Source organism: Kribbella sp. NPDC051587, assembly GCF_044453945.1.
In the GTDB taxonomy this organism is placed as follows: domain Bacteria; phylum Actinomycetota; class Actinomycetes; order Propionibacteriales; family Kribbellaceae; genus Kribbella.
This window is the reverse complement of record NZ_JBITDE010000002.1, coordinates 394,482-451,806: the sequence shown is the minus strand read 5'-3', so window position 1 is coordinate 451,806 and position 57,325 is coordinate 394,482. Positions and strand designations below refer to the sequence as shown.

53 protein-coding genes (2 of these 53 only partly in view) are annotated in these 57,325 nt (G+C 67.9%); 29 read left to right on the top strand and 24 right to left on the bottom strand.

Annotated features, from left to right (window positions below; genetic code table 11):
• Positions 1-492, bottom strand: partial view of a D-alanyl-D-alanine carboxypeptidase/D-alanyl-D-alanine-endopeptidase gene (gene dacB, locus ACIA49_RS08395; protein ID WP_396376458.1) — the 5' portion only. The gene continues 846 nt to the left of window position 1, outside the view; only the first 492 of its 1,338 coding nucleotides appear in the window; the start codon lies at positions 490-492; its stop codon lies off the left edge, out of view.
• Positions 493-542: 50 nt separating this feature from the next.
• Here dacB and ACIA49_RS08390 point away from each other — a divergent pair, with 50 nt between their 5' ends.
• The 3 genes from ACIA49_RS08390 to ACIA49_RS08380 all read left to right on the top strand — a co-directional run bounded on the left by ACIA49_RS08390 (position 543) and on the right by ACIA49_RS08380 (position 2,767).
• Positions 543-1,031 carry an inorganic diphosphatase gene (locus ACIA49_RS08390; RefSeq protein WP_396376457.1) on the top strand — a complete coding sequence of 163 codons (489 nt, stop codon included), beginning with the start codon at positions 543-545 and terminating at the stop codon, positions 1,029-1,031.
• Between the two features lie 110 nt (positions 1,032-1,141).
• A complete protein-coding gene (locus ACIA49_RS08385; protein ID WP_396376456.1) occupies positions 1,142-2,032 on the top strand; it encodes a LysR family transcriptional regulator in 891 nt (296 codons plus the stop codon).
• Positions 2,033-2,056: 24 nt separating this feature from the next.
• Positions 2,057-2,767: an SDR family oxidoreductase gene (locus tag ACIA49_RS08380; RefSeq protein ID WP_396376455.1), complete on the top strand. Its 711-nt coding sequence runs from the start codon at positions 2,057-2,059 to the stop codon at positions 2,765-2,767.
• 45 nt (positions 2,768-2,812) lie between these two features.
• Here the strand turns inward: ACIA49_RS08380 and ACIA49_RS08375 are convergent, their stop codons facing one another.
• The 5 genes from ACIA49_RS08375 to ACIA49_RS08355 all read right to left on the bottom strand — a co-directional run bounded on the left by ACIA49_RS08375 (position 2,813) and on the right by ACIA49_RS08355 (position 8,443).
• A complete protein-coding gene (locus ACIA49_RS08375; RefSeq protein WP_396376454.1) occupies positions 2,813-4,141 on the bottom strand; it encodes a C40 family peptidase in 1,329 nt (442 codons plus the stop codon).
• A 195-nt stretch (positions 4,142-4,336) separates the two neighbouring features.
• Positions 4,337-5,149 carry an endonuclease/exonuclease/phosphatase family protein gene (locus tag ACIA49_RS08370; protein ID WP_396376453.1) on the bottom strand — a complete coding sequence of 271 codons (813 nt, stop codon included), beginning with the start codon at positions 5,147-5,149 and terminating at the stop codon, positions 4,337-4,339.
• The gene (locus ACIA49_RS08365; protein ID WP_396376451.1) at positions 5,146-6,222 is read right to left on the bottom strand and encodes a WD40/YVTN/BNR-like repeat-containing protein; all 1,077 of its coding nucleotides are present in this window, start codon (positions 6,220-6,222) and stop codon (positions 5,146-5,148) included. The genes ACIA49_RS08370 and ACIA49_RS08365 overlap by 4 nt, the downstream gene beginning before the upstream one ends.
• Before the next feature lie 21 nt (positions 6,223-6,243).
• Entirely contained in the window at positions 6,244-7,521 is a 1,278-nt protein-coding gene (locus ACIA49_RS08360) for a ThuA domain-containing protein (RefSeq protein ID WP_396376450.1), read from the bottom strand.
• A 55-nt stretch (positions 7,522-7,576) separates the two neighbouring features.
• Positions 7,577-8,443 (bottom strand): helix-turn-helix transcriptional regulator, encoded by an 867-nt coding sequence (locus tag ACIA49_RS08355; RefSeq protein WP_396376449.1) that lies wholly within the window; start codon positions 8,441-8,443, stop codon positions 7,577-7,579.
• Between the two features lie 99 nt (positions 8,444-8,542).
• Between ACIA49_RS08355 and ACIA49_RS08350 the strand changes: the two genes are divergently transcribed.
• Positions 8,543-9,280 (top strand): SDR family oxidoreductase, encoded by a 738-nt coding sequence (locus ACIA49_RS08350; protein WP_396376447.1) that lies wholly within the window; start codon positions 8,543-8,545, stop codon positions 9,278-9,280.
• A 3-nt stretch (positions 9,281-9,283) separates the two neighbouring features.
• On the opposite strand, the gene ACIA49_RS08345 is transcribed toward ACIA49_RS08350, so the two are convergent.
• From ACIA49_RS08345 to ACIA49_RS08335, 3 genes are read right to left on the bottom strand one after another with little or no spacing between them, the layout of a single operon-like run.
• Positions 9,284-9,583: an MTH1187 family thiamine-binding protein gene (locus ACIA49_RS08345; protein WP_396376446.1), complete on the bottom strand. Its 300-nt coding sequence runs from the start codon at positions 9,581-9,583 to the stop codon at positions 9,284-9,286.
• Positions 9,580-11,160 (bottom strand): MDR family MFS transporter, encoded by a 1,581-nt coding sequence (locus ACIA49_RS08340; protein ID WP_396376445.1) that lies wholly within the window; start codon positions 11,158-11,160, stop codon positions 9,580-9,582. Before ACIA49_RS08340 ends, ACIA49_RS08345 begins: the two co-directional genes overlap by 4 nt.
• Positions 11,157-11,759, bottom strand: coding sequence for a TetR family transcriptional regulator (locus ACIA49_RS08335; protein ID WP_396376444.1), 603 nt, complete (start codon positions 11,757-11,759; stop codon positions 11,157-11,159). Before ACIA49_RS08335 ends, ACIA49_RS08340 begins: the two co-directional genes overlap by 4 nt.
• 179 nt (positions 11,760-11,938) lie before the next feature.
• On the opposite strand from ACIA49_RS08335, the gene ACIA49_RS08330 reads away from it, so the two are divergent.
• Positions 11,939-13,555, top strand: coding sequence for a GMC oxidoreductase (locus ACIA49_RS08330; RefSeq protein ID WP_396376443.1), 1,617 nt, complete (start codon positions 11,939-11,941; stop codon positions 13,553-13,555).
• Here the strand turns inward: ACIA49_RS08330 and ACIA49_RS08325 are convergent.
• Positions 13,542-13,871, bottom strand: a complete 330-nt coding sequence (locus ACIA49_RS08325; RefSeq protein WP_396376442.1) for a hypothetical protein — start codon at positions 13,869-13,871, stop codon at positions 13,542-13,544. The two genes, ACIA49_RS08330 and ACIA49_RS08325, sit on opposite strands and share 14 nt — an antisense overlap.
• Before the next feature lie 71 nt (positions 13,872-13,942).
• On the opposite strand from ACIA49_RS08325, the gene ACIA49_RS08320 reads away from it, so the two are divergent.
• On the top strand, positions 13,943-14,482 hold the full coding sequence (locus tag ACIA49_RS08320; protein ID WP_396376441.1) for a hypothetical protein: 540 nt from the start codon (positions 13,943-13,945) through the stop codon (positions 14,480-14,482).
• Here the strand turns inward: ACIA49_RS08320 and ACIA49_RS08315 are convergent.
• The 5 genes from ACIA49_RS08315 to ACIA49_RS08295 all read right to left on the bottom strand — a co-directional run bounded on the left by ACIA49_RS08315 (position 14,366) and on the right by ACIA49_RS08295 (position 18,085).
• Positions 14,366-14,875 carry a lasso peptide biosynthesis B2 protein gene (locus ACIA49_RS08315; protein ID WP_396376440.1) on the bottom strand — a complete coding sequence of 170 codons (510 nt, stop codon included), beginning with the start codon at positions 14,873-14,875 and terminating at the stop codon, positions 14,366-14,368. The genes ACIA49_RS08320 and ACIA49_RS08315 overlap by 117 nt on opposite strands.
• Positions 14,872-15,123: a lasso peptide biosynthesis PqqD family chaperone gene (locus tag ACIA49_RS08310; RefSeq protein WP_396376439.1), complete on the bottom strand. Its 252-nt coding sequence runs from the start codon at positions 15,121-15,123 to the stop codon at positions 14,872-14,874. The genes ACIA49_RS08315 and ACIA49_RS08310 overlap by 4 nt, the downstream gene beginning before the upstream one ends.
• Positions 15,120-16,775, bottom strand: a complete 1,656-nt coding sequence (locus ACIA49_RS08305; RefSeq protein ID WP_396376438.1) for an asparagine synthase-related protein — start codon at positions 16,773-16,775, stop codon at positions 15,120-15,122. The genes ACIA49_RS08310 and ACIA49_RS08305 overlap by 4 nt, the downstream gene beginning before the upstream one ends.
• A 59-nt stretch (positions 16,776-16,834) precedes the next feature.
• On the bottom strand, positions 16,835-16,963 hold the full coding sequence (locus tag ACIA49_RS08300) for a lasso RiPP family leader peptide-containing protein (protein WP_396376436.1): 129 nt from the start codon (positions 16,961-16,963) through the stop codon (positions 16,835-16,837).
• Between the two features lie 114 nt (positions 16,964-17,077).
• A complete protein-coding gene (locus ACIA49_RS08295) occupies positions 17,078-18,085 on the bottom strand; it encodes a hypothetical protein (RefSeq protein ID WP_396376435.1) in 1,008 nt (335 codons plus the stop codon).
• 102 nt (positions 18,086-18,187) lie between these two features.
• Here ACIA49_RS08295 and ACIA49_RS08290 point away from each other — a divergent pair, with 102 nt between their 5' ends.
• Genes ACIA49_RS08290 through ACIA49_RS08280 form a run of 3 tightly spaced genes read left to right on the top strand, consistent with a single transcriptional unit; the run spans position 18,188 to position 22,333 of the window.
• The gene (locus ACIA49_RS08290) at positions 18,188-18,625 is read left to right on the top strand and encodes a MarR family winged helix-turn-helix transcriptional regulator (protein WP_396376434.1); all 438 of its coding nucleotides are present in this window, start codon (positions 18,188-18,190) and stop codon (positions 18,623-18,625) included.
• Positions 18,622-19,839, top strand: a complete 1,218-nt coding sequence (locus tag ACIA49_RS08285; RefSeq protein WP_396376433.1) for an MFS transporter — start codon at positions 18,622-18,624, stop codon at positions 19,837-19,839. The genes ACIA49_RS08290 and ACIA49_RS08285 overlap by 4 nt, the downstream gene beginning before the upstream one ends.
• A gap of 55 nt (positions 19,840-19,894) precedes the next feature.
• A complete protein-coding gene (locus tag ACIA49_RS08280) occupies positions 19,895-22,333 on the top strand; it encodes a GH116 family glycosyl-hydrolase (protein ID WP_396376432.1) in 2,439 nt (812 codons plus the stop codon).
• A gap of 36 nt (positions 22,334-22,369) precedes the next feature.
• Here ACIA49_RS08280 and ACIA49_RS08275 read toward each other — a convergent pair whose 3' ends face one another.
• Positions 22,370-24,235 (bottom strand): FtsX-like permease family protein, encoded by a 1,866-nt coding sequence (locus tag ACIA49_RS08275; protein ID WP_396376431.1) that lies wholly within the window; start codon positions 24,233-24,235, stop codon positions 22,370-22,372.
• Between the two features lie 70 nt (positions 24,236-24,305).
• Positions 24,306-24,848: a TetR/AcrR family transcriptional regulator gene (locus ACIA49_RS08270; protein WP_396376430.1), complete on the bottom strand. Its 543-nt coding sequence runs from the start codon at positions 24,846-24,848 to the stop codon at positions 24,306-24,308.
• Between the two features lie 118 nt (positions 24,849-24,966).
• Here ACIA49_RS08270 and ACIA49_RS08265 point away from each other — a divergent pair, with 118 nt between their 5' ends.
• Positions 24,967-27,501 (top strand): bifunctional FO biosynthesis protein CofGH, encoded by a 2,535-nt coding sequence (locus tag ACIA49_RS08265; RefSeq protein WP_396377171.1) that lies wholly within the window; start codon positions 24,967-24,969, stop codon positions 27,499-27,501.
• Between the two features lie 545 nt (positions 27,502-28,046).
• On the opposite strand, the gene ACIA49_RS08260 is transcribed toward ACIA49_RS08265, so the two are convergent.
• A complete protein-coding gene (locus tag ACIA49_RS08260) occupies positions 28,047-28,664 on the bottom strand; it encodes a hypothetical protein (RefSeq protein ID WP_396376429.1) in 618 nt (205 codons plus the stop codon).
• Complete coding sequence (locus ACIA49_RS08255) at positions 28,657-30,579, bottom strand: acyl-CoA dehydrogenase (protein WP_396376428.1); 1,923 nt, start codon at positions 30,577-30,579, stop codon at positions 28,657-28,659. The genes ACIA49_RS08260 and ACIA49_RS08255 overlap by 8 nt, the downstream gene beginning before the upstream one ends.
• Positions 30,580-30,687: 108 nt before the next feature.
• Between ACIA49_RS08255 and ACIA49_RS08250 the strand changes: the two genes are divergently transcribed.
• From ACIA49_RS08250 to ACIA49_RS08205, 10 genes are all read left to right on the top strand, one after another.
• Entirely contained in the window at positions 30,688-31,083 is a 396-nt protein-coding gene (locus tag ACIA49_RS08250; RefSeq protein ID WP_396376427.1) for a molybdopterin-binding protein, read from the top strand.
• Entirely contained in the window at positions 31,083-31,868 is a 786-nt protein-coding gene (modA, locus tag ACIA49_RS08245; RefSeq protein ID WP_396376426.1) for a molybdate ABC transporter substrate-binding protein, read from the top strand. Before ACIA49_RS08250 ends, modA begins: the two co-directional genes overlap by 1 nt.
• Positions 31,869-31,897: 29 nt before the next feature.
• A complete protein-coding gene (modB, locus tag ACIA49_RS08240) occupies positions 31,898-32,671 on the top strand; it encodes a molybdate ABC transporter permease subunit (RefSeq protein ID WP_396377170.1) in 774 nt (257 codons plus the stop codon).
• Positions 32,668-33,729 (top strand): ABC transporter ATP-binding protein, encoded by a 1,062-nt coding sequence (locus tag ACIA49_RS08235; protein ID WP_396376425.1) that lies wholly within the window; start codon positions 32,668-32,670, stop codon positions 33,727-33,729. Before modB ends, ACIA49_RS08235 begins: the two co-directional genes overlap by 4 nt.
• 93 nt (positions 33,730-33,822) lie before the next feature.
• A complete protein-coding gene (locus ACIA49_RS08230) occupies positions 33,823-36,357 on the top strand; it encodes a glycoside hydrolase family 20 zincin-like fold domain-containing protein (RefSeq protein WP_396376424.1) in 2,535 nt (844 codons plus the stop codon).
• Between the two features lie 246 nt (positions 36,358-36,603).
• Positions 36,604-39,195 carry a class III lanthionine synthetase LanKC gene (gene lanKC, locus ACIA49_RS08225; RefSeq protein WP_396376423.1) on the top strand — a complete coding sequence of 864 codons (2,592 nt, stop codon included), beginning with the start codon at positions 36,604-36,606 and terminating at the stop codon, positions 39,193-39,195.
• Between the two features lie 3 nt (positions 39,196-39,198).
• A complete protein-coding gene (locus tag ACIA49_RS08220; protein ID WP_396376421.1) occupies positions 39,199-39,336 on the top strand; it encodes a SapB/AmfS family lanthipeptide in 138 nt (45 codons plus the stop codon).
• 108 nt (positions 39,337-39,444) lie between these two features.
• On the top strand, positions 39,445-41,382 hold the full coding sequence (locus tag ACIA49_RS08215; protein WP_396376420.1) for a prolyl oligopeptidase family protein: 1,938 nt from the start codon (positions 39,445-39,447) through the stop codon (positions 41,380-41,382).
• The gene (locus ACIA49_RS08210; RefSeq protein ID WP_396376418.1) at positions 41,379-43,031 is read left to right on the top strand and encodes an ABC transporter ATP-binding protein; all 1,653 of its coding nucleotides are present in this window, start codon (positions 41,379-41,381) and stop codon (positions 43,029-43,031) included. The genes ACIA49_RS08215 and ACIA49_RS08210 overlap by 4 nt, the downstream gene beginning before the upstream one ends.
• A gap of 64 nt (positions 43,032-43,095) precedes the next feature.
• On the top strand, positions 43,096-44,841 hold the full coding sequence (locus tag ACIA49_RS08205) for an ABC transporter ATP-binding protein (protein ID WP_396376417.1): 1,746 nt from the start codon (positions 43,096-43,098) through the stop codon (positions 44,839-44,841).
• Here the strand turns inward: ACIA49_RS08205 and ACIA49_RS08200 are convergent.
• The gene (locus ACIA49_RS08200; protein WP_396376415.1) at positions 44,820-45,341 is read right to left on the bottom strand and encodes a DNA-binding response regulator; all 522 of its coding nucleotides are present in this window, start codon (positions 45,339-45,341) and stop codon (positions 44,820-44,822) included. The genes ACIA49_RS08205 and ACIA49_RS08200 overlap by 22 nt on opposite strands.
• A 176-nt stretch (positions 45,342-45,517) precedes the next feature.
• Between ACIA49_RS08200 and ACIA49_RS08195 the strand changes: the two genes are divergently transcribed.
• Together ACIA49_RS08195 and ACIA49_RS08190 are read left to right on the top strand one after the other, a co-directional pair.
• Positions 45,518-46,054 carry a DUF5946 family protein gene (locus ACIA49_RS08195; RefSeq protein WP_396376414.1) on the top strand — a complete coding sequence of 179 codons (537 nt, stop codon included), beginning with the start codon at positions 45,518-45,520 and terminating at the stop codon, positions 46,052-46,054.
• 263 nt (positions 46,055-46,317) lie between these two features.
• Entirely contained in the window at positions 46,318-46,953 is a 636-nt protein-coding gene (locus ACIA49_RS08190; protein ID WP_396376413.1) for a transglycosylase family protein, read from the top strand.
• A gap of 26 nt (positions 46,954-46,979) precedes the next feature.
• Here the strand turns inward: ACIA49_RS08190 and ACIA49_RS08185 are convergent, their stop codons facing one another.
• From ACIA49_RS08185 to ACIA49_RS08175, 3 genes are read right to left on the bottom strand one after another with little or no spacing between them, the layout of a single operon-like run.
• Complete coding sequence (locus tag ACIA49_RS08185) at positions 46,980-47,624, bottom strand: class I SAM-dependent methyltransferase (RefSeq protein ID WP_396376411.1); 645 nt, start codon at positions 47,622-47,624, stop codon at positions 46,980-46,982.
• A gap of 11 nt (positions 47,625-47,635) precedes the next feature.
• Positions 47,636-48,214, bottom strand: a complete 579-nt coding sequence (locus ACIA49_RS08180; RefSeq protein WP_396376410.1) for a Pr6Pr family membrane protein — start codon at positions 48,212-48,214, stop codon at positions 47,636-47,638.
• A gap of 40 nt (positions 48,215-48,254) precedes the next feature.
• Complete coding sequence (locus tag ACIA49_RS08175; protein ID WP_396376409.1) at positions 48,255-48,809, bottom strand: 2TM domain-containing protein; 555 nt, start codon at positions 48,807-48,809, stop codon at positions 48,255-48,257.
• Positions 48,810-48,885: 76 nt separating this feature from the next.
• Here ACIA49_RS08175 and ACIA49_RS08170 point away from each other — a divergent pair, with 76 nt between their 5' ends.
• The 3 genes from ACIA49_RS08170 to ACIA49_RS08160 are packed head-to-tail and all read left to right on the top strand — an operon-like array spanning position 48,886 to position 52,229.
• Positions 48,886-49,560: a TetR/AcrR family transcriptional regulator gene (locus ACIA49_RS08170; RefSeq protein WP_396376408.1), complete on the top strand. Its 675-nt coding sequence runs from the start codon at positions 48,886-48,888 to the stop codon at positions 49,558-49,560.
• Between the two features lie 30 nt (positions 49,561-49,590).
• Positions 49,591-50,103, top strand: a complete 513-nt coding sequence (locus ACIA49_RS08165; protein ID WP_396376407.1) for a phosphotransferase — start codon at positions 49,591-49,593, stop codon at positions 50,101-50,103.
• A gap of 35 nt (positions 50,104-50,138) precedes the next feature.
• A complete protein-coding gene (locus ACIA49_RS08160) occupies positions 50,139-52,229 on the top strand; it encodes a molybdopterin-dependent oxidoreductase (RefSeq protein ID WP_396376406.1) in 2,091 nt (696 codons plus the stop codon).
• A gap of 355 nt (positions 52,230-52,584) precedes the next feature.
• Here ACIA49_RS08160 and ACIA49_RS08155 read toward each other — a convergent pair whose 3' ends face one another.
• Complete coding sequence (locus ACIA49_RS08155) at positions 52,585-53,655, bottom strand: LacI family DNA-binding transcriptional regulator (protein WP_396376405.1); 1,071 nt, start codon at positions 53,653-53,655, stop codon at positions 52,585-52,587.
• Positions 53,656-53,937: 282 nt separating this feature from the next.
• Between ACIA49_RS08155 and ACIA49_RS08150 the strand changes: the two genes are divergently transcribed.
• The 4 genes from ACIA49_RS08150 to ACIA49_RS08135 all read left to right on the top strand — a co-directional run.
• Positions 53,938-54,687 carry a sugar phosphate isomerase/epimerase family protein gene (locus ACIA49_RS08150; protein ID WP_396376404.1) on the top strand — a complete coding sequence of 250 codons (750 nt, stop codon included), beginning with the start codon at positions 53,938-53,940 and terminating at the stop codon, positions 54,685-54,687.
• Positions 54,684-55,781, top strand: a complete 1,098-nt coding sequence (locus ACIA49_RS08145; RefSeq protein WP_396376403.1) for a Gfo/Idh/MocA family protein — start codon at positions 54,684-54,686, stop codon at positions 55,779-55,781. Before ACIA49_RS08150 ends, ACIA49_RS08145 begins: the two co-directional genes overlap by 4 nt.
• Before the next feature lie 10 nt (positions 55,782-55,791).
• Positions 55,792-56,400 (top strand): SGNH/GDSL hydrolase family protein, encoded by a 609-nt coding sequence (locus ACIA49_RS08140; protein ID WP_396376402.1) that lies wholly within the window; start codon positions 55,792-55,794, stop codon positions 56,398-56,400.
• Positions 56,401-56,477: 77 nt separating this feature from the next.
• On the top strand, positions 56,478-57,325 hold the 5' end (the start) of the coding sequence (locus ACIA49_RS08135; protein ID WP_396376401.1) for a glycoside hydrolase family 2 protein. 1,561 nt of this gene lie beyond the right edge of the window; 848 of the gene's 2,409 nt are visible here — the first part of the coding sequence; the start codon lies at positions 56,478-56,480; its stop codon lies off the right edge, out of view.

Here is a 57,325-nt window from a genome sequence, read left to right as displayed (position 1 = left end):
CAGAGCCTTCGCCGTACTGGCAGCGAGCGCCTGGAGCGTGGCGCGCGTCGGATAGCCCGGACCGGGCTTCACCGCCAGCAGCGGGTCACCGCCACCGACCAGCACGATCGAGCCCTTGCCCGCGCTCACCACCTGAGTGGTGAACCGGTGCTCCGGGCCGAGCGTCGACAGCGCCGAGACAGTCGTGAGCAGCTTCAGCGTGGAAGCCGGCGTGTACGGCGTCGCCGTACCGCTGGAGTAGACGAGCTCGTCACGGGACACGTCGTACACGTAGACACCGTGGTGCTTGCCCAGCGACGGATCCGCGAGCACTCCAGCCAGCGCCTTCTGCACACCGGCCGTAGTCGGGGCAGCACCCTCCGGCTTCGCTGGTGCGAGCACAGGTGGTGCTGCCTGCACAGAAACCGGTACGGCGCTCGCTCCACCCGCCAGGCCGAGACACAGCGTTGAGGCGAGCAGCGTGACGAACGCCGCACGAGGAGGACGGGCCACCGGGCTGCTCCTGTCATTTGGTCGGTCCGAACCGTGACAGTATCTGCCGTATGGAGTTCGACGTCTTCATCGAGATCCCCAAGGGCACCCGCAACAAGTACGAGCTGGACCACAAGACGAACCGGCTGCGGCTCGACCGCACCCTGTTCACGGCCACTCAGTACCCGTCCGACTACGGCTTCATCGAGGACACCCTGGGCCAGGACGGCGACCCGCTGGACGCGCTCGTCCTGCTGACCGAGCCGACCTTCCCGGGCTGCCTGATCAAGGCCCGGGCGATCGGCATGTTCCGGATGACCGACGAGAAGGGCCCGGACGACAAGGTCCTCTGCGTCCCCGCCGGTGACCCGCGCCAGGAGCACCTGCGCGACATCCACCACGTGCCGGAGTTCGACCGCCTCGAGATCCAGCACTTCTTCGAGGTCTACAAGGACCTCGAGCCGGGCAAGTCCGTCGAGGGCGCCACCTGGGTCGGCCGCGCCGACGCCGAGGCCGAGATCAAGGCCTCCTTCGAGCGCCTGAAGACCGAAGGCCACTGACACTCCAGCCAACCGCCGGGACCGCACCCACGTGCGCCCGGCCGCTCCACCGTGCGCTCGACAGCCGCGCCGTGCTCGGCCGGCTGGTCGCCACCACCTAAGGTTGGAGGGTGGAGCTCCGGCAGATGCGGTACTTCGTCGCTGTCGCGGAGGAGCTCCACTTCGGGCGGGCCGCCGAGCGGCTGTACATCTCCACGCCGACTCTCAGCCAGCAGATCAAACAGCTGGAGCGCACGGTCGGTACGACGCTGCTCATCCGGCACAGCCGTGGGGTGGAACTGAACCCGGCGGGCCAAGTCTTCCTGGCCCGCGCCCGGGAGACCATCCAGGCGGCGGGGCTCGCAGTGAAGGACACTCGGCGGGCGGCCGGCCTGGACGAGCCTGTCCTCCGGCTCGGACTGCTGAACGGCGTACCGGGTTGGTTGCCCGCGTCTCTCGAGCAGCTCGCCGCCGAACGCTTCCCGGCCGGGACCGTCACGCTCGAGGCCGGAACCACCACCGATCAGGTGCGGATGCTCACCGCCGGCGAGATCGACCTCGGCCTGGTCCGGCTGCCCCTGACGTTGCCCTCAGCAACAATCTCGACGGAACTGGCCGCGGAAGAGCTCGGCGTGCTCCTGGTCGCCGACCATCCGCTGGCGGCCGTCACCGAGATCAGCACCGACGACCTGGCCGGCCTCGAGCTGATCTGGATTCCACGCGCCGCGGCCCCCGAGTTCCACGACGAGGCGCTGCGGCAAATCGGCGGCGAACTGCGACTCAGCGAGATCACGATGAGCCACTCGCAGCTCCGGTCAGCGCTCCTGGTCAAGCGGAACGCCATCAGCCTCGGCTCGCGCCGCGCAGCCACGCCGGACGTCGTCTGGCGACCCCTCGCCGGCCGCCCGCTGGTCGCCCGGTACGCCGCAATCTGGCGGACCGATTCACACAACCCCGTACTGCAGGCGATGATCGTTAGCCCGGGACTAACGCCAGTGAGGCAACAAGTCGTGGCTGGCTGAGCGCCGTACTGGTTGGCTCGGAGCATGACCGAAGAACATGTAGTGATCATCGGCGGTAGCTCCGGAATGGGTCGTGCACTCGCTGCCGAACTCGTTGCCCAAGGCAGCGAAGTGACCGTGGCCGGCCGCTCCCCCGACCGCCTCGCCGCCATCCACGCCGAGCTCGGCGTGCACACCGTCGCGATGGATCTCGCCGTCGAGGACGATGTCGCCCGGCTCTTCGCCGGCACCGGACCCATCCGGCACGTCGTCACCACGGCCGCCGATGTCGGCGGCGCCTACCAGCCGATCAGGGAGTACGACGTGAAGTTGTCCTGGCCGGCGATCGGCTCCAAGTTGCTCGGTCCGCTACTGCTGGCCAAACACGCCGCACCGGTACTCGAGCCCGGTGGCTCGATCGTCTTCACCTCGGGCATCGCGGCGTACCGGCCCGGGCCGGGAGCCTCGTTGCTGGCGGCACTCAACGGCGCCCTGGCCTCGCTGGCCGCCGCGCTGGCGGTCGAGCTGGCACCACTGCGGGTCAACGTGGTCTCCCCGGGATGGGTGGACACCCCGATCTGGCAGGACGTCGCGGGCGACGAGGCTCCCGCCACCCTGGCCGCGATGGCGGCCCGCCTGCCGGTCGGCCGGATCGGCCGCACCCAGGACATCGCGGAAGCGATCATTGCCCTGCTACGCAATGGATTCATCACTGGCACCGTCCTGCACGCCGACGGCGGACACCGGCTGATCTAGGTTGCGGACGCTTCCGGCAGGCCTCACTTGCCGCAAGCAACTGACTCAGGGCCGGCCGAAGAAGTCCGGCGGTTCCCAGTAGTAGACGCTCTGGATCTGGACCGGCTTGCCGGTCCGCGGGGCGTGGATCATCCGGCCGCCGCCGATGTACATCGCGACGTGGTGGATGGTGCCCGGGTCGTTGGGGTTGAGCGCCCAGAAGATCAGGTCGCCCGGCCGCAGCTCGTCCTCGTCGATGTGCCGGGTCTGCTCGTACTGCGCGACGCTGTAGTGCGGCAGCTGAACGCCGGCCCGCTTCCAGGCGCCCATCATCAGACCTGAGCAGTCCCAGCGCGAGGGCCCGGTGCCGCCCCAGAGGTACATGTCGCCGAGCTGGGAGAGCGCGAAGCTGATCGCCGCACTCGCGCCGCGACCCGAACCACCATTGCCGCCGTTACCGCTGTTGCCGCCGCCGGTGCTCGGCCGGTGCTTCTTCGGATTCTTCTTGCCCTGCTGGCGTTCGCGGGCCTCTTCGGCGCGTTCCCGGGCGCGCTCGGCGGCCTCCCGGGCCTCGATCTTGCGGCGTAGTTCGGCCGCCTTCTTCGCGGCGAGTGCGGCGGCGCGCTGTCGCGCAAGCTCCTCGAGCCCCCGCTGCCGCCGGTTGGCGACCTGGATGGACGTGTTCTGCAGGACGGCCAGCTGGGCGATCGACTTCTGCCGCTGGACACCCATCGCGGTCACCGCGGCCGACTGCGCGGCCTCGGCGGCTTCGGCGGCCTTCTTGGCCTTGGCAGCCTCGTCGGTCGCCTGCTTCACCTTCACCACGGCCTGGTCGGCCTGGACCTTGAAGAGGTTGGTCACCACCTGCGCCGCCGAGTACCGCAGGTAGGAACCCTGCATCGCGCTCGACACCGTGTGCGCCGTACCGGCCGAGTCGAGCAGTTGCTGCGGACCCTCCGCGGTGAACAGCGGCCCGAGCTTCGCGATGTCGCCACCACCCTGGTACGACGCGACCGCGAACCGGCCGATCTGCTGCCGCTGAGTGGTCAGGGACTTCTCGGCCTTGGCCGCGCGATCCGCTGCCGTGGCGGCATCCTTCTTGGCCTGCTGGAGCCGGTAGACCGCACCGTTGTAGGCCTCGTCGGCGATCCCGGACTGGATCCCGAGCTGCTCGAGCCGAGCCTCGGCCGCGGCCAGCTGCTGCTCGATCGCCTTGACCTGACCGGCCTTGTCGGAGGCAGCCTTCTTGGCGCGATCGACCGCGGCCTGCGACGGGATCACCGGCGGCTTGGGCTTGGCCTGGGCGTCGACCGGAACCATCAGCATCCCGCCGGCCAGACAGACCGCCAGCACGCCGGAGAGCGCTGCCCTACCGGTCTTCCCAGTGGCCGTCATCAGGGGTCCCTTCCGCCATTTTGGTCCTCCTGGACCACATACGTGACACTAGTTGCCTGTGGCCCCATTGGGAACACTTTTCCCACAAGTATCTTTGTTTCACCTGCGTGTCGACTTGACAAACTACAAGCTTGTAATTCCAAGAAAAGGCACCCGCCAACCGAAGTTGACGGGTGCCTGTGCGCTGAAGGACGGTCAGCGCAGGGTGAACGAGGCCACCACCGGAAGGTGGTCGGACGCCAAGCTCACGGGGACTGCAGCTTTCAGCGGAACCAGCTGCGAACTGTGCAACTGGTAGTCGATCCGGGCGGTCGGGTTGTCCGCCTCGATCGTGTAGCCGGGCCCGACGCCGACCTCGGCCCAGGTGTCATCCAGTACGGCGGTGAGCGTCTTGATCTCCGGCGCATCCGGTCGCGCATTCAGGTCACCGACCAGCAAGGTCGCCTTTCGCGATTCCCCTAACAGCTCGACAACCTTCTTCGCCTGCTCGAGCCGCTCGGCATTGTTGTTGCTGGTCAGATGCGTGTTCGCGAACCGCAGCTCCGCGCCGCGGATCTTCACCGTCGCCACCGCGAGTCCACGCTGCTCACCGGTCGGGTAGAGCGGCAGCAACGTGTTGGTGAAGTCCTTGATCGGATACTTCGACAGGATCGCCGTACCGTACTGCCGGCGCGGCTCCCCCGGGTTCAGCGGCGGCAGATCGAGATTCGCGGCGTACCCGTAATGCATCTTCAATCGCTTGGCGAACCAGGCCGGCTGATCGACCCAATTACTCCGCTCACTCCAATGCCGGTCGACTTCCTGCAGACCGACGACGTCCGCGCCGCTCTGCTCGATCAGCGCGGCAATCCGCTCAAGATCCAGTACGCCGTCAATTCCGGCGCCATGGTGAATGTTGTAGGTCATGACCGTCACGTCCCGGCCAGGCCGACCGCGGTCCGGCTGCGCGGCAGCCATCGTCGGGATCACCATCAGCAACGCGACCAGGACCACCAGCCCGCGCCTCATCGGCCGACCACCAGTCGCGCGACGGCACCCTTCGCACCCGACGCCCAGCAACCCGCCTGTACGCCGTGCCCGCCGCACTCGACGCTGTCGAAGTTGGCGTCGGAGAACTGCTTCCAGCTCCGACCGCCGTCACGACTGACATCGCTCCCGGACGGGCCGACCGCGACCACCGTGGTCAAAGAGCCCGGCAGGTACGTCGATCCACTGCGGTACCCCTTCGGCGCCTTGTCGGCGGGGATGAGCTTCCAGGTGCGACCACCGTCGTACGTGACTGAAGCAGCCTTGACCGCCTCGGTCGGCTTCAGGAAGTCACCGCCGACCGCGACACCGAACAGCGGGCCACGGAAGGCAAGGCTGAAGATGCCGGCGGCCTCACCACTGGCCATCGGTGAGTCCGCGACCGTCCAGTGCCGGCCACCGTCGAACGTGCGGAACACGCGCGGCCGATCACCGCCGCCGGTCGCGAACCACGCCGTACGGCCAGGTCCCGCAACCAGGCACGTGCCGCTCGCGGCGAACGCGAACTCGCCAGGCAGCGCGGCCGGCATCCCCGCGTTCGACTGCACCTTCCACGACTTGCCACCGTCGCTGGTCGCGGCGATCCGGAACTTCCCGTCGACCGGGTCGCTCAGTGCGAGCCCGTGCCCGCCGGCATTGAAGGCGAAGCAGTCGTAGAACGCCTTCTCATCGGTGTTGGCGAACGTCTGGGTCCAACTCTTGCCGCCGTTCACGGTCCGGTAGATCCGCGAGTCGGTACCGTTCCCGATCGACAGGACGACCGCGCGTTGGGCGTCGAACGCCTGCACGTCGCGGAACTGGACGGTCTCCGCTCCGGCCGGACTCACGTTCTGCCAGTGCTTGCCCCCGTCCACGGTGCGCAGCACCTGCCCTGCCGTCCGACCGATCCAGGCGACGTCCTTGCTGACCGCCGACAACCCGCGGAACTGCGCCGTACTTCCGGTCGGCGTCATGCTCCATTTGTACGACGGCCCGCCGGTCGCCTGAGCCGGTGTCAACGACGACATAGCCAGTAGACCTCCTGCCGCGATTGCGGCCACACGCAGGATTCTCATGGGCCGCAATCTACGGGGCGATCAGGCTGCCGTCAGCTTGAAAGACTGAGCAGTTCCACCGTTGCACGTGGACTGGACCAGCTGGGTCTGGTCAGCGGTCGACCCACCGGGGACGGTCAGGCACTTGCTGGTGTGCCGGACGACGAAGTGGAAGTAGCCGCCGCCTTCGGAGACCGCCTGCCACTGCTGGTTGGTACCGCTGCTGTAGGTCCACAGCTGCAACCCGGCATTGTCGGCCGTCGAGACGCCGGAGACATCGATGACCTTGGTGGCGTCGTTGCGGTTGTTGACCCGGGTGAACCCGTCCGTGGTCGGCTGGAACTGGAAGTTCTGGGCCGTGGTCGAGTTGCAGCTGTACTGCTGGATGACCGTGCCGTTGGCCGTGCCGGCCGCGCGGGCGTCGACGCACTTGCCGTTGGCCTTGTTCGCCGCCGAGTACCAGGTGCCGGGGTCCGGCTGGTCGACCGGCGGTGTCGTCGTACCGCCGCCACCCAGCCACTTCAACGAGTCCATCATGAACTGGTTCTGGGCTGGGCTGTCGAACGTCGACGAGGTCCGGGTGTTGGTCTGGTAGTTCATCCCGTTGTGGCCCCAGTTCGCGTAGATGACCTTGTAGTTCTTGTTGGTCCACGCGATCGGGTAGTAGCCAGAGGTCCAGATGTTGCCGTTCTGGCTGCCGACCGGGAAGCTCGACGGGTCGATCGAGGCGAGCACCTGGATGTTCGGGTTCTGCCGCAGGTCGTTCTGCCAGCTGTACCACTCACTGACCGACGACCGGAACGTCGCGCCCGTGTTCACCAGTGACGGGTGCGAACGGTTCTCGGTCCGCAGCGTGACCGCGGACGGCAGCCAGGTGTTCGACACGAAGCGGCCGGTGCCGAGCAGCGTGTTGTTGAACCAGGGCCAGCCCTGGCTGGAGTCGTTGTAGTTGCTCACATGGAATCCGAAGAAGCCGCCGCCGTTCTCCATGTAGTGCTGGAAACCCGTCTGCTGCGAGGTGGCCCACGGCCGGTTGTCCAGGAACATCACCACCTGGTACTGCGAGGCCTGCAGGTTGTTCAGCCGGTTCCAGTCGTTGGTCGCGGTGTAGGTGAAACCGTTCTGCGCGGCGAACTGCGGGAACCGCTGGTTGGCCTCCTTCACCCAGTCGTTGTGCGCCGCGTCCTCGGTGTTGCCGTCGTAGAAGGCCAGCACATTGAAGGTCGCCTGAACGTGAGCCACTGCCGAACTGGTCAGACCGGCCACGATCACGAGGAGGGCCAGGACGAGCGCAGGCAGGCGTAAGCGAGCGGAAGGCATGGGGCGGTCCTTTCCGGAGAGTCGATCCCGGAAAGGGCATTCCGAGATCCAGGACTTAAATTAACTCCCGACGAAAGTCCTGTCCAGAGCTCATCGTCTGGCTTCCCAAAACACCGAGAAGTTGCAGTTTCTCCGCGCTCTCGCTGCCCGGCTCGGCGGTGAAGACGACCAGGATCTGCTGCTGGTCGGCGTTGTTGATCACCTCGCAGTACAGGTCGAACTCACCGACCAGCGGATGCCGGAAGTGCTTGGTCCGGCTGTGCGCGGGCACCACCTCATGCCGTTCCCAGATCTCGGCGAACTCCGGGCTGGCCTTCTGCAACGCCGTCACGATCGAGGCGGCGTACGACTTCGGCCCGTCGGCGGTCGCCGTCATCCGCAGCATCGAGACCAGCAACCGGCTGTGGCGGTCCTGCTCGTCCTCGCGATAGAGGATCCGCGTCTCCGGCTGCAGGAACCAGCGGTAGGACTCGCTGCGCTCCATCCCCTCGAAGTTCGTCAGCTCACCGGCCATCGCGACATGTGCCGGCGTCTGCGCGACGGCCTCGCCGCAGCGGTTGACCAGCAACGCCGGGGTGTCCTGCAGCCGATCCATGATCCGCAGCATCCCGGGATCGACGTGACACGCCCGGGTCGTGCGCGGCGGCGTACCGTGCCCTGCCAGCACGAACAGGTAGTCGCGCTCCTCCAACGTCAGCCGGAGCGCACGGGCGATCGACCCGAGCATCTCCACCGACGGCTGCGGTCCCCGCCCACCTTCGAGCCGGCTGTAGTAGTCGGTCGACATCGACGCCAGTACGGCGACCTCCTCGCGCCGCAGTCCCGGCGTACGGCGTCGTCGGCCGCGCGGCATCCCGACGTCTTCGGGCTGCAGGGTCTCCCGGCGCTTGCGGAGGAAATCGGACAGATCGGCGTACTCCATGTCTCCAGTGTGCTCGCCCGTCCGCAGTTATCCACTGCTTGCCGAGCAGTGGTTGCGCCGGGCCTGGTTGCCTCCGGCATCCGGTTCCAGGCTGGAGCCATGAAAACAACCGGGAACACGATCTTCATGACCGGCGGTACGTCGGGTATCGGCCTCGAGCTCGCCCGTCGGTTCCGCGACCTCGGCAACACCGTCATCATCAGCGGCCGCCGCAAGGACCTGCTCGACCAGCTCGCCGCCGAGGACCACCTCGAAGGCGTCGTCCTCGACGTCGCCGACCCGGCCTCGATCGCCGCCGCCTTCGCCGACGTGACCGCCCGGCACGACGTGAAGGTCCTGATCACCATGGCCGGCATCATGCGCCCCGAAAACCTCCAGGACCCGGCCCACCTGGCCACGAGCGAGGCGACCATCGACATCAACCTGCTCGGCACGATCCGGTCGATCACGACCTTCCTGCCTTACCTGCAACAGCAATCCGACCCGACGATCATCACCGTCTCGTCCGGCCTGGCCTTCGTCCCGCTGGCCCTCACCCCGACGTACAACGCCACCAAGGCCGCGATCCACAGCTACACCCAAAGCCTGCGCCTACAGCTCGCCGACACCGCCGTCCAGGTCATCGAACTGGTCCCACCCGCCGTACAGACAGAACTGATGGGCAGCACGCCTGACCCGTCCTGGATGCCGCTGGACGAGTACGTCGACGAGTCGATCGCCATCCTCCAGCAGAACCCCGACGTCGAGGAGATCCTCGTCGACCGAGTCCACTTCCTCCGCGCCGCCGAACGCGAGAACCGCCACCCCGAAGCGGTAGCAGCAGTCAACTCCCACTAGCCGCTAGTCGGCCAGCGCCTGCTCGATCCGCTCCACCTTGGCCGTCAACTGCCCCGTGAACCCTGGCCGGATGTCCGCTTTCAACACCAAACTCACCCGAGGCGACACCGCAGCCACCGCCTCAACGGCCTGCTTCACCACCGCCATCACCTCGTCCCATTCACCTTCGATGTTGGTGAACATGGCGTTGGTCTCATTGGGAAGACCGGAGGCGCGAACGACGCGGACGGCCTCGGCCACCGCTTCGCTCACGCCTCCGGTCTCGTCACCCGAGAGTGGGCTGATGCTGAATGCGACGATCATGCGTCCAGCGTGCCACCAACTTGGTCCTGCGGGCGCGCCGGGGCGTCGTCCTCGGCGGCGCGGCGCTCGGCGCCGGTGGTGGTGAGGAGCGGCTTCTCCTTGATGAAGACGACGGCGATCAGCGCCAGCACGGCGAAGGGGACCGACATCATGAAGAGGTCCGCGGTGGCGTTGCCGTAGACGTTCTCGACGACGGCGCGAACGGGCGGCGGGAGTTCGGCGACGTTGGGGACGGCGCCGCCGCCACCGCCGGAGCCGCCGCCACCGAGGCCGTCGATGACCTTGTTGGCGAGGATGGCACCGAGGACGCTGACGCCGATGGTGCCGCCCATGCTGCGGAAGAAGCTGACGGCGGAGGTCGCCGCACCAAGCTCCCGAGCCGGTACGTCGTTCTGTGCGGCCAGCACCAGGTTCTGCATGACCAGGCCGATGCCGACACCGAGGACGAGCATGAAGCCCCACAGCATGTACTTCGAGGTGTGGGCGTCGATGGTGCCGAACAGCGCCAGTCCGATCGGGAGCAGGACGCTGCCGATGACCAGGTAGATCTTCCACTTGCCGTACTTGGTGATCAATCCACCGGCTACTGTCGACGCACCCATCATGCCGATGATCATCGGCAGGCTCATCAGACCGGCCTTGGTCGGCGAGTAGCCCTGCGCGACCTGGAAGTACTGCGCCAGGAACACCGAGCCACCGAACATCGCGACACCGACCAGCGCGCTGGCGACGATCGCCAGGGTGACCGTGCGGTTGCGGAACAGGTCCATCGGGATGATCGGCTCGGGGTGCCGGCGCTCGACGAGCACCGCGGCCACCAAGGCGACCAGCGCACCGCCGACCATCAGGACGCTCCAGCCGGAGACCCAGTCGAACCGCTTGCCGGCGAAGGTGGTCCAGACGAGCAGCGTGCTGACCCCGGCGGTGATGAGGAACGCGCCCCACCAGTCGATCTTCACTTCTCGGCGCACGGTCGGCAGGTGCAACGTCCGCTGCAGCAGGAAGATCGCGACCAGGACGAACGGCACGCCGATCAGGAAGCAGGCCCGCCAGCCCAGCGGCGAGTCGACCAGGAATCCACCGAGCAGCGGCCCACCAACAGTGGCGGAGGCGAACACGGCACCGAAGATTCCGGAGTACCGGCCGAGCTCACGCGGCGGGATGATCGCCGCCATCACGATCTGGACGAGCGCGGTCAGACCGCCACCGCCCAGACCCTGCAGCACCCGGCTGCCCAGCAGCACCTCGATGTTCGGCGCGAAGCCCGCGACCAGCGAGCCGACGACGAAGAAGCCCAGCGACAGCTGGACGAGCAGTTTGTTGTTGTAGAGGTCGGCGAGCTTGCCCCACAACGGCACGGTGGCCGTCATCGCGAGCAGCTCGAGCGTGACGACCCAGGTGTACGACGATTGGCTCGCCCCCAGGTCGTGAATGATCCGCGGCAACGCGGTCGACACCACGGTGCCGGCCAGGATCGCCACGAACAGCCCCATCATCAGACCGGACATGGCCTGCACGGTCTGCCGCGGCGTCAGCGCCGCGCCGGCTCCGGTCCCCTCGGCCGAGGTCGTCGTCATGAGTGACCTTTCTGATAGTCAGGGTCGATGCCCTGAGCAAGTAATTGGAACGCCGCGTCGACCAGGTCGCCGGGCGCGCTGTCCGGGGTGTCCTTGTGCAGCTCGACGGCGACCCGGCAGGCGGTCCCGGCCGCACTGACGATCAGCTTGGCCCGCAACGGATCACCGATCCGCTCGGTCAGCGCCGCGGACAGCTGCCGTTCGTCGTCGAGGCTGGACAGCATCAGGTGGAACAGCAGGCTCGGCGAGGTCATGATCAGCTCACCGCGCCGGGTCAGCGACCCCTCGCTGAGCAGGTCCTGCAGGACGTCGTGCACGATCAGCCACATCGTCGTCAGCGGCGACTGCTCCGCCGGCGCCGTGGCGATCATCTCGAGCGCGGCCTCGAGATGGGCGGGGTTGCGCCCGAGGATCGCGTACTCCTTGTGCGGGAAGTAGTTGAAGAAGGTCCGCACCGACACGTCGGCCGCCTCGGCGATCTCCTCGACCGTGACATTGTCCGGACCTTTCGCCAACGCCAGCCGCAGGGCGGCCTCCGTCAGCGCCGCCCTGGTCTGGAGCTTCTTCCGCTCCCGCAACCCACCCTCACCCTGCCTCACCTGATCAGCGTAGGCAGGTTCTTGCACTCACTGCAAACTATTAGCTGCTCACTTTTGCACCCCTGCACTTAGGGGCACGATCCGGCTACTTCCGGCGATGGAACCGGGCCCGCAGCGGCCAAGGTAGGCGACATGCCGGTTCGGCTGCACTGGAGTAATTGCTCAACTACGGTGCGTCAGTGACTTTCGAGACCAATCCGTCCACAATGACCCGCCGCCGGTTCGCCGGCCTGACCGCCCTCACCGCGGCGGCCGCCACCGGCCTCACCCGGATCGGCCCCGCCGCCGCGGCGCCGTACGTTCCCGCCCTCGTCGTCGGCACCGGGTACGGCGCCGCCGTCACCGCGCTGCGCCTCGGGGCCGCCGGGATCAAGACCACGATGATCGAGATGGGCCAGTTGTGGACCACTCCCGGCCAGGACGGGAAGGTGTTCTGCTCGACGCTGAACCCGGACCGCCGGTCGATGTGGTTCAACCGCCGTACCGAAGCACCGCTCGACACCTTCCTCTGGCTCGACGTGGTCAACCGCGACCTCGGTACGCCGTACGCCGGCGTACTGGATCGGATCGACTTCCCGAACATGGGCGTGTACGTCGGTCGCGGCGTCGGCGGCGGTTCGCTCGTGAACGGCGGGATGGCGCCGACGCCGCAACGCACGTACTTCGAGAAGGTTCTGCCGCAGGTGGATGCGGACGCGATGTACAAGCGGTACTTCCCACTGGCCCGGCGGATGCTCGGGGTGAACACGATCGATCCGCGCTATCTCGAGCAGACGCCGGTCTACAAGTACGCGCGCGTCTCCCGGCGGCATGCTCACCAGGCCGGCTTCAGGACGAGCGTCGTACCGAACGTCTATGACTTCAACTACCTGCGTCGCGAGGAGAAGAAGCAGGTACCGCGATCAGCGCTCGCGGGTGAGGTCATCTACGGCAACAACCACGGCAAGCAGTCACTCGACAAGACCTACCTTGCCGACGCTCTCGGAACCGGCAACGTCACCATCCGCACCCTCACGCGCGTGACCACGATTCACCAGCAGGGCAAGGGATATCTCGTCGGCCTTGAGCAGATCGATGCCTGGGGCAAGGTGATCCGGCGCAGCGAGATCTCCTGCGGGTCGCTGTTCCTCGGCGCCGGCAGCGTCGGTACGACGGAATTGTTGTTGCGGGCAAGGGAAACCGGCACGCTGCCCGACCTGCCGGCCGTGATCGGCACCGGCTGGGGCACCAACGGCAACGTGATGACGGCCCGCGCCAATCACCTCTGGGATCCGACCGGCTCCCTCCAGTCGACCATCCCCACCCTCGCGATCGACAACTGGAACGACCCGAAGCACCCGGCGTTCGCCGAGATCGCCCCACTGCCGATCGGCCTGGAGACCTGGGCCAGCCTCTATCTCGCGATCACCGTCAACCCCGAGCGCGGCCGCTTCACCTACAACCACGGCACCGATCGCGCCGACCTGCACTGGTCCGCCGACCAGAGCACCCCGTCGATCCGCTCCGCACAGGCTCTGTTCGACAAGATCAACAAGACCATCGGTACGACGTACCGACGCGACCTCTTCACCGGCAACCGGGCCTTCGCCGCCGACTTCTGCTACCACCCGCTCGGCGGCGCCCTCCTCGGCAAGGCCACCGACAACTACGGCCGCGTCCGCAACCACCCCGGCCTCTACGTCACCGACAGCTCCCTCATCCCCGGCAGCCTCGGCGTCAACCCCTTCGTCACCATCACCGCCCTGGCCGAACGGAACATCGCCCAGGTCCTGACGACCGACCTCAAGCGTCGATAGGCCGGCTCTTCGCCAATCGGCTGTAGCCGAAGGCGGTTCCGGCCAGGATCACCGCGACAAACAGACCCAGCCAGTAACGAGTGATGAGGTAGTACGCCGCCGCGAGCAGCCAGCACGTCAACTGCACGGCGAGAAGCGTGGTGGCGTACCGCCTGACCTCGAACCGCCGCAGCATCAGCACTACTCGGGTGGACCACCCGACGGCGAAGACGGCAAACAGAACCGCCGCCGGCCAGATCCGCAGGACGAGCATCGTCACCGTCAACCCCAGATACACGGCCGCCGCGGCCGCCGTCACGATCAACCGTTTCCTCACTGACCCCCGGTACCCAGTAGAATGTGTGAAAGCCTCCGCCGCAGACTTCCTGTGGACGGAGGCTTTCGTGTATGCCGACACTTCTGTACCGAGCCGCCATCCACGACCTCCGCGGCGACGCCGTCCTACCGCTCAACCTGCTGCGCGACCAGCACCCCGACCTGTACGAACGCGAGGCCACCAAGTACGCCATGCGTCCCGAGACGATGGGCTACCCGGTCTATCCGTTGAACTGCACCTGGACCGATGTCGTCTTCCTCTCCCCGGTCCATCCGGCGCCACTCTTCGAGGCCATGCACGAGTCCGGCCGCATCGGCCGCGTCGTCGTCGACTACTGGACCATCGACGCCGAACTCCTCGATCCCGCCACCACCTGCATCCTCCTCAAGCGCCACGACCCTGCACTTCGACCGCAGCCGCGTGAGGACTTCATCCCCTACTCACCCGAAACCGTCGCCACCCTCACCGAACCGTCCGAGCAGGCCCTCCACCGCCTACGAACCCTCAACTCCACCGAGCCGCTCTTCCCCTGGGCCGACATCCCGCACATCCTCCACCGCGGCCCGATCCCGGTCAGCCTCTTCCGCACGACCGACGGCGTACAGCCGTGAGTAGTAGCCGGCCGGGTGTTCCTCCCCGACCGCCACCCCCGCGGCCTCGACCCAGGCGTGCGCTCCGAACGGCGGGTGCCGCCGGACGCCCACACACCACACCGGCCACTGCCCGCGCGCCCGGCACAGCAGTGCGGTCGCGATCGACCGCGGCAGGCAACCCTGCGGCCCGGAACAATGGATGCTGACAGCAACGACCGCGGCCCTGGCCCGCGCGGTGAGCTGCTCACTCGCGGGCCGGGATCCCTTGGCCAGCAGGCGCATCACCTTGCGCAGCCGCCCCGGCGGTTGCCCGGCCAGTACCCGAGTAACCGGTACGACGAGCCACACAGCGACTCGCCATCGCCACGCCACAACATTCGGGTCGAAGGTGATCACGCCACTGACGCTCATCGCGTGACCAGCTTCGCCGCATCGAGTTCATCCAGCAGCTCATCGACATCGGCGCGCGCCGTACCGGCATCCACGGCGTACTCGCCGGTGATCGCCGCGACGGCCTCGTCGACCCCGCCACCGTCGAGCATCGTCCGCACGGCCAGCACACCGGACGGGTTCAGGCTGAAGAACCCGCCGGTGTCTTCGTCCAGCAACACCCAGCCGTAGTCGGTCTCGACCATCGTCACTGCCGTTCTGAGCTTCATCGCAGTCCCTTCAACCAGGATTCGACCTCCAGCAACTGCCGCACCGGCCCACACCTCTCCACGTCATACGGTCCGCGACAGATCCGCCGTACGGCGTCCACGTCGACCAGTCCGAGCCGACCAAGCTCGGAGTCGTCGAGTAACCCCAGCAGAGTGCTGCGATGCCTGCTCCACCCCTTGCTGACGGTCATGGAGATGTCTGACTTGCTGGTGCGCAGCAGCGCGCGCTCTGGAAGCACACCTGCCATTGCACTCACCAGCTGCGGCTTGTAGCGCCGTGGGTCGATCGCCTCTTCGGGCCGTACGGCGAGCGCCGCCTCCAGCACGCGGTCGTCGAAGAACGGTGATGCGACCGGTACGCCGTCCACCTCTCCCAGCTGTGCCACATGCCGTGCCGCCAGGGCACCGTTATGGACGAACTCGAGAGTCGCGTGCATCCCGCGCGTCGAGGCCAACGGCTCCACCTCACACCCAGCCACGGCGTCTCGCACCAGAGCGACCGCATCACTGGTCAACCACGACGGCAGGTTCGGCGGAACTCCCCAGCCGAGGACGTGCATCTCTGCTGACTGCCGTCGCGCCAGGCTCGTCGCAAACCACTCGGCGTACGTCGTACGGTCCGTCAGCAGAGCTGCAATCGCACCGGCCGGGAGCCGGTACTTCGCCTGGACTCGACGAGCCAATCGAGCCGCCCGGAGCGGCTGCCGGCGTGCGATGTCGGTCAGCCAGACCGGTGGCGGCATCAGCAGCTCGTCCCCACCGTGCCCAGCGAACCTCAGCTCCGCCCCGTACGCCGCCGCCCGCGCACTCGCCGTACCGATGCGCGCACGGTAGGCCGACACCCAAGTCGGCTCGTCGAACAGATCGCCATGCACACCGTCGAACGGCAGCGGTGCGGCCTCGGCCGCGAGGACGTCGTGCTCAGCGCCGAAGTGTTCAGCCAGCCAGCGTGCGGCCGCGACATCCTCATCCATCGGGTCGTCGGCCTGATAGGTCAGCCCGACCACCGGCCCGCCTTGCACGGCCAGCCCGAACAGCGAGCTGGAGTCCAGGCCGCTGAGATCACAGGCCACTTTCGCCTTACCCCGCTGGCGAATCTGCACCCCTTGTTCCAGTGCTTCCCGCAATGCCGTGGCCGCGGCGGCCAGGGACAACTCCGGCTCCGGCGGTGACCACCACCGCTCGCACCGCCCCGACATCAGATCGACAGAGTGCCCAGGCGGTACGGCGGTCACTCCGGACCACATCGAATGCCACGCCAGCGGCCACGGCGCCCCGGGCGACAACAACCGCAGCGCTATCCCCACCGGGTCCGGCGCCGCATCCACTAGCCCGGCGAGCACGTCCGCCCGATCGGACGCGATCCTCACACCGTTCAGCCGCGCGTGGAACACCCGCCGCAGCCCAGACGCCGTACCGCGAACCCAGACGCCACCGTCGACCGCCTCGAGCACGTGCACGCTGCCCGGACCGCTCCGGATGGCCGCGCCCTCACCCAAGACGACGCGCAGCCCGTCCCTCGGATCTATCGCTACCTCGTCGGCACACGCGAGCACGAACGGGCGTCCCGACGGATAGAAGATCTCGTGGTCAGCCTCCGACCGGACCCGCGCAGCGCTCACCTCGGCCGCGTCGACATCCGGCAGCGCCACGAACCACGACGTGCGGACAGCCCGCCCGGTCCCCCGGACGGGCTGCTCACCGGCAGGGATCAGAGTCCGCGCCGCCCGCCGGACCCGTCTTCGTACTTACCGGTCCGCCCGGCCGTCACCTGGCCGAACTCACCGTGCCGGGTGAGCGTCGGCCGCTCGTACTCCTTCTTGTCCGTCTCCTCGTGCATCAGATTTCTCCGCATCTCCGACGACATGACGCCCCCAGTTCTACCCGCCCCTACCAGGCCCGGTCACGGCCTTTCGGGCCTGGCCGAACCCCTTGCGAACGGACTCTTCCGAGCTCAGTACCCGCCGACGCCGGTGAGTTGAGGCTCGATCCCGAAGACGTCGGGAATCCCCGGGCCCTTCGGCGGGAGCCCGATCACCACCTGCAGTTGTTCGAAGTACATGACCGCTGTGGTGTACGCGCGGCCCTTCACAGCAAGGGCCGCACGGGGTCCGGGCGGCCACTGCACGGTCATCCCGGGCTCGGCGTAGTAGCTCCAGCCGATGTTGATGGTGGCGAAGACCAGGACCTTGTCGTACGACGACTGCAAAGCCACGATCGGACCGTCGACGTACGCGAGTGTGCTGGGCTTGTCCTCTTCGGCGACCGTGTCCCACACGAGCTCGTCGGTGTAGGACTTGGCGGTTCCCGCCATGTGGAACGGCGCGAAGGTGTCGTCCATCGTCTTGGTCGACAGCAGTTGGGCAAGCTTCTGGACAGCAGCGGCCGGTGACATCTTCAGCCGCGCGAGCTCAGCCTTCGTCGGCGTGCGGAGCGTGGAGTCACCAGGGCCCGGTTTCGTCGTCAGAAACTGCATGACGGTCTCGTCCCCGAGGTTCACCGCGTACCTCCAACTCCACGGCAAGCCAGGACGCTTTCGCTCGGCCAACGCCGTCAGGCGCGGGTAGTCCTTCACCTGCAGTTCGGTCTCGACGACCAGGCGCTGCGGCGACACCCCGGGCGGGGTCACGGTGCCGAGAGTGTTCCTGACCCGGATCGCCGGGACCTTGGTCTTCAGGATCCGGTTGATCTTGTGGTCGGCCAGGCGTTGCGTGAGCAGCGGTCCACTCGCGACGGTCTTGATCAGCCGATCGTCGTACCTGCTCGCCGCTTGGTTTCGCACCGAGTAGTAGTCGCCGATCGCCTTCGCAACCTCTTCCTCGGAGATCACCGGAGTCGGCGTCGGCGTCGGACTACTGCTCGTCGGCGGAGCCGCAGCCGGCCGCTCGGCGCCGCCTGAGCAGGCCGGTACGGCGCCGACCGCCAGCACGGCGAGCACGGCTGCGATCCGCTGTCTCCTCATACCTCCCGACGCTAGAGGCGACCGGTCCAGAACCGGTCCACCCCGCATCCAGTGACGCGCTTCACCTGGAGATGCATAGCATTCCTATGTATATTGGGAGGCGTGGACCTGACCGAGCTGGGTGTTGATGTCGTCGTCGCGGCGGCGCGGTTGACGCGGCTGGCGAGCCGGGATGTGAGTGCGTTGCCGCATGCGGCGATGCGGTTGCTCGGACGGCTGGACGAGCTGGGGCCGACCCGGATCAGTGATCTGGCCAAGGCCGACCGGACCTCGCAGCCGACCATGTCCACGCTGGTGCAGCGCCTGGAGGAGCAGGGGTGGGTGCGGCGGGAGCCGGATCCGTCCGATTCGCGCGCCAGCCTGATCAGCCTCACGAAGACAGGCCTGACCGAACTGCAGCGCGCCCGCCAGGAGGCGGGTGCCGCGCTCGCGGCCAGACTCCGTCACCTTCCGGCGGCCGACCTCGAAACCCTCGGGGCCGCGGCCGCCGTCATGCACAAGATTCTCACCCTCGATGTCCTGGAGGATTCGCCCCGGTGAGCGGTACGTCGTCGTTTCTGAAGCAACCCAAGTCCGTCTGGGCGGTCGCCTTCGCCTGTGTGATCGCGTTCATGGGCATCGGCCTGGTGGACCCGATCCTGAAGCCGATCGCCGAGCAGCTGCACGCGAGCCCGTCGCAGGTGTCGCTGCTGTTCACCAGCTACATGGCGGTGATCGGTGTCGCGATGCTGGTCACCGGCGCGGTCTCGAGCCGGATCGGCGCCAAGCGCACCCTGCTCATCGGTCTGGCCATCATCGTCGTGTTCAGCGCGCTCGCCGGTCTGTCGAACTCGATCGGCATGATCGTCGCCTTCCGGGCCGGCTGGGGTCTGGGCAACGCGCTCTTCATCGCGACCGCCCTCGCCACCATCGTGAACTCGGCCGCCGGTTCGGTCGCCGAGGCGATCATCCTGTACGAGGCCGCCCTCGGTGTCGGTATCGCTGCCGGTCCTCTGGTCGGCGGTGAGCTCGGCACGATCTCCTGGCGCGGCCCGTTCTTCGGCGTCGCCGTCCTGATGACGATCGCCCTGGGCGCGACCGCCTTCCTGCTCCCGTCGACGCCGCCCGAAGCCCGCCGTACGTCGATTCTTGAGCCCCTGAAGGCGTTGCGGCACCGCTCCCTCGCGACGGTCGCCGTGACCGCGCTGCTCTACAACTTCGGTTTCTTCACGCTGCTCGCCTTCACCCCGTTCCCGCTGGCGATGTCCGCCCGGCAGATCGGCCTGATCTTCTTCGGCTGGGGTATCGGCCTCGCGGTCACCTCGGTCTTCGTGGCACCGCGGTTGCAGCGCTGGTTCGGCACACTGCCGGTGGTCATGACGTCGCTGCTGCTGTTCGGCGCCGACCTCGCGCTGATGGGTGTCTTCGCCCACCACAAGGCGGTCCTCGCGATCGGCGTGATCGTCGCCGGCCTGTTCCTCGGCGTGAACAACACCCTGATCACCGAGGCCGTGATGGGCGCGGCTCCGGTCGAGCGCGGTACGGCGTCCGCGGCGTACTCGTTCGTCCGCTTCTCCGGCGGCGCCGTCGCCCCCTGGCTGGCCGGCAAGCTCGGCGAAGAGGTCAACATCCAGCTGCCGTTCTACGTCGGCGCCTTCGCCGTCCTGCTCGCGGTCGGCGTTCTCGCCACCGGCTGGAAGCCGCTCGCCCACCTGCGGATCCCCGCGAACCACTCCAAGGTCGAGGCTGAGGCACTGACCGTCGCCGACGCCTGATTGGTCTAGCCAACTCCGTTTCGCCAAGGGGCCACGGCATCTAGGGTCGATAAGCATGACGACCTCGCCGTGGCCCCTGCTTCGTACCTACACCGGCCGCCAGCTACGCCGGATCGCCCTCCCGCTCGGCGGGATCGGTACCGGAACGGTCAGCTTCGGCGGCCGCGGCAACCTCCGCGACTGGGAGGTCGTGAACCGCCCCGCCAAGGGCTTCCATCCCGGTACGGCGTTCTTCGCGATCCGTACCGAATCGGCCGACGGCGTGGTCACCACCCGCGCCGCCGAAGGCCCCCTCGACCTGAGCGAGTACGAAGGCGCCCACGGCAGCGCCGCCCAGTCCCACAGCCTCCCCCGCTTCCGCGAAGCAACCTTCAGTACGGCGTACCCCTTCGCCCGCCTCGCACTGTCAGATTCAGACGTACCTGTGGATCTCGCTGTCGAGGCGTTCACCCCGTTCATCCCCACCGATGTCGAAGCCAGCTCCTGGCCCGTCGCCGTCCTCCGCTACGCCGTCACCAACCCCACCAACGAGCCGCTCGTCGTCTCCCTGGCCGGCTCCCTGGAGAACTTCATCGGCCGCGACGGCACCATCGACGTTGCCAAGGGCAACTACAACGAGAGTGCCGTGGGTGCCGCCATCGACGGTGTGGTGATGGGCAGTCGCGGGGTCTCGCCGGATGCCGAGCAGTTCGGGACTGTTGCGCTTGCTGTGCTGGACGGGCAGGACGTGTCTCGGCGTACTGGATGGGCGGATCGGACCTGGGGCGACAGTCTGCTGGACTTCTGGGACGACTTCAGTGCGGACGGGCGACTCGACGAGCGGGAGAGCGAGTCCGCGACCCCCATCGCCTCGGTCGCGGATCGTCGTACCGTGGCTGCTGGTGCGACCGAGCACTTCACGTTCCTGCTCGGCTGGCACTTCCCGAACCGGATCGCGTGGGAGACGACCGACCAGGTGGTCGGCAACCACTACACGACGCTCGCCGACGACGCGTGGACCACGGTCTGCCGGTTCGCAGCACAGCTCGACGCGCTGGAACGCCGTACCGTCGGATTTGTCTCCGACTTCCTCGCGAGCGACCTTCCTGAGCAGGTCAAAGAGGCAGCGCTGTTCAACCTCAGCACGCTGCGCACGCAGACCGTCTTCCGCACGCCGGACGGCCGGTTCTTCGGCTGGGAGGGGTGTTCGGACCACGTCGGCAGTTGCTTCGGGAGCTGCACCCACGTGTGGAACTACGAGCAGGCCACGCCGTACCTGTTCGGCGAGATCGCACGCTCGCTCCGCGAGGTCGAGTTCGCGCACGCCACCGACGACCAAGGCCTGATGAGCTTCCGCGTCGGCCTACCGCTCGAAACGAACGCCCAAGCCTGGCGGGTCGCCGCCGCCGACGGACAGCTCGGTTGCCTGGTGAAGCTGTTCCGCGACTGGCGTCTCAGCGGCGACGACAAGCTGCTGCAATCGCTCTGGCCCGCAGCCCGGCGCGCACTGGAGTTCTGCTGGATCGAGGGCGGCTGGGACGCCGACCGCGACGGCGTGATGGAGGGCTGCCAGCACAACACGATGGACGTCGAGTACTACGGCCCCAACCCGCAGATGCAGTCCTGGTACCTCGCCGCTCTCCGCGCCTCCGAAGAGATGGCCCGCCACGTCGGCGACAACGACCTCGCCGCTGACTGCCGCCGGCTCTTCGACTACGGCAGCGCGTGGATGGACGAGCACCTGTTCAACGGCGAGTACTACCGCCACGAGATCCGGCCGCAGACCCTGGACCAGATCGCCGACGGCCTGCGCGAGCGGATGGGCGCCGCCGACCCGACCAACCCCGTGCTCCAGCTCGGCGACGGCTGCCTGATCGACCAACTGGCCGGCCAGCACCTCGCCCGGATCGCCGACCTCGGCACCCTCGTCGACACCGAGCGGGTCAAGACGACCCTGCAGAGCATCCTCCGCCACAACCGTCTCGAAGGTTTCCACGGCCACTTCAACCACATGCGCAGTTACGTGCTCGGCGACGAGACGGCCGTACTGATGTGCAGCTATCCCCGCGGCAACCGCCCCGAGCGCCCGTTCCCGTACTTCAGCGAAGTGATGACCGGCTTCGAGCACATCCTCGCCGTCGGCCTGATCCAGGAAGGCCTGGTCGACGAGGGACTGCGGGTCATCACCGACATCCGCGCCCGGTACGACGGCGAACGCCGCAACCCTTATGACGAAGCCGAATGCGGTCACCACTACGCCCGCGCCATGGCCAGCTGGGGCGCAGTCATCGCCCTGACCGGCTTCGACTACGACGGTCGCACCGGCACCATGCGCTTCACCACCCCCGGCACCCACTTCTGGTCCACCGGCAACGCCTTCGGCACCCTCGACGCCAACGGCCTGCACGTCCGCGAAGGCACCCTCTACCTAACCTCCCTCAGCCTCCCCAACCAACCGCCCCTCACCGTCACCGCCGACACCCTCACCCCCGGCACCACCCTCCCCTTCAACTGACCCCGAACCACCTTTGATGGAAGGGGAGTGAGGGGATCAGCGGGCGGCTAGGAGGGCGATGGGGCGTTGCTTGGTTGCCTGGTGGGCGGTGAAGGCGGCGGCCGCGCCCACCACTAGCAATGCGGCGCCGAGGATCGATCCGAGCAGCCGCCACGGGATCGCCACCGCGGCGAGCCCGTACGGCCCAGCCGCTATCCCAGCCAGGGCAGCACCAGCGACAACCGCTCCGAGCAGTACGCCGGTCAGCACCACCGTCACCGACTCCGTCAAAGCAACGGCGATCACCTGCCCCCGAGTGAGCCCAGCCATCCGGGCCAGCGCGAACTCCCGTCGCCGATCCGCCGTCGACATCACCACTGCATTGACGACAGCAACAGCAGTGAAGATCCCCGCCAACCCCATCAGCGCGGCGAACAGCCCAGTGTTGTTGCGCTGCTGCGCATCCCCGCGCGCCTTCGCCCACTCGCCAACCGTTCGCACCTCACCCTGCAACCCCGCCCCGACCGCTGCCGGATCGGTGCCCTGGGCAACCTTCACCAACGTCTCGGTCCGCCCACCGGCCGGGAGCAACGACAGCGGGACGAAGAAGTTCTCGCTGACGTCCAACGTCTCCGGCATGATCGCAACGACCTTCACGGCAACCTTCTTCTTGCCCATCGCGACCGTCAGCGTCGACCCGAGCTTGTACCCCTCGGCCGCCATCCCCGGCCCGATCGCGATCGTCCGCCCGGTCAGCTGATCCAGCGAACCCTTCCGCGGCCGCAACACATGCGTCTGCTGATAAGCAGCCGCATCAATCCCCACCGCCTCGGAATAGACCGTCTTCTTCCCCCGCGAAACCACCACCGGTACGGCGGTCTGTGGCGAGACGACCGCGATCCCGGGCCCGGCCGCGACCGCACGATCGACCACGAGGTCCGCAGTGATCAGCCGCTCCTGCTCAACCCCGACCGCCTTCGCCTGCGAACCGAACGTTCCCCACAACCCGACCACCAGCCCGACCAGCACGATCAACGGTGCCGCGGTCGCCGCGCTCCGCCGTACTGCATGGAGAACGCCCGTCCGAGCCAGGTCTGCGACCAGGTGACCGCGGAGGACCACCGCGGGCAGCCGTCCCGCCCACGGAACCACGATGGGGCTGAGCTGACTGAGTGCGACCGAACCACTGACCAACACCATCAGCCCGATCAGCAGGCCGGCCACCAGATCCCGCGCAGCCTGGGCCGCGATCACCATCGCCACGGTGGCGGCCGCTGCCGACAGCCCCCAGAACCAGCGCCAGCCCGTCATCACCCGTTGCGACTCACGGCTCTCGGCCAGCGCCTCCAGCGCGTTGACCCGAGACGCTCGCCAGGCCGCTGCCAGTACGCCGGTGAGCGCCGTACCGATTCCAACCGCCATGGCTGCCCACATCGCGCCCTGACTCCACGGTGCGGCGAACCAGTCCGGCAGCATCCCGAGCTTGATCATCAGCACCGACTGGGCCCAGGTCGCGACCAGTCCGATCGGGACGCCGACCGCAGTCCCCAGCACACCGAGCAGTGCGGCCTCGCACACCAGCATCAGACACAAGTAGCCGCGCTGCGCACCCACCAGCCGCAGAAGCCCGAGTTCGCGACGACGCTGCACCACGGTGAAGCCGAACGTCGTACTGACGATGAACACGGTCAGAAACACCGCGAGCATGACAGACATCCCCAGCAGCGTTCCGGCGCCCACATAGCCCTCACGGATCTGTGCACGCTGGTACGGCGACAGTCCGGCCGGCATCACGGGGTGCCCAGTCGCCGCCAGCATCTGTAGACCCGACTGGACCAGTCCGACGCCGAGAGCCACCGCAACGACCGCTCCGGCGAACAACTGCCACCTGTCCCGCACAGCACCGACCGACAACCTGAGCATGGTCACAACCCAACAGGGCCGCAGCCGCTATCGCGCTGGCCTGTGCACCCGGGCAGCGGTAGCTCGTGCGCTACCGCAGTACGTCGAGGAGCGCTGCGATGTCGGCGCGGTCGACCTCGCGGGCAGCGATCAGGCACTGCATCAGGAGACCGTCGAGAGCAGCGACCAGGAGCTGCGCCTTGCGCGGGTCGGCGGTAAAGGTGCGCGCGATGTCGGTCATCGGTTCCAGCCACGCGGCTGCGGCGGATCTGAGTTCGGGACGGCGAGCGGCGTACAGGTAGAGCTCGTAGAGCGCGAGCGTGCGACCGCGACGTCGTACCAGGTTGTGTTCGATCAGCCGGGCGAGCTCATCGGTCGGTCTGGGGCCGAGTTCACTGCCCCAGCCGTGCAGTTCGGTCGCCAGGTCGTCGGCGGCCCAGGTCAGCGCCGCGACGAGCAGATCGTCCAGGGTCGCGAAGTGGTAGGTGATCGAAGCCACCGACACATCGGCCTTCGCGGCGACCGCCCGATGGCTCACACCTGCGACTCCGTCGCATCGAATCACCTCGACAGTGGCCTGCAGAAGTTCGCTTCTCCGCAGGTCACCGCGGACTCGGCGGCCGTCGGCGGTCATGCAGCGCAAACTAGCAGGACAGCCGTACGGATTGTTTTTGGCCCTCGGAATCGCGGGATCGGCCGGGGTTCGGCCTCTAGGCTTTGGTGACGTGACAACCAACGAGCTGAGTACGGCGATGCGTCGCGCACTGAAGCGGGCCGACGACGGGAAGACCCTCGATCCGGCCGAGGTGGAGGTGCTGCTGACCGCCTCGGGGACGGCGCTGACCACCCTGATGGCGACCGCGGCCCGGGTCCGCGACCAGGGGCTGGCCGACGCCGGCCGGTCCGGCATCGTCACGTACTCCAAGAAGGTCTTCATCCCGCTGACGCGGCTGTGTCAGGACCGCTGCCACTACTGCACCTTCGCGACGACACCCGGCCGCGTGCACGCGCCGTTCATGTCGCCGGACGAGGTGCTCGAGGTTGCCCGGCAGGGCGCGGCCCTGGGCTGCAAGGAAGCGCTGTTCACGCTGGGCGACGCTCCGGAGAAGCGGTGGGACGCGGCGCGGGTCTGGCTGGAGGAGGCCGGGTACGACAGCACGCTGGACTACGTCCGGGCGATGTCGATCCGGGTCCTCGAGGAGACCGGACTGCTCCCGCACCTGAACCCGGGCGTGATGTCGTGGCAGGACCTGCAGCGACTCAAGCCGGTCGCACCGAGCATGGGCATGATGCTGGAGACCACCTCGCGCCGCCTGTTCGAGGAGAAGGGCCAGCCGCACTACGGCTCGCCCGACAAGGACCCGGCGATCCGGCTCCGCGTCCTCGAGGACGCGGGCCGGTCGAACGTCCCGTTCACCACCGGCCTGCTGATCGGCATCGGCGAGAACCTGGCCGAGCGGGCCGACTCGATCTTCGCGCTGCGCAAGATCGCCCGGCAGTACAACGGCATCCAGGAAGTCATCATCCAGGGCTTCCGGGTGAAGCCGGACACGGCGATGCGCAACGACGCCGACGTTCCGCTGGACGAGTGGCTGGCCGCGATCGCCGTCACCCGGGTCGTGCTCGGACCGGGCGTCCGGGTCCAGGCACCGCCGAACCTGGTCGACCTCGCCGAGTGCCGCGCACTGCTTGACGCCGGTGTCGACGACTTCGGTGGCGTCTCCCCGCTGACCCCGGACCACGTGAACCCCGAGCGCCCCTGGCCGCAGATCGACGACCTGGCCAAGGTCACCGCTGACGCCGGCTTCACGTTGCGCGAGCGCCTGACCGCGCACCCCGAGTACCTGCGTGAGCCCTGGCTCGACCCGCGCCTGATCTCCCACGTCGAGGCCCTTGTCGACCCGGAGACCGGCCTGGCCAACGAGTCCGCGATGCCGGTCGGCCTCCCCTGGCAGGAGCCCGACGGCGGCTGGGACAGCGTCGGCCGCACCGATCTCCACACCGCGATCGACACCGAAGGCCGTCGTACCGAAACGCGCTCGGACTTCGACGCGGCGTACGGCGACTGGGACGCGGTCCGCGAGGACGTCGCCGCCCGTCGCGCCGCCGGCACCTCCCTCCCGATCGACGCCGGGTTCGGAGCCTCGGCGCCGACCCGGATCGATGCCGACGTGAAGGCCGCGCTGGCCGCCGCCGAGCACGACCCGGCCGGCCTGTCCGACGCGCAAGCGCTCACCCTGATGACCACCACCGGCCCGGCGCTCGACGAGCTGGCCCGGATCGCCGACGACCTGCGCAAGGAGGTCGTCGGGGACGACGTCACCTACGTGGTCAACCGGAACATCAACTTCACCAACGTCTGCTACACCGGCTGCCGGTTCTGCGCGTTCGCGCAGCGCCGTACCGACGCCGACGCCTACTCGCTCTCGATGGACGAGGTCGCCCAGCGCGCCGAGGAGGCGTGGGTGATCGGCGCGACCGAGGTCTGCATGCAGGGCGGTATCCACCCCGACCTGCCCGGTACGGCGTACGCGGACCTGGTGCGCGCGATCAAGGACCGCGTCCCGCAGATGCACGTCCACGCGTACTCGCCGATGGAGGTCCTGAACGGCTCGGTCCGCACCGGCCTGTCGATCGAGGAGTTCCTGATCTCGGTCAAGGAGGCCGGCCTGGACAGCATCCCGGGGACCGCCGCCGAGATCCTCGACGACGACGTGCGCTGGATCCTCACCAAGGGAAAGTTGCCGACGGCAAGCTGGATCGAGGTCATCACGACCGCCCACAAGGTCGGCCTGCCCTCCAGCTCCACGATGATGTACGGCCACGTCGACGCGCCGCACCACTGGGTCCAGCACCTGCGCACGATCGCCGCCGTCCAGGACCAGACCGGCGGCTTCACCGAGTTCGTCCTGCTCCCCTTCATCCACCAGAACTCGCCGATCTACCTGGCCGGCGTCGCCCGCCCCGGCCCGACCTACGACGAGAACCGCGCCGTGCACGCCATGTCGCGGATCATGCTGCACGGCCGGATCGACAACATCCAGTGCTCCTGGGTGAAACTCGGCGTCGACGGCTGCGTCGCCGTCCTCAACGGCGGCGTCAACGACATCGGCGGCACCCTGATGGAAGAGACCATCAGCCGGATGGCCGGCTCCAAGCACGGCTCCCGCAAGTCCATCGAAGAACTCACCGCGATGGCCACCGCCGCCAACCGCCCCGCCCGCCAACGCACCACGACCTACGGCGAAGTCACCCAGCGCTCGAACACCCTGCTGGAACTCGCCTAGCGGCTCACCCGCGTCCGGCGTACTGGTCCCCAGTTGCACCAGTACGCCGTCCGCGGGTTTTGCGGGTTTCGCGGAATAAGAAACGCCGGCCGTGCCGGGTGTCGGTCGCCACCTCACTGGCGACCGGCACCTTTATGGCACGACCGGCGTCCTGCTGTTGCCCCGAGAGGGCAGTCGGCCCGAAGGAGGGCGGAACCGTCGTCTCATTCCGTAACCGGCAGGGGAGGTACATTTCCGGTCGCGGACGGGAGTACATCGGTTTTCCGCCTGGAGCCTGTGTCCGCGACCCGTCCGTCGCTGACAACTGAACGTTGTCACGGGAGCACCAGAACCGACTACTGGTCGGTTCAAACATTTGCATTGCCTTTGAACAAGACAACGCTGAGTATCTTTTCAACTACACTGCGTCGATATGTTGCCTTCCGCAACAACAAGACCCGTGGCGAGCCCCAGCGAGAAGAGCGCAGCTGAGCTCGCTGCCGAAGAGGCCGCGCAGGCGGCGGAGAGCAAGCGCATCCAGGACCGCCTGCAGTGCCTCTGATCGGTCAGTAGGGGTAGGTGTCGTCGCGGCGGGTCGGGTCGAGGTCCCAGAGGGAGAACTCGACGATCTTGTGCGACTCCTCGCCGCCGGCCGGGGTGAGACCGGCCTGGTCGTAGTCCTTGGAGCCGAGGCCGTCGAGGTAGCAGAGCAGCTCGAACGCCGACTGGGCGTCCTCGATGTCGTCGACGACCTCGTCGTTCTGGGCCTCGTCCGCGCGGCTGCGGACGTAGCGCACGAACGCCTCGGGATCGGTCACCACGAAGTCGTAGCGGGCCTGGTAGCTGACCCGGACGCCGTCCTCGGGAAGCAGCACCTCTTCGAGCTCGTCCAGGTCGTCGCCCGCGACGATCTCCCGGTAGTCCTCGGGGTCGTCGAAGTCGTCCGGCCCGAGCGGCATGTCGTCCAGCTCGTCGGGGTCGTAGGAGTCGATCCCGAGGAAGATGTCGCCCCAACCCCGTTCGTTCACGGCGTTGGCCAGCACTCTGGCCTGGACGCGCACGTTCTCGATCGCGGTGGTGGCCCGCAGATCGTGCAGGTCGAGGGCATCGGCCTGCTCCAGCAGGACCCGGGCGAGCTCGCGGGCGGCCTCGGCGGCCGAGGCGGGTTCGATCGACTCACTCATGCTGTGACGGTACAACCATCGGCACCTCCACCGCCGCGCCCGGTACGCCGAAAGCCGCCACGAGCTCGACCGCGACCGGCCGGACGACGCCGCACAGCTCGTTCACCAGGGCCGTGATCGCCTTCGACCGGGCCGGTGACAACCGTCCGTGCTCGAGGTACCACGCCCGCTCGGCCTCGATGGCCGACAGGGCATGCAGGTCGTAGACGTCCTTCAGCACCTCCTGGAGGTCCTCGGGCGCATTCCGGACGCCCGCCTGGAACGCCTCCAGTACGACGCGGTCCACGTGCGCCCGGCCGGCCGCGATGACGTGGTCCTGGCAGCGATTGAACACCTCGAACGCACCGTCGCCGGCGTCGATCCCCGCCTTCAGCCGGCGCGCGACCCCGGACAGCATGTGCTGCTCGCGGAACCGCAGCAGCCCGGAGTGATACGCATCGTCACGCAACCCGGCATCCGGATCACTCGTGTCGTTGCGATTCGGTACGACGTCGCGCAGCCGGTCGATGAGCGGCCGGAGCGCCGTCTTCTCGACCGCGATCTCCACCGCCTGCGCCGCGATGAACCGCGCCGTACCGAGTGGGTCGAGCTTCCCGAACGACTCCCGGTAGTCGGTCAGCAGCCCCTTCGCGACCAGCTGGAGCAGGACGGTGTTGTCACCCTCGAAGGTGGTGAACACATCGGTGTCCGCCTTTAGAGTCGCCAGCCGGTTCTCCGCCAGGTAGCCGGCGCCGCCGCACGCCTCCCGGCAGACCTGGATCGTCTCGGTCGCATGCCAGGTCCCGAGCGCCTTCGTCCCGGCGGCTTGCGCCTCCAGCGCTCGCCGGTCGTGCTCACTGCTGCCGTCACCGAACACCCGGACGAACTCGTCGACCAGCTCACCCTGGGCGAAGTGCAACGCATAGGTCCGCGCGAGCAGCGGCAGAAGCCGACGCTGGTGCATGCGGTAGTCGAGCAGCAGCGTCTCCTCGTCGCTCCCCGGCGCACCGAACTGCCGCCGCTGCGCGGCATACCGGATCGCGATCTCCAGTGCGACCTTGCTCGCCGTGATCGCGGCGCCGCCGACCGACACCCGGCCTTGGACGAGGGTTCCGAGCATCGTGAAGAACCGGCGGTCCGGATTCTCGATCTCGCTGTGGTAGTTGCCATCGGCATCGACCTGGGCATAGCGGTCGAGCAGCGCGTCGCGCGGCACCCGGACCTGGTCGAAGACGATCCGCCCGTTGTCGACACCGTTCAGCCCGAGCTTCGGTCCGCAGTCCGACAACGTGACGCCCGGCAGCGCCGTACCGGCATCGTCGCGGATTGGCACCAGCAGGCAGTGCACGCCGTGGGTCTCGCCGCCGACCACCAGCTGGGCGAACACGGCCGCCATCCGCCCGTGCCGGGCCGCGTTGCCGATGTAGTCCTTGCGGGCCGCCTCGGACGGGGTGTGGATGACGAACTCGTCGGTCCCGGCGTCGTACGTCGCCGTCGTGCCGAGCGCCTGGACGTTCGAGCCGTGGCCAGTCTCGGTCATCGCGAAGCAGCCGAGCAGCCGGCCGCCGATGGCGTCGGCGAGGTAGGCCTCGTGATGCCGCTCGGTGCCCAGGTGCAGGATCGCGCCCGCGAACAGGCCGAACTGCACCCCGGCCTTCACCATCAGCGACAGATCCCCGAACGCGAGCGTCTCGAAGCCCGCGATGTAGCCGCCGAGGTCACCCTCGCCGCCGTACTCCTTGGGGAAACCGCGCGCCGGGTGGCCCTCGGCGGTGATCGCCTGCAGCATCTCCAGCACGGTCTCGCGATACTCGTCGCGCGGCTGCCGCACGGCGAACTCGAACAGCTCGGTGTTCGCCGCCAGCCCGGCGCGCACCACGTCGCGGGCAGCCTTGTGCGGCCCGTCCAGGTAGTCCCGCATCCCCGATGTCCTCATACCCACAACATATGCGGATCCGTGCCCACTTTCGGTGACCGATTACGGATTGTGGACAACTTGGAAAACCCCCTCGGCAGACGCAGTTGCGGCTGTACGCTGTCTGCCGTGCCGAATCTGCGGATCAGTGAAGCAGCAGCGCTGCTCGGGGTGAGTGATGACACCGTCCGGCGCTGGATCGATCAGGGCCGGTTGCCGTCGATCCAGGACGGCGGCCGGATGGCGGTGGACGGGCAGGTGCTGGCCGCGTTCGCCCAGGAGCTGGCCGACGCCCAGGAGCCGGGCAACACCACTGCGGCCTCGGCGCGCAACCGCATGCGCGGGATCGTCACCCGCGTCGTCAAGGACGGCGTGATGGCTCAGGTCGAGCTGCAGGCAGGTCCGTTCCGCGTCGTGTCGTTGATGAGCCGCGAGGCCGCCGACGAGCTCGGCCTGGAACCGGGCGTGGTCGCCGTCGCCTCGATCAAGTCCACGCACGTCGTCGTAGAGATCCCGGAGGCCTGATGTTCCGCCGTCCTGCGCTCGCCGCGCTCACCGCCGTTGCCGCACTGACCCTGGTCAGCTGCGGGTCCGACCAGCCGGCCGCGTCGTCCCCGTCCAGCTCCACCTCCAGTACGGCGGCAATCTCCGGGACCGTCACCGTGTTCGCGGCAGCCTCGCTGACCGGGACGTTCACCCAGCTGGGCAAGGACTTCGAGGCCGCTCACCCGGGCACCAAGGTTCTCTTCAACTTCGCCGGCAGCTCGGCTCTGGCGCAGCAGATCAACCAGGGTGCGCCGGCTGACGTGTTCGCGTCCGCAGCGCCGAAGAACATGGACCAGGTGACCGACAAGGGCACTCCGACCACCTTCGTGCAGAACACGCTCGAGATCGCCGTACCGAAGGGCAACCCGGGCAAGATCACCGGGCTGAAGGACTTCACCGACAAGAGCAAGAAGATCGCGCTGTGCGCGGAGCAGGTGCCGTGTGGTGCCGCGGCGGACAAGGTCTTCAAGGCGGTCGGCCTGACGCCGCAGCCGGACAGCCTGGAGCAGGACGTGAAGGCTGCGCTGACGAAGGTCAGCCTTGGTGAGGTCGACGCGGCGCTGGTCTACAAGACCGACGTCCTCGCGGCCAAGGACAAGGTGGACGGCATCGAGTTCCCTGAGGCGGACAAGGCGATCAACGAGTACCCGATCGCCACGCTGACCAAGGCCCCGAACGCGGCCGGCGCCAAGGCGTTCGTGGACTACGTCCTGTCCGACAAGGGCAAGGCCGTTCTGTCCGCCGCAGGTTTCGGCGCACCGTGAGCCGTCGCAGCAGGAGCACGACGGGGCGACTGCCTCTCGTGCTCCTGCTGCCTGCGTTGATCGGTCTGGCGTTTCTGCTGATCCCACTGGTCGGACTGCTGGCTAGAGCGCCCTGGTCGACTCTGCCGAGCAAGTTGTTCAGCGCGGACGTGTGGACGGCGCTGCGGCTGTCTCTGGTCTGTGCGACTGCGGCGACGGTGGTGTGTTTGCTGCTGGGGATTCCGCTGGCCTGGTTGCTGGCCAGAGGTGAGCTCCCGGGGCGCGGGCTGATCAGGGCGCTGGTGACAGTGCCCCTGGTGTTGCCACCGGTGGTTGGTGGGGTTGCGTTGCTGCTGGTCCTCGGACGGCGCGGACTGGTCGGTGAGCACCTCGATACGTGGTTTGGCTTCTCACTGCCGTTCACCACTGCCGGAGTGATCGTTGCTGAGGCGTTTGTCGCGATGCCGTTCCTAGTGATCTCCGTAGAAGGTGCACTGCGCGCTGCAGACCCGCGCTACGAAGAGGCGGCCGCAACACTCGGCGCTGGCCGCTGGCTGACGTTCCGCCGGGTCACACTGCCTTCTATTGCACCTGGCGTGGTCGCAGGCACTGTTCTGTGCTGGGCCCGCGCATTAGGTGAGTTCGGCGCCACCATCACGTTCGCCGGCAACTTCCCTGGCCGTACGACGACCATGCCGTTGGCCGTGTATCTGGCGTTGGAGACGGATCCGGATGTGGCCGTCGTCCTGAGTCTGGTGCTGTTGCTGGTGTCTGTCGTCGTGCTGGCGTCGCTACGCGAGCGCTGGATCAGTGGGCTGCGATGACCCTGTACGCCGACCTCCGGGTGACCCGTGGATCCTTCGACCTTGATCTGGACCTCACCATCGCTCCCGGTGAAGTCGTTGCCCTGCTCGGACCCAACGGCGCCGGCAAGAGCACCGCACTGCGCGCCATCGCCGGCCTGCTCCCGCTGGGAGGTGGACGTATCGCCTTGGGCGACGAGACGTGGGACGAACCGCCCCATACGTTTCGTCCACCGGACCGGCGTCCTATCGGCGTCGTCTTCCAGGACTACCTGCTCTTCAACCACCTCACCTGCCTGGAGAACGTTGCCTTCGGCCTCCGCGCCCGCGGCGTCGACAAACACCAAGCCCGTACCGAAGCCGCCCGCTGGCTGGAGACCGTAGGCCTCTCCTCCTACGCCCGCACCCGTCCGCGTGCACTCTCCGGTGGCCAAGCCCAACGCGTAGCCCTGGTCCGCGCCCTCGCCACCAGCCCCGATGTACTGCTCCTGGACGAACCCCTAGCCGCACTGGACGCCAGCACCACGCTGCACGTCCGAGCCGAACTCGGCCAGCACCTGGAGCGCTTCTCCGGCCGCACCCTGCTGGTCACCCACGACCCCCTGGACGCCATGGTCCTCGCCGACCGCCTGGTCATCATCGAGAACGGCCGCGTCGTCCAGTCCGGCACCCCCACCGACATAGCCCGCCACCCCCGCACCGACTACGTGGCTCAACTAGTAGGCCTCAACCTCTACCGAGGCACCGCCAACGGCACCACCGTCACCCTCCCCACCGGCGGCACCATCAACCTCGCCGAACCAGCCCAAGGCCCAGTCCACGTAGCCTTCCCGCCCACCGCCGTCAGCCTCTACCCCACGCCCCCCACCGGCAGCCCCCGCAACACCTGGCCCGCCACCGTCACCGCCCTCGAACAACACGCCCACACAGTCCGCATCACCCTCGACGCCACCCCCACCGGCCCACCCACCCTCCTCGCCGACATCACCCCCGCCGCCCTCGCCGACCTCCACCCCACCCCCGGCCTCCCCCTCCACGCCACCCTCAAAGCCACCGAAGTAACCACCTACCCGGTGTAGTTCTCCCGTCGGGATGAATCAGCCGTGAGCACCTGGGTTTCGGCCTGACTCGAATAGGCGGCGGAGGTGGCTGAGCGGTCAGATACTCGCAGGGTGCCCAGATCAGTCCGCAGCGTTCTAGCGCTCCTGCTTCTCGCCGTCACGCTGGTGGCACCAACCACCAGCCCAGCAAGTGCGGCCACGCCGCTACCTGCGGTGCTACCGGCTGTGCGTTCTTGGCAGCCGGCCGCGAACGGCCAGTACCAGTGGCTTGCAGAGTCGCGCATCGTTGTCGAGAGCACCGAACTGCGGGCTGATGCCGACACCTTCGCCGAAGACCTCTCTTACCTCTTCGGTACGGCGCCAGTCGTGGCGGATGCCCCTGCCACCACTGGTGACGTTGTCCTCCGACTCGACCCCAACGCGACCGGGGACGAGGCGTACACGGTCACTCTCGGAGCGACCACCACGATCACCGCCAAGACAGCTGTGGGCGTCTACTGGGGTACGCGGACGATGCTGCAGCTCCTGAAGCGCCAGCCGACGCTGCCTGCCGGAGTGATCGCGGACGCACCGCAGTACAAGTCCCGCGGCCTGCTGCTGAGCATTGCGCGGATGCCTGTGTCCTGGCTGGACAACATCCTCCGTGACATGAGCTACCTGAAGCTGAACGAGCTCACCCTCAACAGTCTCAACATGACCGACGCCGACATCACTGCGGTCGAGGCGATCGCGCAGCGGCGGCACGTGAAGCTGATCGGCTGGGTGAACGCACCGAAGTTCGCCACCGGCTACATTCCGGCGCAGTACCGGCTGGTCGACAAGGCGGGCGCCACCGACCCGATCAACCTCGACACGACCAACGCGGCCGGAGTGACCTGGGCGAACACGGAGGTGGACCGCCATGCGAGCCGCTTCCCGTCCGACACGTTCAACATCGGTGGCGACGAGTGGCCGCGGTACAACCTGCGCGCCGACAAGGTGACCATCAACGACTACCCCGGCCTCTACAACCGCGCCCAGGCGACGTACAACGAGGCCGGTGCCGTCCAGGACACCTTCCGCGCCTACATGAACAAGACGAACGGCGTCCTGAAGGCTCAGGGCAAGACCACCCGCATGTGGTCGGACGACATCACCGCGGCGACCAAGGTGAAGCCGGACGCCGACCTCGTGATGATGCACTGGATCAACTACGGCCTCACACCGACGCAGCTCGCGGCCAACGGCAACATGGTGATCAACTCGAACCTGAGCTACCTCTACTTCAACCTCGGCACCGCCGAGAACCCGCCGGACCGCATCTGGAACGAGTTCGACACCGGCACCTTCCACGGCGGACTCAAGCTGCCCGGTGGCGCCACCGACCCGCATCTAGCTGGTCTGCAGTTCTGCGTCTGGACCTCCGGTGCTGTGTACGACGCCGGTCGGCTGGAGCGCGACCTGAGTGTGCGGCTGCGCCCACTCGCCCAGAAGGCATGGGGCACCACTCCAGTCGCTTCCAAGTACGCCGATGCGCTGCCGACCATCAACGCGGTCGGACGCGCACCGGGCGTCCTCGACACCCCAAGGCTCGGCGATGTCGGACTGGGCGCAACACCCAGTGGACCGGCGGTCCGCTTCAACGCGTCGCAGCAGCTCTTCACCACGTCGCCCACCGGCGCTCTGCGTCACTCCTTCTGGTCTGAAGCACAGGGACAGGTCGGTGAGGACCTGCTGCCGGCCAACTCGGTCACTGGACGCCCACTCGCCTTCACCAACCCAGACGGCCGTCTGAGCGCCTTCACTCGCACAACCACCGGCACCGTCCGCGAGACGTCGTACCTGAGTGGCACTGGCTGGAAGACCACGGACTGGTCCGCAGCGGCGCAGGCCAACGGCTTCGGCACGTTCAACTTGGGTGGCGACCTGGCTGGCTTCTCTTACGGCGCTGAGCGACACGTGTTCGGTGCGGACACCGATGGCAACCTCACTCACCTCTGGTACTCACCCGGCGACGCCAAGATCCACGGCGACCGCTGGGGCGGCAAGATCACCGGTACGCCGGTTGCCTTCGTCTGGGGGCGGACCCAGGTCGTCTACGCCCGTGGTGCCAACGGCAACCTGCAGCGCTGGTGGTGGCAGCCCACCGACACGAGCGACGTACAGCGCGAGGACCTGGGCATCCCAGTGGCCGCCAACACCAAGATCGCCGGCTGGACCACCAACGGGACGCGCAAGGACACCCAGAGCCGCGACGTCCTCACCGCGCGACAGACGCTCGCAGTCGTCGACCCCACCGGCCGGCTCAAGCTGTGGGCCCTCGACCTGGACGGCGACCGCCCGACCACCCGCGACCTGACCACCGAAGCCGGCGTCACCGCCACTGGCAGTCCGGCCGGGTACGCCGATGCTGCGGGCAACCCGGTCATCTACGTCCGCCGGGCCTCCGACCAGCACCTCATCAGGATCCGCGTGCCGCAGACCGGCGTACCGACTGTGAAGGATCTGACGACCGTCACTCCGGGCACGCAGGTCACGCCGACCGGCGATCCGGACGGTCTTCGCTTCGACGCAGAACTCCACGTGTTCGCCCCAGGGACCGGCCTGCCGCGGCATCACTGGTGGTCGTCGCCGGCCGACACTCCTCAGCAGGACAACTGGAACTGAAACGTATGAATGGGGAGTGACGAAGCATCCTGAATTAAGTTACGCGCCGTGACGTCACTGCCACGAATTGACATCTTGTAACAGCCCGATTCACGCTCAGAATGCGCGGACAGGTAACAAAGAGTGTTTACTTACCCACTCGTAGTGCATGCGTTCTTCACATCAGAGTGATGACATCGTGCACTACGCCGACCCCTCTCCAGCCGCCCAAGATGGCGGAGCACCACGAGAGGGGGTTGGTCAGTTATGCGTGACGGAGCGCACGAAAGCTACGAGTTCTACTGCTTGGCAGACCGGACGTTCTACGACACACCCACCAATCGTGGTGTGGAGCATCCGGACTTCGAGCCGGCCACGCGGCCAGTGCCCGAAGGCTGGCAGCACGTCGCCGGCGACACCTGGATGCACTACGCACCCGAGGGTCTGCAGTTGCCGGCCCAGGGCTGGAAGATCCACGTCTCCGCCCGGCTCGCGGATGTCGAGCGGACGCTCGAGGCCGTCTGGGAGTACTGCGTACCCCGGGGCATCGCGTTCAAGTTCCTCCGCAACGAAGCCGTACTGGTGATGGCGAACTCGAAGGCCGCACCGCGGGGCTCGAGCGGCAAGCTGGTCACGATCTACCCGACCGACGAGGCGCAGCTGGAGCTGGTCCTCAAGGAGCTCGACGACGTCCTCGACGGCGTCCGGGGTCCGTACATCCTGAGCGACCTGCGCTACGGCGACGGTGCGCTCTTCGTCCGGTACGGCGCTTTCGTGAGCCGCTTCTGTCTGTCACCGAGCGGCGAGCGGGTGCTCGCCCTCGAGGACGACCACGGCCGGCTCGTGCCGGACCACCGCGGCCCGACGTTCAGCCTGCCGTCCTGGGTGGCGCTGCCGAGCTTCCTGCAGCCGCATCTCGAGGCCCGCAACGCGGTCTCCACCAACGATCTCGCCTACACGATCGAGAGCGTCATCCAGTTCTCCAACGGCGGCGGTGTTTACCTCGGTCACCACAAGGAGTCCGGTGACCGCGTCGTCCTGAAGGAAGGCCGTCCGTACGCAGGCCTCGACCTGGCCGGCCGGGACGCAGTCACCCGGATCGCCCACGAGTACGAGATCCTGCAGCGCCTCGAAGGCCTGGACGTCATCCCGAAGGTCTACGAGCACCTCGAGCTCGGCGAGCACCACTTCATGGTGCAGGAGCACATCGACTCGGTGTCACTGCAACGCGAGCTGGTCGGTCGCTACCCGCTGAGTAAGCCCGATGCCACCGAGGAAGACCGAGCCGCGTTCGCCGAGTGGGCGACGCAGGCCGTCGAGCGAGTCGGCCAGGCCGTCGCCCAGCTGCACGAGCGTGGCGTGGTGTTCTGCGACCTGCATCCGGACAACGTGCTGCTCGATGTCGACGGCCGGATGGTGCTGATCGACTTCGAGGTGGCGACGCTCGCCGAGGACCAGGCTCGCTCCACGCTGGCCCACCCCGGGTACGCCGCACCGGCGGATCGCCAGGGTGTCGACGTCGACCGCTACGCACTGGCCTGTATCGGCCTCGGGGTCTACGCGCCGCAGACGACGATCCTGCTCAATCTCCATCGTGGCAAGGCGTTCCAGCTCGCCGACATGATCACCGAGACCTTCCCGGTGCCGAGGGCAACGATCGACGAGGCCGTCCGCGCCGTCGTCGGCCCCGACGTCACCGGCGACCCGGAGATGGCCGAGCTCGCCCTGCCCGGCAAGGCCGAGTGGACCGACGTCCGCGCCGCGCTGACCAAGGCGATCGTGGCCTCGGCAACGCCCGAGCGCACCGACCGGCTGTTCCCCGGTGACATCGCCCAGTTCCACGGTGGCGGCGGGATCGACCTCGCGACCGGCGCCGCCGGTGTCCTCTACGCACTGGCCAAGACCGGCGCCGGCCGCTTCGAGCAGTACGAGGACTGGCTGCGCGAGCGAAGCCTCAGCACCGAGGCAGGCCCCGGCCTGTACGACGGCCTGCACGGGGTGGCGCATGTGCTCGACGAGCTCGGTCATCGCCAGCACGCACTCGACCTGGTCGAACGCACTCTGGCCGACGACTGGAGCACCCGCGAGCTCGGGCTGCACTCGGGCCTGGCCGGCATCGGCCTCAACCTCCTGCACTTCGACACCGAGCCCGCTCTGCGGGCCAAGGCGGTCCGGGTGCTCGATCTGGTCGCAGACCGGCTCGGCGACGTGAACGACGTACCGGAGATCAGCGGCGGGCAGTATCCGCACGCCGGCCTGATGTACGGCTCGTCCGGACCGGCGCTGCTCTTCATCGCAGCGTTCGAGCAGCTGGGTGACACCGGTCTGCTCGACCTGGCCGAGATCGCGATCCGGCAGGATCTGCGACGCTGCTCGGTCTCCCCCGATGGAGCGATGCTGCAGGTCAACCAGGGCTGGCGGACCTTGCCGTACCTCGAAGAAGGTTCGGCCGGGATCGCCCTCGCTCTCGCGCGCTACCTGAAGCATCGCCCGACCGACGAGCTGCAGGCGGTCCTCGCCCAGCTCGAGCGGGTGGCGCGCTGCTCCTTCTATGTCCAGCCCGGCCTGTTCATGGGTCGCGCCGGTCTGCTTCTCACCGCAGCCTCACTCGGTGCGCAGCAGGCGACGGTCGACGACCTCGTGTCCGGACTCGGCTGGCACGCGATGCCCTACGCAGGTGGCCTCGCGTTCCCCGGTCAGCAGCTCCTTCGCCTGTCGATGGATCTGGCCACCGGATCGGCCGGCGTCCTGCTGGCCCTGGGATCGGCGCTGCACTCGGCGCCCACGTCCCTCCCGTTCCTCGGACCTCCCCAGTGGTCCGAGTCCCCATCCCTACCAGACATTTCGAAGGAGGTGTAGAACATGGCACTTCTCGACCTTCAGGGTCTCGAGACCCCGGGTTACGGCCACGGCGGTCACGGCCACGGCGGCTCCACGCTGACCGTGCTCGGCTGCGCGTCGCAGACCCCGAGCAACCTGAGCCTTCTGCTCTGCCACTGATCGGATCCTGGGTGACCAGGTTCCGGAGGCCCTGGGTGGGCGGCATACCCACCCAGGGCCGAACCTGTCTCCAGATCCGGTCCGTCCCGACCGACGGAAGGAGCTCTGTTGTCCGATTCCGTGCAGTCCTATCCATGCGCCGAGCGGCTACCGCTCGTGGAGCAGGTGCACGGCCACACCATCGCGGATCCCTACCGCTGGCTGGAGGACCCCGAGTCCTCCGAGACCAAGCGCTGGCTCGCGGCCCAGGACGAGCTCTGGCTGAACCATGCGGCCACCCTGTCCGGCCGGTTCCAGTTCCGTCACCGGGTGAAGGCCCTTTCGAACGTCGGCACTGTCTCTACCCCGTCCTGGCACGGCGGGCGCTGCTTCACGCTCCGCCGCGACCCCGGACAACAGCACCCGGTCCTGTACGACGGCCGGCGCGCGATCCTCGACCCGATGGCGCTCGACCCCTCCGGGCTCACCACCCTGGACGCGTGGCAGCCCTCGCCGGACGGATCCCTGGTCGCATATCAAACCTCCCGCGGTGGCACCGAACAGTCCGTCCTGTACCTCCTGGACGTCGACAGCGGTGAGCTCCTCGGTGATCCGATCGACGGCTGCCGCTACTCCCCGGTCGCCTGGTTGCCCGACGGGAAGTCCTTCTATTACGTGCGTTTCCGGCAGGTTCGCCGCCGGCACCTCGACCTTCCCGACGACACGATCGAGCTGTCGGCCGAGGCGTCGTACGGGCTGGAGCTCAGTGCGGACGGCCGCTGGCTGACCATCTCCGCCGCTCGCGGCGGGGCGAACGACCTGTGGTTGCAGGATCTCGAGAGCGCCGAATCACCGCGCCCGATCCAGCAGTGCATCGACGCGCTGACGGTGATGTCGGTCGGCCCGGACGGCCGCCTGTACGTCGTCACGACCAAGGATGCGCCGACCGGCCGGGTCTGCGTCGGCGACCCACACAATCCGCTGATCTGGCAGGACCTGGTCACTCCGAGCGCGCCGCTCACCGGTCTCGCGATTCTGGACGACGCTCTGCTGCTCGCGAGCCCGACGGGGATCGCCGTCCACAACCTGCAGACCGGAGCGCACGTCAGCGATGTCGTGCTGCCCGGTACCGGTTCGGTCGGCTCGCTGACCACACTCCCGGACGGCGGACCGCAGGCCTGGTTCAGCTACACGGACAGCGTGACTCCGTCGGCCGTCTACTGCTACGACCACATCACCGGCCAGGCAACGCTCTGGTCGCAGGCTCCTGGTGTGACCGCGAAGGCGGAGTCGCACAAACTCGTCGCGACCAGCCCCGACGGCACCGAGGTGCCACTCCTGGTGATCGCCAGGCCCGGCGACCGCGGCCCACGACCCACCCTCCTTTACGGGTACGGCGGATTCGGGCAGACGCTTACTCCGACGTACTCGGCGTTTGCACTCGCCTGGGTCGAGGCCGGCGGCATCTTCGTCACCGCCAACACCCGCGGCGGCGTGGACTCCCATCAAGCCGGGACCCTGGATCGCAAGCAGGATGTCTTCGACGACTTCATCGCGGCAGCTGAGCACCTGATCGCTACCGGCTGGACAACGGCCGAGCAGCTCTCGTTGTGCGGCGAATCCAATGGTGGCTTGCTGGTTGCGGCCGCACTGACTCAGCGGCCGGAACTGTTCGCCGCTGCCGTCTGCTCGGCGCCACTCACCGACATGCTGCGCTACGAGCTGTCCGGGCTGGGTGCGCGCTGGGTGCCGGAGTTCGGCTCCGTCAAAGACGCCGCGCAGTTCGAGAACCTCTTGTCCTACTCGCCGTACCACCGGGTGCGCGAGGGTGTGAAGTATCCGGCCGTGCTGTTCACGGTGTTCGGCAACGACACCCGCGTCGACCCACTGCACTCCCGCAAGCTGTGCGCGGCCTTACAGCACGCGACCGCGAGTGAAGGACCAGTCATGGTGCGACTGGATCCGGATGCCGGTCATGCCGGCGGCTCCGCGAGTCAGGGCATCGGTCTGGCCGCGGACATGCTCGCTTTCCTGGCGGACCGCACCGGCCTTCGGGTGTCGTCGTGATCACCTTCAAGTCGGTCGCACAGCGTGGCGGCGGCTGGCTGCCGCTGATCGGGCTGAACGCATTGATCGGCAGCGCGGTCACGTTGGCCTTGCCGACGATCCTCGGCCGCTCAGTGGACTCGATCGTCGCCGGGACCGGCTACACCCGCTGGCTGATCATCGCCTCCGCCGCTATCGGTCTCGGGATCGTGGCCAGTCTGATCGACGCCTTCGCCGGCGCCGCCTGCGTTGCCGAAACGGCCGCCTGGTTGCGGCATCGCTTGGTCCGGCAGGTCGTTCGGGGTGGACCCGACGGCAGCCGTGGCTTCGAGACCGGTGACCTCGTCACCCGAGTCTCGGCCAACGCGAACGACGCAGCACAGGCCGGTCCGGCCGCAGTGACCGCGATCGCGGCCATCGCACCGCCGGTCGGCAGTCTGGTGCTGCTGGCTCTGATCGACCCGTGGCTCGCGGCCGCGTTCTTCGGTGGTGTCCTGCTGGTGATCCTCGTCCTGCTCGCTTTCGCCAAGCGGACGGCCGATGTGAGCCTGGCCTACCAGGAGACGCAGGGGCGGATCGCTGCTCGGCTGTCCGAGTCCCTGACCGGAATCCGCACCATCGCTGCCGCCGGTACGGCGAGGCGCGAGGAGCGACGCATCCTCAGTCTCCTGCCTGAGCTGCACAAACAAGGTGTCGTCACTTGGCGCATCCTGGCGCGATCCGGAGCGCAGGCCGCCATCGTCGGTCCGCTCGTCTTGGTCGCCGTGCTCGCCGTCGGCGGGGTCCAGCTGGTCGCCGGTCACATCACCGCCGGCGATCTGTTCGCCGCTTCGCAGTACGCCGTACTCGGTGCTGGCCTTGGGACGCTGACCGGTGTGATCGGTGAGATCGCGCGAGCGAAGGCCGGTGTTCAGCGGTCCGCCGAGGTGGACGCGATCGCCACAGTGCCGCATGGGTCGCTGGCGCTGCCAAGCGGTTCGGGGCACCTGACCTTCGATCACGTCAGCGTCGTTGCGGATGGCAACATGCTGCTGCGCGACGTGAACCTGGATCTGCCGGGTGGACTGACCGTTGCAGTCGTCGGGCCGAGCGGCGCCGGCAAGTCGGTTCTCGCAGCGGTCGCTGCGAGGCTGCGTGATCCGTCCACGGGTCACGTCTCGCTGGACGGCGTGCCGCTCCAGGCTGTCAGCCGGCATGCGTTGCGGCGCGCAGTCGGCTGCGCTTTCGAGCGGCCGCAACTGGTCGGCCGGACCATCGGCGAATCGATCGCACCCAACGCGATCAGCCCGGTCCGGACCCTGGCCGCAGCCCGGGCCACCCACGCACACGACTTCGTCAGCCGACTGCCCGACGGATACTTCACTTCGTTGCGCAGGGCCCCTATGTCAGGTGGCGAGCGACAACGCCTCGGCCTGGCTCGGGCTTGGCCGGCCGAGCGCCTACTGGTCCTGGATGACGCGACCTCAAGCCTCGACACCGCCACCGAACGGCAGATCGGCCGAACCCTGACCGAAGACCGTCACCATCGCACCCGCCTGATCGTCACCCACCGCCCCGCCACCGCCGCGCGGGCCGACCTGGTCGTCTGGCTCGACCACGGCCAGGTCCGCGCGGTTGCTCCCCACGCCGACCTGTGGAACGACACGTCGTACCGGGAGGTCTTCGGGTGAATCCTCCCGTCCACCCCAACCTGCCCCTCCGCACCATGCGGCGGGGCTTTGAGGCGTGGACGGGATGAGGCGCGAGCTCAAGTACGGCGGCGCTTCACTGCGGAAGCGGGCTGCGATCAAGCTGGTCGCCTGGTCGGTGCCGGAGATCCTGCCGACCGCGATCTACGGAGTTGCGGTCGCGCGGGCGACGGACAGTTTCCTGGCCGGTCATGTCTGGCAGGGGATCGCCTGGCTCGGCGGACTGGTCGCGACGGCCGGGCTAGGCGCTGCAGGCGCGCGGCAGGTCTACACGCGGCTCGGTGACTTGGTCGAGCCTGTTCGGGACGACCTGGTACGGCGGGTTGTGGCCGGGGCGTTGCGGACGGGAGATGACAGCGCGGTCGCGCGGCTGAACCGGCAGGTCGAGATCGTCCGGGACACCTTCGCCGGGCTCGTGCTGGTGATCAGGAGCTTCGCGGTCACCCTGTTCGGCGTACTGGTGGGCCTGTTGTCTTTGGCGCCGATGGTGGCGGCGTTCGTCGTACCGCCGTTCCTGCTGGGGTTCGCATTGTCTGTAGCCGTGCTGGGGATGGCATCCGATCGGGTCCGGGCGTCGCTGCAGGCTGATGAGGATCTGGCGGCTTCGGCCGGGATGGTGTTCGGTGGGGTCCGCGATATCACCGCCACCGGCACCGAGGAGTACGCCGAGTTCCTGGTCGGTCAACCGATCGAGGCGCACGCTGCGGCGGAGCGAGCGCTGGCCAAGGTAGCGGCGCTGCGGACGGTCTGCTTCGCGGTCGGCGGTTGGCTGCCGCTGCTGATTCTGCTCGCGGCCGGACCGTGGCTCGTCGGACGCGGCGTGAGCACCGGAACCTTGCTCGGTGGTCTCACCTACGTGCTGATCGGACTGCAACCGGCACTCAGCCAAGTGATGGGCGCACTGGGTGACAGCGGCCTGCGCTTCGTCATCACGCTGGGCCGGATCCTGGATGTCAGCCAGCCCGACGAGCCCGTGCGGCCAGTCGACGTCATCTCCGGGTACGACGTCCGCATCCACCGACTGACTTTCGCGTATGGGCCGGCGGCTGAACCTGTGCTCGATCGGCTCGAACTGTCGATTCCCGAGGGCGACCACCTCGCGGTGGTGGGACCGAGCGGGATTGGGAAGTCGACCTTGGCCGCTTTGATCTGCGGGATGTTGACGCCGACCGGCGGGCAGCTGTTGCTGGGCGGTGCGCAGCCGACCGAGCTGACCACCGAGCGACTGGCGCAGACGCGCGTACTGATTCCTCAAGAGGCTTATGTCTTCAGTGGGACCGTCGCGGAGAACCTCTCCTATTTACTCCCCGATGCGACTGCCGAGGAGTTGCAGGCGGCCGTCGACACGATCGGCGCAACTGCACTCATCGAGCGGATCGGCGGCCTTGAGGCAGTCGTGAAGCCTGGTGATCTCTCCGCTGGCGAGCGGCAGCTGCTCGCGCTCGTGCGGGCCTACCTGTCGCCGGCGCCACTCGTCGTACTGGATGAGGCAACCTGCTTCCTCGATCCGGAGGCGGAGCGGCAGGCCGAGGAGGCGTTCGCCAAGCGCGGCGGGACGCTGGTGGTGATCGCGCACCGGATCAGTTCGGCACTCCGAGCCCGCCGGATCCTCGTCCTCGACGGCAACCAGGCCGCCCTCGGCACGCACCAAGCCCTGATGCGCAGCTCCAGCCTGTACCGCGATCTCCACGGCAACTGGAACCCGATGGTGACCGAGATCGAGCGCAGCAGATCTCGCCCCAGCACGGCTCACCACCCGGTGCGGCCCGGTCAGATCCAGCCGGCGTCTTGAGCCTTGTTGATCGCCTCGATGCGGCTGCGGGAACCGGTCTTCGCCAGGATGCGGGACAGGTAGTTGCGCACCGTGCCCGCACTCAGGCTGAGCGTCCGCGCGACCTCCTGCGCGGTTGCTCCCGTAGTGACCTGCCGGAGCACCTCGCACTCGCGATCGGTGAGCGGATTGTCACCCGCCTTGAGCGCCGCCACCGCGAGCCGGACGTCGACGACCGGCAGCCCCTTCGCCACGTCACGAACCGCCTGGACCAACTGGTCGGTGGTCGAGTCCGTCGCGATCAGGCCGATCCGTGGCGCCTGCTTGACCAGCGCGAGGCTGGTCGCGGCGATCGCCTCGTGGTCGATCACCACCAGCACTCCGCGGCCGGTCAGCTTGCGGCAGAGCTCCTCGATCCGGATCCGGCCGGGCAGCTGTGGATCGAGCAGCACGACGTGCGGTCGTCGGCCGGCCACCTGGAGAACGTCCTCCGAGCGGTCCAGCTCGGCCACGACCTCCATGTCCGTCTCCCTTGCCAGCACCGCGGCCAGTGCGCCTCGCACCATCGTGCCGCGGTGGCCGAGAGCCACTCGGATCAACGCATGCCCCCATCACGTCCGTCGCCTCATCTGCCGGCCACCACCCCCCACGGCGAAAACCAGCTGCCGGACGGCGGTGCCCGTGTTTCCATCAACGAGTGAACTCCGCAGATGACACGCACGAATCCACCCGCTGCCCCGGCTGCCGGGTCGAGCTGCCGGTCACTGCGTGGCCGGAGAACCCGAAGTCGAACGCTTCAGCGGCGTGCCTGAAGGTCGTCGGTGACCTGCTCGGCTTCGAGCTCGAGCACCAGGTCGAGCTCGGTTATCTGCACCAGCTCCGGATGGACGCTTATCACGCTCAGCACGTGCACCAGGACGCTCCGCGGATCGGCCCGGTCTTCGCGCTGAACGGTCTCTACATGTTCCTCGAGCGCGGTTCCGGCAACGTCGACGTCCGCACCGCGCACGGCATCATGGCGAACTCGTTCGACGACTGGCCCCGGCCCACCGCACCCGACGAGGTCGGGCCGCTGACGGCGTCCGACGTACTGGCCGCCGGCGGTCCGGCAGAGGTGGAGCAGGCGATGCTGACCTGGGCTGCCCAGGTGTGGGATTCCTGGCCGGACAGTGACCGTGATCTGGTCCGGAAACTCACGATCGAGCTGGTTCCGGCGCGGTATTTCCGGCGCTGACCGATGAGCTGAAACCGATCGGTTTATGGCTCGGAAACCGTTCTGTTGTTGGGCTTTCGGTACGTCAAGGGACAGAAAAAATCGGGGCAGATTCCGATCTGGCCTTGCGTTCGGGGCAGTCGTCACACAGGATGACTCACATCGCGTCGTGACCTGGACGTGATCATCCGGACTCCCTTTCGTTACCTGTCCGGGTGCCCCCTCCCCTGCCTGGGGGGCTGGTGTTCTCCACCATGCCCAAGCTCACAAGGAGCGCCTTACCGATGTCCAAAGCCCGACATGCGCGCCCCCGGCGAAGTACTCGCCGGGTGGTCCGGACTCTCACCGTCGCCGGTCTCGGCGCCGGCATCACCGTCGCCGCCACCGGCGCGGCGTTCGCGACCGACTACAAGGTGAAGGCCGGAGACACGCTCTCCGAGATCGCGCAGGCGAACGGCGCCGACTGGCACCAGCTGGCGAAGCTCAACAACCTGAAGGACCCCGATCTGATCCTGATCGGCCAGACCCTGACGCTGGACGGCACGGCCAAGGCCACCGCCCCGAAGCGGGTCGCTCCGAAGACCAAGGTCGTGACGAAGAAGAAGGTCGTCACGAAGCAGACCGTGCGCAAGCCGCGGGCCAACCGTTCCGCCGAGCGCCCGTCGAACAGCGGATCCGTGAGCATGAGCGCCGCGTGGCGCAAGGTCGCCAACTGTGAGTCCGGCGGCAACCCCCGCGCCGTCAACCCGACCGGCAAGTACTTCGGCCTGTTCCAGTTCGACAAGCAGACCTGGCGCAGCGTCGGCGGCAGCGGCAGCCCGGCCCAGGCCTCGGCGGCCGAGCAGCTGATGCGCGCGAAGAAGCTCTACGCGCAGCGCGGCAACTCGCCGTGGCCGGTCTGCGGGCGCTTCCTCCCGTAACACCGACCGGCGCGCACTCGAACCCCTCAGGAGTGCGTGATGACGAGCATCTCGTCGGCGCCCGTCTGGAACTCGTAGGGAACCTTGCGAATCTCCCAGCGGACGCCGTCGAGCTCGTCGAGCACCTCGGGCAGGAACGGCACCGGATCGCCGGTCCCCTGCAGCACCAGCGGGAACACCCGGACCTCCTTGCTGCTCACCCGGATCAGCTCGCGCAGCGCGGCCAGATGCCAGGCCCGGTCGAAGGTGTCGGCCCAGGTGAAGAGCAGGTGCGAACACAGCGCCAGCTCGAACGTCCCGTCCTCGAACGGCAACTCCGGCAGCCCACCCGCGACATACCGGTCCGGAGCCTCGCCGATGTCCTGCAGGAACCGGTCCGCGGCCTCCAGCCGGAGGTCGTCACGCCGCTGCGGCGTCCCGTACCACGTCCAGACGAACCGGCCCTCGTTCGCGTCGATGATCTCCATCCCGACCGGCAGGCTGCGCCGTACCGTGTCCACGAGCTCCGGCATCGACAACTCGTACGCCGGGTCGACCGCCACCACGTCGACCCCCCGCGCGGCAGCCTCGGCGGTGAAGCTCGATCCGCCGGCCGAACAGTCGAGCACGGAGGCGGGGAGTTCGGTCAGGTCGAACATCGCTTCGTACTCGGCGTACGAGCGAGAGGTCACCAGCAAGGGTCTTACCTTTCGACGGTTCTGCTGAGTCGGCGATCGAGGGCTGTGGCCCCGGCCGCCAGAGCCAGGAACAGTACCGCGACGAGCAGACAGTTCAGCAGGACCTGTCCATATCCGTGGTCGGTCACGTTCACGAACGGATACGGGTAGAACCCGTCGGCCGCACCGCGGATCAGCGTGAAGGCCAGCCACGCCAGCGGGTAGATGACCGACAGCCCGGCGATCCGCCAGCTGGTCAGACCGCGGGGGCCGAAGAATGCCCAGCCGAGGACACCGAGCAGTGGGCTCAGGGTGTGGAGCAGGAAGTTCGCCACTGCTGCCCAGCCGGACAAGTCGTCCGTGCCGGCGAGTACGGCGTGGTAGACGATTCCGGTCACCGCGATGCAGAGAACGCCGTTCAGCCGGAGCACTTTGTACAGCGTGCTCCGCTGACCCAGCAGCAACGCTGTCACGCCGAGCAGCAGGTTGGACTGGATCGTGAAGTAGGCGAAGACGTTCCAGACCGGCGACACCACCAGTTGGAGCACCACGCCCCCCAGGGCGACAGCCGCAGTGATCGCAGACACCACTCGTCCGGTCGTCATAGCTGCAATCTACGACGACCGGACGGGCGGAACCGGGAGGTCAGGCGTCTTGCTTCACGCGCGGCGTCTGGTTCTCATCGGAGCGGTCGAAGCTGTAGCTGAACGACACGATGGCATCGATCACCAGGACGACGGTCCAGCCACCGGCCGGCGCGAGCGCCGCGTCGTACCCGTGACCGGACAGCAGACCGAGCGCGATCATGATGCCGACACCGACGACGTACGCGAGCAGGTGATGGAACCAGCCGGACCGCTCGCGCCGAGCCCGCTCCCGCCCACCCTTCGGCGGCTTCACCGGCCGCGGTCCGCCGGCGAGCTTGTACGACGCCCAGCCGTCGGCCCACTTGAGCGTCTGGTGCCCGAATCCGACACTGACCCCGATGAAAATCGCGGCCAGCGAATGCTTGTACGACGGCGCTGCGCCCCGATGGATGTCGATCACGCTGGCGACCAGCATCACCACATCCACTAGCGGGACCATCATCAGCAGGATCATCCCGGTCTTCGGCAGCCGGAACAGGTAGCGCGTCGCCATCCCGGCGGCGAGCAGCACCCAGAAGCCGATCTCACACGCGGCGATCACAGCGAGCAGCACAGCGATCCATCCCTTCGAGCTTTTTAGTACGACCGTGTCGTGAACGACGATAACACAGGTGTGCTAAAAAGAGCACATGCCGAAGATCGTCGACCACGACGCCCGCCGCGAGGAGATCGCCCAGGCCCTGTGGCGGGTGGTCCGCCGCGACGGCATCCGCGCCGCCTCGGTCCGTACCATCGCCGCCGAGGCCGGCTGGTCCGCGGGCGCCGTGCGCTACTACTTCCCCGACCAGGACGGACTGCTGAAGTTCGCGATGGACCTGGTCTCCCGCCGCGTCGGCGAGCGGATCACCGCGCTGACCGCGCGTGGGGGCACCAAGGGCAGCGCCACCACCGTCGTCCTGCGGTACCTCGAAGAGGTCCTCCCGCTCGACGTCGAGCGGATGGCCGAGTTCGACGTCTGGCTCGCCTTCATGGCCCAGGCCCAGGCCGAGACCGGCGCCGGCGCGCTGCACGACAACGTCCAGGCCGTGCACGACGGGCTGCGCGATCTGTGCGCGGAACTGCTCACCGCGCTGTCCGACGCGGGGTCACTGCGCGACGGCCTGGACCTGCGGCTCGAGGTGGAGCGTTTGCATGCCTTGCTCGACGGCCTCGCCCTGCACGCCGCCGTCCAGCCCGGACGCACCACGCCAACCCGGCTCCGACGGCTGCTTCGCCTTCACATCGACTCTTTGCTGGCCCTAAACCCCTTACAAACCAAGGATTTCGCGCCAACTGCACGACAAGTTCGCCAGAAACCTGACTAAAACATTGCCTACCGTGGCACCATCACCAGCATGGAGTCCGCGGGCGTCATCGTCGTCAGCGGAATCATGGCGTCCGGGAAGTCCGCGGTCGCCCAACTGCTGGCCGAACGCTTCCAGTACGGCGTCAACATCCCCGGCAACACGTTCCGCCGGATGATCGTCAGCGGGCACCCCTCGATGACCGACGACCCGACCGAGGCCCGGCGGCAGATGCGGCTCGGTTTCCGGCTCGCCTGCCAGGCCGCCGACTCGTTCGCCGAGGCCGGATTCACCGTCGTACTGCAGGACGTCGTGATCGGCGAACTGCTCCGCGAGTTCCTCGACGGCATCCGCACCCGCCCGTGCTACCTCGTCGTATTGACGCCGCGGCCGGACGTGATCTCCGGCCGGCTCGGCGGCTCGCATCATCTGGTCGACGAGCTCGACTACGAGTTGCACGCCTTCAGCCCGCGCCGCGGCCTGTGGCTGGACAACTCCGACCTGTCCGCCGGCGAGACCGTCGACGCGATCCTCGGCCGGTTGGACGAGGCACGCTTCGAGTGATGGCGAGGTCGGCTACCCCGGGGTAGCTTGGCGGGATGGCGACCACGGTACGGCGGACTTCCTGCAACCTGTGTGAAGCGATCTGCGGGGTGCTGGTGACGGTCGAGGACGGCCACGTCACCGACATCCGGGGCGACGAGTCCGACCCGCTGTCCCGCGGTCACATCTGCCCGAAGGCGGTCGCGCTGCGTGACCTGCAGGAGGATCCGGACCGCCTGACCACCCCGGTACGACGTACTGCCGACGGCTGGCAGGAGATCGGGTGGGACGCGGCGTACGAACTGATCGTCACCAACCTGACCGCGGTACAGAAGAAGCATGGGCGGAACTCGGTCGGCGTCTACCTCGGCAACCCGAACGTGCACAGCCTCGGTGCGCTGACGCACATGCCGACGATGGTCCGGCAGCTGCGGACGCGGAACAAGTTCAGTGCCACGTCGATCGACCAGCTGCCACACATGTTGTCGTCGTACCTGTTGTACGGACATCAGCTGATGATCGCGGTCCCCGATATCGACAGGACGTCGTACCTGTTGATGCTGGGCGCCAACCCGCTCGCGTCGAACGGCAGCATGATGACCGCGCCGGGATTCGGCCGGCGGATCAAGGAAGTGCGCAAGCGCGGCGGCAAGGTGGTCGTGATCGACCCGCGCCGGACCGAGACCGCGGCGGTCGCCGATGAGCATCACTTCGTCCGGCCGGGCACGGATGCGGCGTTCCTGCTCGCCTTGATCCATCAGGTGATCGCCGACGGGCACGCGCGGCCGGCGTCGTACGTCGACGGGCTGGCAGCCGTGGAGGCCGCGGTCGAGGAGTGGACGCCGGAGCGCGCGGCCGCGCTGACCGGGATCGACGCGGAGGTGATCCGGCGGATCGCGACCGAGTACGCGACGACCGGGCGGGCCGCGGTGTACGGACGCGTCGGGGTGTCGACGCAGCAGTTCGGTGCGCTGTGTCAGTGGGCGATCCAGGTGCTGAACATCATCACGGGCAACCTGGACCGGCCGGGCGGCACGATGATTCCGCGACCGGCGGTGAACGCGCTGATCGGACTGGGCCGTGGGCATATCGGCGTGTGGTCGAGCCGGATCCGCGGGCTGCCGGAGTTCGGCGGTGAGCTGCCGGTATCGGTGATGGCCGAGGAGATCCTGACGCCGGGCGACGGGCAGATCCGGGCGATGGTGACGATCGCCGGGAACCCGGTGCTGTCGACACCGGACGGCCGCAAGCTCGACGAGGCGTTCGAGTCGCTGGAGTTCATGGTCGCGATCGATCCGTACATCAACGAGACCACCCGGCACGCCGACGTGATCCTGCCGCCGGCTCCGCCGCTCGAGCGCGAACACTACGACGTGATCTTCCACCAGTTCGCGGTCCGGAACACGGCTCGCTGGAACGACGCCGTACTGGCGAAGCCGCCGTCGGCCCGGCACGACTGGGAGATCTTTCGCGATCTCGGCATCGCCCTGGTACGACGTACGCCGCTCAGCCGGAAGCGGATCGCGGTCGAGGCCCGCCTGCGGTTGGCGCCGCGCCGGATCGTCGACGCCGGCCTGCGGATCGGTCCGTACCGGCTGTCGCTGCGCAAGCTGCGCAAGGCGCCGGGCGGGATCGACTTCGGACCACTGCAACCGGCCCTGCCGAAGGCGCTGCTCACCAAGAACAAGCGGATCGACCTCGACCAGCCGATGATCCTCGCCGACCTTCCCCGCCTGGACTCGTTGCAGGCAACGGCCGAGGGCGAACTGCTGCTGATCGGCCGACGGCATCTCCGCAGCAACAACTCCTGGATGCACAACTCGGCCCGCCTGGTGAAGGGCAAACCGCGTCACCACCTACTGATGAACCCCACCGACCTGGCCGACCGCTCCCTGACCGAAGGCCAGCTCGTCACCATCACCTCCGCCGCCGGCTCCCTCGCCGTAGAAGTTGCCTCCAGCAACGACATGATGCCCGGCGTGGTCTCCCTCCCGCACGGCTTCGGCCACACCCGCCCCGGCGTCCACCTGGCCGTGGCGTCCCAACTCCCCGGCATCTCCCTCAACGACCTCACCGACAGCGCCCTGACCGACCCCATCTCCGGCACCGCCGCCGTCAACGGCGTCCCAGTAACCGTCACCGCCTGACCCATTTCCCTGGCTAGGCACCCAAATCAGGGGTTCAGCACCCTCATACGAGTGCTTAACCCCGCATTTCAGTGGCTAACCAGCCAAATCCCGGCCCCGCGACCACAACCCGAGCCACACGCCGGCGGCGTACCGGCATTTGACTCCCTAGGCACGCAAATCGGGGGTTCGGCACTCTCATACGAGTGCTTAACCCCGCATTTCAGTGGCTAGCCAGGCAAATGCCGTCGCCGCGGCTGGGGCGTGGGACGTGTGGGGGCGGCGACGCGGTGGGGTTGCGCGTCCAGGTGGGGGCTGCCTGGACGCGCTTACAGGGGGTGGACCTCTGTTGGGGGGATGTCGGTTGGGGTGGGCGTTAAGGGGTGTGGTGGGGGCGGGGGGCGTAGCGGGGTGGGCGGTTGCAGGTGGGGGCGGTGGGTTGGGGTGGGGCGGAACTGCCTCGGATGTTCAGGAGGGGGGTGGAGTAGAGGTGGGCTTGGGGTGGGGCGCCTTCGAGGAGGTCCAGGAGGCGGTGGGTGACTTCGGCGCCGAAGCCGACGATGTTGTGGCTCATCGCCGTCAGGCGCGGGTGGGTGATGCGGCAGAGGGTGGAGTCGTCCCAGGCGACGAGTGTGATGTCGCGGGGTACGGAGGCGCCGAGGCCTTGTACGACGGAGAGTCCGGCGACCGCCATCAGGTCGTTGTCGTAGATGATCGCGGTCGGGCGCGGGTCTGTGGCGAGCAGGTCGCGGGTCGCGGTGGCACCTTCGTCGGCGGAGTAGTCGGTGTGGATGACGTTGACCTGCAGGCCGAACCGGCTGCTGGCGGCCGCGAACGCGCGGTCGCGGATCCAGACATCGCCGTACTCGGGCGGACCGGCGACCCGGGCCACCCGGCGGTGGCCGAGGGACGTGACGTGGGCGAGCGCGGTGTTCATCGCGGCGGTGGCGTCGGTGAAGACGCACGGCAGGCCGTCGGCGAGCTCGGGGTCGCCGACCAGAACGGCCGGCAGACCGAGCTTGCGCAGCAACGGGATCCGCGGGTCGGCGACCCGCAGGTCGACCACGATCACGCCGTCGACGCGGCGCTCGGCGGCCCATTTCCGGTACGTCGCCAGTTCCTCGTCCAGGGTGGTCACCACCTGAAGGGCCAACGCGTACGAGCGCTCGGCGAGCACGGACTCCACACCTCCCACGAAGCCCATGTAGAACGGCTCCTCGGTCAGTGTCTGCGCGGTCCGCGCAAGCACCAGGCCGAAGGTCTCACTGCGCGCCGCGGACAACTGACGGGCGGCACGGTTCGGGACCCACTCCATTTCCTCGGCAACGCGAAGAACCCGCGCACGGGTGGCCGCGGAGACTCCGGGCTGATTGTTCAGCGCGTACGACACCGCGCCTTTGGAGACGCCGGCGCGGCGTGCGATCTCCTTGATGGTGACTCGGGGCACAACAAACTCCTCACGGGCGGCCGGACCGCTGACGGTCGGTCCGGAATCCTCTAGTGTGCGCGCGTTTCCACGGCCTGTCACCAAGTAGGAGCGGAGAGTGATTGTTTTGTTCACATATCGGAACTCGCCGGTTCCGGTCGCGACCGCCCGAGGTCTGGGCGGACCCTAGTCTGAGCGCGCTCCCGTGGGATACGGTTGCCAGCGTTACTTAACCGGTTCGGCTATCACGCCGGTACGGCGGCTCCAGGGCAGCGGGCGCCGTACCGGTCACGAGGAGAAACCATGGTCGCAGTGGACAACCTGTCCCTCCAGCTGTACACCGTCCGCTACAAGCTCGAAGAGGACTTCGACGCCACCTTGGCCCGCATCGCGGAGATCGGCTACACCAAGGTCGAGCCGTTCGGCGTCCCGGGCAATGCGGACAAACTGGCCGAAGCGCTGCCCAAGCACGGACTCACGGCGCCCACCACGCACGCCGGCCTGCTCAAGGGCGAGGCGACGGCGATCTACGAGGCCGCCAAGCAGCTCGGCATCAGCACCGTCATCGACCCGTTCGTCGACCCGGCCCGCTGGCACTCGGCCGACGACATCAAGGCGACCGCCGAGGCGCTGAACCAGGCGTCGGTCGAGGCCGCCGAGCACGGCCTCACGGTCGGATACCACAACCACCAGTTCGAGTTCGAGAACAAGATCGACGGCGCCCACCCGCTGGAGATCTTCGTCGACCACCTGAACGACGACGTCATCCTCGAGGTCGACACCTACTGGGGTGTCGTCGGCGGCGGTGACATCCCCACCCTGCTGAAGAAGTGGGGCAACCGCGTCCAGGCGATCCACGTCAAGGACGGCGACGGAACCCTGAACAACAAGGCCCAGACCGCTGTCGGTGACGGCACCATCGCGATCGCCGACATCCTGGCCGCGGCTCCGCAGGCGCTGCGCGTCGTCGAGCTTGACGACTTCACCGGCGAGATCTTCGACGCCGTCGAGGGCAGCTTCAAGTTCCTCACCGGAGAGGACGCACCTGCATGAGTGCCGTTGGCGTAGGTGTTATTGGCGCCGGGGTCATCTCCGACGCGTACATCAAGAGCATGCAGAGCTTCCCCGACCTCAAGGTCGTCGCGATCGGCGACCTGCGGCCGGAAGCGGCGAAGGAGAAGGCGAGCCAGTTCGGCATCGAGAGCCACGGCGCTCCCGAGGTCGTGCTGAACCACCCGGACGTCGAGATCGTGGTCAACCTGACCATCCCGGTCGCGCACGTCGAGGTGGCACTGGCCGCCGTTGCCGCCGGGAAGCACGTCTGGAGCGAGAAGCCGTTCTCGCTGGACCAGGAGAGCGGCCGCAAGCTGCTGGCAGCCGCTGAGGAAGCCGGCCTGCGACTGGGCTGTGCGCCGGACACGATCCTCGGCCCGGGCCTGCAGGAGTCGCGCCGGATCATCGAGCGGGGCGAGATCGGTACGCCGCTGACCGCGCTCACCCTGATGCAGTCCCCCGGCCCGGAGTCCTGGCACCCGAACCCGGCGTTCCTGTTCCAGGAAGGCGCCGGCCCGCTGTGGGACATCGGCCCGTACTACCTGACCACGCTGGTCCAGCTGTTCGGGCCGGTCGCGGCGGTGGCCGGGATCGGGTCGAAGTCGAAGGAGAAGCGCACGATCGGCTCGGGCCCGCTGGCCGGGACCGACTTCGACGTGACGGTTCCGACCCACGTCAGCGCGATCGCACGGTTCGAGTCGGGGCAGTCGTCGCAGAGCATCTTCAGCTTCGACTCGCCGCTGTCCCGGGCCGGGTTCGTCGAGATCACCGGCTCAGAGGCGACGCTCGCCGTACCCGACCCGAACGCGTTCGCCGGCGAGATCAAGATCCGCCGCCGGGGCGCCGAGGACTGGGAGACGCTGGAGACCACCGAGGCCACGGCCGAGCGCGGTACCGGCGTGCTGGAGATGGCGCGGGCGATCCGGGCCGACCGGCCGCACCGGGCGAACGGGGCGCTCGCGTTCCACATCGTCGACGTGATGTCGTCCATCACCCAGTCGATCGACACCGGCGCGTTCGTCGACGTGACGAGCACGGTCGAGGTCGCGCCGGTACTGCCGGAGGACTGGGACGTTCACGCGGCGACCCTGTGAAGATGGTCGCGTGAACAAACTTCAACTGGATCCCCGGTGGACCGTCGTGTTCGCCGGGGACTCCGTCACCGACGGCGGTCACCGCACCGATCCCACCGGCCTGGGCGACACCTACGTCCGGGACATCGCCCAGGATCTCGGCGACGACCGGCCGCGGATCGTCAACGCCGGGACGAGTGGCAACCGCGCGGTCGACCTGGTCGCGCGGTGGACCACCGACGTCCTGGCGTTCGAGCCGTCGCTGGTGTCGATCCTGATCGGCATCAACGACACCTGGCGGCGGTACGACAAGAACGACCCGACCACGGTCGAAGCGTTCGAGGCGTCGTACCGGCAGTTGCTCGAACCACTGCAGTGCCCGCTCGTGCTCGTCGAGCCGTTCCTGCTGCAGGTGAAGCCCGAGCACGCCGCGTGGCGGGAGGACCTCGACCCCAAGATCGAGGTGGTCCGGAAGCTTGCTCGCGAGTACGACGCGATCCTGGTGCCGGCCGATGTCGAGCTCAACAAACTGGCGCTCGAGGTCGGTCCTGCCACGTTGGCAGATGACGGCGTCCACCCGTCAGCGGTCGGCCACCAGGCCCTCGCCGATCTGTGGCGTTCGTACGTTCTCACCCCCTGAACCACCGCTCCCAGGCCTCACCCTGGGGGCGGTAGTTTGTTCTGACTAAACCGGTTCACGCTCTCTGGAGATGCGCTGTGACTGCTCGCAAGAACCTGACCACCGAGGGTGGCGCCGCCTGGACCGTCGAGTCTGCTGACCGGGCGCCCGTGACGGCGACCGTGCCGGGTGAGGTGCACACCGACCTGCTGGCGGCCGGCGAGATTCCGGATCCGTTCGACGGGGACAACGAGAGCAAGCTGGCCTGGATCGGGTCGACCGACTGGACCTATCGGACGACGTTCGACTGGGCCGCGGACGGGCACGCCGTCCAGGAGCTTGTCGCGGACGGGCTCGACACGGTGGCGACCGTGACACTGAACGGGACCGAGCTCGGACGGACGCAGAACCAGCACCGCGGCTACCGCTTCGACGTCACCGGCCTTCTGGTTGCTGAGGGCAACGAGCTGATGGTCGCGTTCGCGGCACCGGTCGAGGCGGCGCAAAGGTTCGCCGAGACGCTCGGGCTGTGGCCGCACACGAACAAGCACCCGTACAACGCGATTCGCAAGATGGCCAGCAACTACGGCTGGGACTGGGGACCCGACCTCGCCACCGCCGGTATCTGGAAGCCGATCGCGATCGAGTCCTGGTCGGGTGTGCGGATCGACTCGGTCCGCCCACTGGCCGGCCAGGACGGCACCCTCACCACCCACGTCGCGCTCGCCTGGAGCGAAGGTGCGGGCGACACCACCGTGACCGTCGAGGTCGACGGCACCACGACCACCGCGACGGTTGCCCCCGGCACCGAAACCGTCACGCTGACCAGCACCGTCGCCGACGCTGCCGTCTGGTGGCCGCGCGGCCACGGCGAACAGCCCCTGTACGACGTCAGCGTGGCAGCCGGCGATGACGCCTGGACCGGCCGCGTGGGCTTCCGCGACAT

Coding starts and splice junctions, on each gene's coding strand:
- ACIA49_RS08390 (WP_396376457.1), top strand. CDS start 543: ATGGAGTTCGACGTCTTCATCGAGATCCCCAAGGGCACCCGCAACAAG.
- ACIA49_RS08380 (WP_396376455.1), top strand. CDS start 2,057: ATGACCGAAGAACATGTAGTGATCATCGGCGGTAGCTCCGGAATGGGT.
- ACIA49_RS08375 (WP_396376454.1), bottom strand. CDS start 4,141: ATGACGGCCACTGGGAAGACCGGTAGGGCAGCGCTCTCCGGCGTGCTG.
- ACIA49_RS08370 (WP_396376453.1), bottom strand. CDS start 5,149: ATGAGGCGCGGGCTGGTGGTCCTGGTCGCGTTGCTGATGGTGATCCCG.
- ACIA49_RS08365 (WP_396376451.1), bottom strand. CDS start 6,222: ATGAGAATCCTGCGTGTGGCCGCAATCGCGGCAGGAGGTCTACTGGCT.
- ACIA49_RS08360 (WP_396376450.1), bottom strand. CDS start 7,521: ATGCCTTCCGCTCGCTTACGCCTGCCTGCGCTCGTCCTGGCCCTCCTC.
- ACIA49_RS08355 (WP_396376449.1), bottom strand. CDS start 8,443: ATGGAGTACGCCGATCTGTCCGATTTCCTCCGCAAGCGCCGGGAGACC.
- ACIA49_RS08350 (WP_396376447.1), top strand. CDS start 8,543: ATGAAAACAACCGGGAACACGATCTTCATGACCGGCGGTACGTCGGGT.
- ACIA49_RS08345 (WP_396376446.1), bottom strand. CDS start 9,583: ATGATCGTCGCATTCAGCATCAGCCCACTCTCGGGTGACGAGACCGGA.
- ACIA49_RS08340 (WP_396376445.1), bottom strand. CDS start 11,160: ATGACGACGACCTCGGCCGAGGGGACCGGAGCCGGCGCGGCGCTGACG.
- ACIA49_RS08320 (WP_396376441.1), top strand. CDS start 13,943: ATGCCGACACTTCTGTACCGAGCCGCCATCCACGACCTCCGCGGCGAC.
- ACIA49_RS08315 (WP_396376440.1), bottom strand. CDS start 14,875: ATGAGCGTCAGTGGCGTGATCACCTTCGACCCGAATGTTGTGGCGTGG.
- ACIA49_RS08310 (WP_396376439.1), bottom strand. CDS start 15,123: ATGAAGCTCAGAACGGCAGTGACGATGGTCGAGACCGACTACGGCTGG.
- ACIA49_RS08300 (WP_396376436.1), bottom strand. CDS start 16,963: ATGCACGAGGAGACGGACAAGAAGGAGTACGAGCGGCCGACGCTCACC.
- ACIA49_RS08295 (WP_396376435.1), bottom strand. CDS start 18,085: ATGAGGAGACAGCGGATCGCAGCCGTGCTCGCCGTGCTGGCGGTCGGC.
- ACIA49_RS08280 (WP_396376432.1), top strand. CDS start 19,895: ATGACGACCTCGCCGTGGCCCCTGCTTCGTACCTACACCGGCCGCCAG.
- ACIA49_RS08275 (WP_396376431.1), bottom strand. CDS start 24,235: ATGCTCAGGTTGTCGGTCGGTGCTGTGCGGGACAGGTGGCAGTTGTTC.
- ACIA49_RS08270 (WP_396376430.1), bottom strand. CDS start 24,848: ATGACCGCCGACGGCCGCCGAGTCCGCGGTGACCTGCGGAGAAGCGAA.
- ACIA49_RS08265 (WP_396377171.1), top strand. CDS start 24,967: ATGCGTCGCGCACTGAAGCGGGCCGACGACGGGAAGACCCTCGATCCG.
- ACIA49_RS08260 (WP_396376429.1), bottom strand. CDS start 28,664: ATGAGTGAGTCGATCGAACCCGCCTCGGCCGCCGAGGCCGCCCGCGAG.
- ACIA49_RS08255 (WP_396376428.1), bottom strand. CDS start 30,579: ATGAGGACATCGGGGATGCGGGACTACCTGGACGGGCCGCACAAGGCT.
- modA (WP_396376426.1), top strand. CDS start 31,083: ATGTTCCGCCGTCCTGCGCTCGCCGCGCTCACCGCCGTTGCCGCACTG.
- ACIA49_RS08235 (WP_396376425.1), top strand. CDS start 32,668: ATGACCCTGTACGCCGACCTCCGGGTGACCCGTGGATCCTTCGACCTT.
- lanKC (WP_396376423.1), top strand. CDS start 36,604: ATGCGTGACGGAGCGCACGAAAGCTACGAGTTCTACTGCTTGGCAGAC.
- ACIA49_RS08220 (WP_396376421.1), top strand. CDS start 39,199: ATGGCACTTCTCGACCTTCAGGGTCTCGAGACCCCGGGTTACGGCCAC.
- ACIA49_RS08205 (WP_396376417.1), top strand. CDS start 43,096: ATGAGGCGCGAGCTCAAGTACGGCGGCGCTTCACTGCGGAAGCGGGCT.
- ACIA49_RS08200 (WP_396376415.1), bottom strand. CDS start 45,341: ATGGAGGTCGTGGCCGAGCTGGACCGCTCGGAGGACGTTCTCCAGGTG.
- ACIA49_RS08190 (WP_396376413.1), top strand. CDS start 46,318: ATGTCCAAAGCCCGACATGCGCGCCCCCGGCGAAGTACTCGCCGGGTG.
- ACIA49_RS08180 (WP_396376410.1), bottom strand. CDS start 48,214: ATGACGACCGGACGAGTGGTGTCTGCGATCACTGCGGCTGTCGCCCTG.
- ACIA49_RS08170 (WP_396376408.1), top strand. CDS start 48,886: ATGCCGAAGATCGTCGACCACGACGCCCGCCGCGAGGAGATCGCCCAG.
- ACIA49_RS08165 (WP_396376407.1), top strand. CDS start 49,591: ATGGAGTCCGCGGGCGTCATCGTCGTCAGCGGAATCATGGCGTCCGGG.
- ACIA49_RS08160 (WP_396376406.1), top strand. CDS start 50,139: ATGGCGACCACGGTACGGCGGACTTCCTGCAACCTGTGTGAAGCGATC.
- ACIA49_RS08150 (WP_396376404.1), top strand. CDS start 53,938: ATGGTCGCAGTGGACAACCTGTCCCTCCAGCTGTACACCGTCCGCTAC.
- ACIA49_RS08145 (WP_396376403.1), top strand. CDS start 54,684: ATGAGTGCCGTTGGCGTAGGTGTTATTGGCGCCGGGGTCATCTCCGAC.